Below are 56094 nucleotides of genomic sequence, written 5' to 3'. Positions count from 1 at the left end.
GCCTTGTCAACCTGGGTGTGCCTGCCGGAGAAGGCGTACGGCGCGTAGGGGACCGCCTCGCCAGTCTCGGCATCAACCAGCCTGCGTACTGCTCCCAACGGGTCCTCCGTGCACGGGGCTTGTCGGACGGTTCATGAAAGGCGGCTGCGAGGCCGACCAGATGAACTTAACGTACATGAGCAGGGAGTCAATCAGCCCAGCCTGTCGGCCGTGTCGCCTGCTCACGCGCTCAGGAGTCGCACCCTCCAGCCCAGCCACATTGCTGCCCTCTCATGTACGTCACGTCAATCTGCCACGGCTGCAGGACCGTGGTGCCCGGATCGTCAGATCTGGGTGACCGCTCGCAGGATCGCTGTCCGCGGCGGTGAGATCGTGGTGCACGATTCATGGGACTGTGTGACACGGCTGCAGGATCTGTTCACTCAGGTCTCCTGATCGCCCTCTGCTGCCGGAAGAACTGCCTGCCAGTTCTTCCGGTCTTGGTTGTTCGAGGTAACTGCGCAGGTCAGATGCCTATTAGCGGCTGCGCTCTCTTACCTCAGTAGGAACCCGCCGTTCACATCCCGGCACGTGCAACCACCGAGCACTGTCAGTTCGGCGGGAAGCCAAGCTCACCTCGTCGAACCTTGTGGAACTCATTGGACGAGTGGACCTGAACCCCACGATCGAGCATTCAGCCGGTTCGCAGTCGACTCAGATACCGACTGCGCAAGGTGGTGCAAGTCTTCGGTCCCACTGCCACCCGTACCCCGCCGCTTTCCGGCGCGTACGGGCCTGGGCCACCACGAAACGGATTCGCGCCGGGAAGTGGCGGGGGCAGCGGGGTCCAGGGGCCGGCAAAGGCCCCTGGTACCACGCTGCTCAGCCCCCTGGGTCTAGTCGTCGACCAGCAGTCTGATTGACGCGCAGTGGCACCTACGGCCTGAAGTTGTAACCCGCACGTAAGTACCTGCATGTACCAACAGAAGACTTCTGCGCGAGGGGCACTATGCAAACGCCTGCGAACTGGGCCCGTTTTCAAAATGATCTTGCCCAGCAGCCGGCGGACGCTCCGGTGGCGGTCTTGTCATATCGGGTGGCGATGCCGGGGAAGCCCTTGAGGCGGTTGAAGCAGCGCTCAACTACGTTCCGGCGGCGGTAGATCTGCCGGTCGAATGCCGGTGGCCGACCTCCGCGATGCCCGGGGCTGTGGCGGTGTCGCTGCTGGTCGGTCTCGCCACAGCACGTGCGGTCCGTGGAGGGCGTCTCGTACGACCCCAGGTGCCCACTGAGTACCTGCCGAAGCTGTCGGTCGTGGAGCAGGTTCTCGGGTCGGGCCGCCTGTCGGGCTGGGTGATGGCGAAGGCCGGCGGCCACGGTCCCGGCCGGGACGGCAGTGCTGACGCTGGAGCGGGCCTTGGACGTGGCTTAGCAGCAGGTGTCCGGCTGTGCTCGCTGTGCGGCGCCGCCGCCGAGCTTGACTTCGTGCTTCGCGGGTTCGATCAGGGCTTCGGCGGCTGACATCCGCCCGATGCCGTTATGCCTCCTGCTGCTGGATGACGGGGAGGTGGTCCAGTACGCCCTCCAGCAGGGCGTTGACGCTGGCACGGGTCGGAAGGTCACTGATGCTGAAGCGGCTGGTCCGGGTACCGATCTGCCGGTGCAGTGCGTCGTCGGCGGAGGTGCGGAACTCCGTGAGCTGCTTCATGTACACCTTCTCGGTCCTGCCCCACGGCCCGTGCGCGACGACGTGCTGGAAGTTCTTCTGACCGAAGACCGGCGGGATGTGGTCCAGGATCGCTCGGAGCAGCATCTGGCACGCGTACGGGCGCTCGTCGGCGTAGTTGGCGTTGAGCTCGTGGACCAGGGCGAGCAGCTTGTCCGTCCGGAAGGCGGTGTCCTTGGCCTCCAGGTCGGCAATGAGCTCTTCGGCAACGTACGAGCCGACGGCTGGAGCGGGCGCGGGGGGCGGCACCAGGGGGTGAGGAGCCGGGAGTGATTCTGCCTGTGCCGTGATGAGGCGGGTGGTGGTGCACACGTACTCCTGCAGGGTGGTGGCGTCCCGGTACTGGCGGATCTCCCGGCGCAGCTCGCGCCACCAGGCGCCGTCCTCCGTTCCGCTGGAGCCGCCCCAGGTGGCCGGCTCATGGTTCAGGACGTCGGACAGCCGGGCCAGGAAGCCCCGGGGCAGTCCGGGCAGCTCCCGCTCGATGTCCGCGAGGGTGAACCGCGGCCTGGCTGCCTTCTGCGTCGACAGCGGTGCGCTGCGCTGGATCGCGATCAGCACGTGGAGGACGCGGAGGAAGGGGGCGGCCACGTACGGCTGGAGCTCGGGGACGTGGAGGGCGGCAGCGATCGTGAGGGCGGGGCGGTCATCGTCGGTAATGTGGAAGCTGTTGTGCGTGGTGAGGCCGTAAGAGGGGCCCACGTGCCCGGAGGAACCGACACGGGGCAGGGAGCGGATGAGTTCCTCGGCCTCGAGGTCATGCCGATCCAGGGTGCCGACGGTGAACTGCCAGACGGGCCACTGGCCCTCCATGAGGTACTGCTGGGCCATCGTCGTCAGGAGCAGGGTCTGCTCCCGGGAGAGGGCGGCCGTCAAGTCGATCATGACATCTGTCTTCCATCGGGTGCGGTCAGGGCAGGGCCCGTCGGCGTGGGCAAGACGACCGCAGCGGCCCGGCCCGGCGCCGCTGCGGAATCCCGGCTTACGGTGTTCGCTGGACCAGGCCGGCGGCGAACCACTGCACGAGGGTGGCAGCCAGGTGCACGGCCATTTCGGCCTCGCGCTGGGTCTCGAACCGGGTCGGGTTCTGCGAGCCGTGCCGGGCGGTCTGACCCTTCCACAGCCGCTGCATCATGGCGGACACCAGCTCGATGTCGTTCTCCTGACCGGGTGCGGGAATCGCCGTGGAGAATCGCTGCGGCGAATTTCTGATCACTCCCAGCATCGATCCGAGGGTCGCCTTGGCGTTGTTCGGTTCGATGACGGACTGGGAGGCCGACTCCACCGCCTTGATCGCTTCGCTGTACGCCTTGGTCGGGTCCGGGTCCCGTCCGTAGGCACAATTCCAGGCAGTCGCGAGGTGGTCGGCGGCCGAGCCGCTGCTTGGCGTACGCGACGCGGCGAGCGCTCCGGCCACGGCCTTCTGCGCCGTGTTGTCGACCCGTAGCTCAAGTCCGGTACGGGCATCATTCACGCGGTACGCAGAGCCCCCGAACGTCAGCAGGTCCTGAAGGTAGGCGATAGCCCTGTTCCGGTCGGCGCTGCCGTCCACGTAGCCGCTCATGTCGAACCTGTAGGCCCGCGGGCTGCCAGGTTCAGGCTCGGGCGGTGCGCTGAAGCGCAGCATCGTGTCGATGACGTCGAGTAGCTGCTTGTCGGTGGTGCGGCTAGCTAGAAACTTGGCCGGCGAGTACTCATGCGGGCCGGTGTCGACGCGCAGCCTCAGATGTAGGGCAACTTTCTCGGCGTTCTCCTCGTCCGCTAGGAGGATCTCCATGACCCAGCGGCGCAGGGGAATTTCCAGATGATCGGGGATGCCCTCAACGAGGGCATCCCCGATCGATCGCTGGGCATCTGCCACCAGCGGATCACACTGCTTCTTACGTCTTCCGAACATAAAGCGAACCGTAGTGCCACCTGATTGCCATGTACCGAGGGTTTTGAAGGGCGGACGACGGCCTGCTCGCCGCACAGCGCTCAGCATGCGGCGCACCAGCTGTCACCGGTTCTGAGCGGGACGGCCGCACGGAAACGCCCACGCCCCGGACCGCAGGGCTTCATGTCAGATGGCGAGGCAGTGAATCGGGCTGTTGGCGGACTCAGCGGCGATCCAGCGCGGCTATCAGTTTGCCGAGGTTCCGCACCGCACGATCGGAGGCACCTCGGGCTGCTAGAGCTCCCAGGATCACGTCCCGCTCCAGCAGCCCCGCGCCGCGCAGGTTCTGCAGAATGCGCTGAGCTTGTTGCTTGCCGAACTGGTCACCGAAGCCGTTGTTCTTGTAGAAGTCCAACCGGTCGATGGCTTCAGCCAGCTCCGAATCGATCGGCTCGGGCCGCTTCTCGGGCCGGGTGAGGTCAATGGCGCCGAGCTGGCGCGCCCAGCCTTCGAGCGGGAAGCCGTGGACGCTCTCCACAATGGCCAGCGAGGACCCACGTGCCAGGTCCGCGGCAAAGTCGAGGGTCCTCTCGTCCGGAACGTATGCCAGAACGGGCCCCCGGCCACGGCCGACACGGTCGCGGGAGGCACGCGGTGTAGTGACAGTGTGCTCCGCTGCGAAACGCCGCAGGGACGGGATCTGCTGTTCCACCCCGAAGGCGTTGAGCACGAGCACGCCGACAGCGCCCTGCTCAGCACATTCCTGCCGAACCCAATCGACGGCCAGATCGGCTGCGATCGCCCAATCCCGCTCAGGGTCGTCATCGGGCACCCACGCTGCCCGCAGGATGCTGCTCTCGCTCGCCACGTTCGCGGTCCTCTCTACTTGGGACACCGCCGCAGCTGGGCACACTATCCGCAGCCTCCGACAACCGGTCCGTGTGCGGTAACGGGACGGAGCGTAAAGGGTGTTGCAGAAGGCCGTGAACTGGGCATCTCCTTTGCATGGCTGGGGTGTTGAGGGCCGAGCGGGTGTGGGTGGAGACGTTCACCGGTCTGCGGATGGATCAGTTCGGCCGGTTGCTGAAAGCGGTCCGGGAGCGCGGTGGCGAGGGTTGCGGCTGGGGTCGCCCGTGGCGGTTGCCTTTGGCCGAGCGGGTGCTGCTGGTGGCCGTGTACTACCGCACGAACCTCACCATGCGGCAGCTCGCCCCGCTGTTCGGCGTCTCACCCGCGACGGTGTGCCGGGTGATCCAAAGGCTCGGCCCGCTGCTCGCACTCGAGCCGGCTCGGACCCCTGCCGACGCCGCCGAGCGGCTGTGGATCGTGGACGGCACCCTCGTCCCGGTCCGCGACCGCACGGTCGGCGCGTCCTCACGAAACTACCGGTTCTCGGCGAACGTGCAGGTCATCGTCGATGCTGAGTCCCGCCTGGTGGTGGCAACCGCCCGTCCGGTGCCCGGCAACACCGCGGACGCGAAAGCCTGGCGGGACTCCGGCCTGGCCCAGCACTGCGAAGGAGTGACGGTCCTCGGAGACGGCGCCTACATCAACACCGGACTGATCGTCCCGCACCGCAAACGCCCCGGACGACCCCTGCTCAAGGGCGAGGAAGAAGACAACGCGCAGCATCGCAAGGTCCGCGCCCGCGTCGAGCACACCTTCTCCCGGATGAAGAACTACAAGATCCTCCGCGACTGCCGGCAACGCGGCAACGGCCTTCACCACGCCGTCCAGGCCGTGGCCCGCATGCACAACCTCACCCTCGCCGCATGACCGCACAGGCCCGAAAGCCGCTTCAGCCTGCGAGATCACGGCCTTCTGCAACACCCTTTAGATGGGCCCGTCCACCAATCTTCGGCCTCTTACAGGTCGAACTCCAGGTGCTCGATGTCCGTGAACCGGACCTCCTCCAGGGAACCGGCGCGGCTACCGCCGTCCTGGAAGTACACCTCCTTGAGCCCTTCGGCCGCGATCTGCTGGAGCTCGCGCTCGCTAGCGCCGGTCTCCTGGGCCTCGAATAGGCGGGCCGCGTACTGCGGGGGCAGGGCGACGGTCAGGTGCCGAATACGGTCTTCATCCGTCGACCCGATCGGCGCGGTGTAACCCATGCGGGCGCGGGTGTCGATAACGATGCCACCGGTGGTGGCCGCCTTCTGCCGGGCCTTGGCCCGGATCTGCGGCTGCCACCGCTTCTTCACCTCGCGCTCCAGGCGCGCGGCGAGGTCGCGGCGGGGCTTCTTGATCTGGTCCTTCACGTACCGTTCGACGGTGCGCTGGGAGATGCGCAGCATCTGGGCGACCGCCTTGGTGGTCTTGAGCTGCTTGACCAGGTACCGCATCTGCGCGCCCGCGCTCTTGGGCGCCGGGCGGGTGAATGCCTTCTGCACTGCGGCTTCCAGGCCGTCCCCGAACAGGGTCATCGTGGCCCTCTCCTACTCTCCGTTGTCGACGTCGGTGACGGTGCCGTCCTTGATGTAGCGGGCGAGGTTGAGCTCCGGGGCGTTGAACCGCTCGCGGACTTCCTCGCCCCACAGGACGGTCTGGGTGCCCTCGTGCTTGACCAGGCCCGGGTTGATGCCGAGCTTGAAGCCGCCGGGCAGCGGTTTGCCGTCCCGGTAGGGCAGGAAGTCCAGCGGGCTGGTGCCGTTGGACGCGTAGACGACGCAGTCGGACAGGATCGCGATGGGGTACTGCCCGGTGAACGCCGCGTGCTTGACGATCTTCCGGTGCAGGTTGATCCGGGTGCGGGAGATGACCGCCGCGCGGATGTCCGGCCGCCACGTCGGACGGGACAGTGCCCGCCACGGCTCACCCGGCCGCCAGCCCTCACCGCGGGGCCGCTCGCGGAGCTTGCCCAGGCCGCCCTTGACGGTCGCCTTGATCGCCGAGATGACGATGGCCAGCTCGGGGTCGCGCTCCTTGTAGCCGTCCATCGCCGCGAGGAAGTCGGCCGGCTCCATGTCCGCGTTGACGCCGAGGTCGGCCATCGTGGCCAGGTAGGCGTCGCGCAGCCGGTTGTACCAGCCGTCCAGGTAGCGGCCGTTGTCGTACCGGACCCACGCCTCGATCGGCCGCACCTCGTAGCCGAGCTCTACCGCGTACGCCACGGTGGGCGTCGCGTACCAGGCCGGCCCGGTCGGGCGCTCACCCTTCGGCGTGAACGGAGAGGGCAGCAGGGAGCCGTCCAGCTCCACCCACTCCTTGCCGACCTTCACCCGCGACAGGTCGACGTGGGAGAGGTCGACCAGCCACGAGCCGGGCAGCTTCGGGTCGAACACGGGGTTCGTGACGTGCGTCGCCTCCCCGAGGCCGACGTTCAGCCCGTTCGCGCCGGCGGCGAAGGCCATGTTGACGTCGATGCCGACCAGGTGGCGAAGGGTGCACTCGGCATCGGTCATCGGCCGCGCCCAGTCGTATGCCTCCTCGAACAGCTTCTCGCCGGGGCCGCGCACGTGGAATCGGGGCAGGTCCTTGAGGACCGGGTGGCCGTCAGGGACCTCGCACGGCGGCCAGTTCATCGGGTCGATGGCGTCCTTGCCCAGCGAGCCGGGGTTGTGCTCGGAGTGCCGGCGGCCGTCGGCGTCCGGCTCGGAGGCGCGCGTCGGAGGGTGCAGCGCGGTCATCAGCTCCAGCCCGGTCACGGCCGTGGAGCCGCGCGGCGTCATCACCCGCGAGGCGTACACGCCCAGGACGCGGGCGAGCTCCGCCGGCGGCAGCTGCCCGGCCTCGCCCCAGTGCCGGGAGTCGAGCGCGTTCCAGGAGGGGATGCAGAGCTGGACGCAGGCCCGCTCCGAGCCGGTGGCGGGGCGGTAGATCCTCGCCCACGGGCTGAAGCCCCTCTTCGTCAGCTTCCACTCCGCGCGGGCCAACTGCTTGACGACCTTGTGGCCCTCCGGGATCCGCCCAGCGTGCTTCTCCTCGTCAGTGAGGGTGACGGGCAGGCCGTAGCGCTCGAGGGCGGCCTCGGTGAGCACGAGCAGCGGGTCGGCGTCCTTGCCCGGCCCGGCGAGCTTCGGCTGACCGAGCTTCGCCTCCTTGAGCGTCCACTCCACCAGGGACGGCAGGGACTTGGCGGGCACGTCCAGGACCAGGCCGCCGGTGCAGTACGCCAGCACCTTCCCGTCCTCGACGTCGACGACCGCGAGCGGTCCGTTGGCGAAGCGGGGGTCGGTGCCGCCCGCCGGGGTGCCGGCCGGGGCCGCCTTCTCGGCACCCGGGCGGCGCGACGTCGACGACGTCCTGGTGGTGCGCGCCGGACGCGGCGCGGCCGCCGGAGCAGCGGCGACAGGGGAAGGGGTCTGGGTGTTCTCGGTTGCAGTCATGGCCGCAGCCTCGGACGCCTCCCCTGTGGACAGAGTCCGCGCTTCCGCCGGGTCGGCGAAGCCCGCCGGGCGGGGCGCGCCAGGAGTGGGGTAGAGGGGGTTGACGATCTCTTCGATCGCAGCGTCCGGAACCTCTGGCATTTCGCCTGCCGGGTCGGGCGCGCCAGTGAACGTGGCGGGCATCGGGGCAGCCGGCTCTTGCGGCGTTGCGGGTGCCGGGTAGAGCTCCGCGAGCTGCCGCAGCAGCCGGGCGTACGCCTCGCGCTCCGGGCCGCGCGGCTCGGTCGGCTTCTTCACCGACTCCCAGCCGGACACCGTGGCCCGGCGCACCTTCAGCGCAGCGGCGACTTCGTCCAGCGTCAGGCCGTGCGCGACCCGCAGCCGCTTGCGCTCCTCCGCCGGCGGCAGCGGCGAGCGGGACGCGACCAGCGCGTCGACCGCGTCGAACAACTCGGACATGGAACACCTCCTGACCGACATCCTACCCCACGAACCGTACGGATGGCGTGCATTATCCGTACGAATCGCGTACGAACGGCGCGCGAAGGGGGGTAAGGATGGTCCTGGCCAGGGAAGGGCTGGAAACCGTCGCGTCACCCCAGGTCCCGGTGGGGAGATATGGGCGGTCGCATGCTCGGAGTAATCAGGTGGCCACGTGGGGTGGAAAGACGCGTTCGGCGACGCCATGAAGGAACTGGAGGCGATACGACAGCAACTCGCACGTCTCGATGACCCGACAGTCGGGCTGACCGCACTGCACGGTGACGTCACGCAGAGCCGCCTGAAGATCCTGGAACAGCTCCAGGCGGGCGTCACCGGACTGCGTGAGGAGAACCGGGAGGTCCGCCGCCGACAGGACCGGATGATCAGCGACCTGAACGAGACGCGAGGCGAGCTCCGGCAGCTCCTGGACCTCGGCACGCAGACCCATCCCGAGGGGACCGCGCAGCCGCCCGAACCCGAGGCCGGCCACGGCTCGTCCGCCGACGCCGAAGGTCATCCGTCCGTCTCAAACCACACCGACTCCCAGGGGGGAACCATGGAGAACACCGGGCACCGGCCGCAGCCCGAGTCCGGCGAGGACCAGGACCTCGCGCTGAAGCGCGCCATCGAGGCCGCCTACCAGGGCACCGGCCTCTCGGCTGGCCAGCCCTCTGCCACCGCGCCGCAGGCCTCCGCCGACGCGGAGGACCCGCAGGTCGCCCACGGCGTCCTGCTGCTGAAGGCCGCCGGTGTGGCCTCCTCCGAACTGATCGCGCACCGCGACACCTGGGAGTGGCTCGCCGCCCTGGCCGTCGACCACAGCCACTTCCGCACCCCGCCCTCGGTTGAGGACATCAAGGAGGGCCGCGTCCAGACCGTCCTGTCCGGACGCTCCCTCATCGCCCTGCTCATCGAGCTGTGGACCGCTCCACCGCCACCCCGCTGCAGGGCGACTGGGCACTGGCCATGACGACCTACAACCGCATCGCGGCCGAACTCACCGGCGTCACCGGACAAGGCGAGACCATCCGCATCGTCCTGGACGACGGTCTCCCCCACGAGGCCGGCGACTGACCGGCATCTCACCGAGAAGCGGACGACGGCCGCCCGGATCGGTCCGGGCGGCCGTCGTCACGGGCTGGAAAGCGCGAGGGCCGCACGGTCAAACCGTGCGGCCCTCGACTGACGTCTGAACCCTGGGGGTATGGCCTGCCTTCTTTCGAGGGCTACCAGGGACGATTCCAGGGTCTTCGTCGCCCAGTGTACCTACGATTGCCCCACCATGCACAGCACGCCGCCCACCAGCATCGAGCCGCCCGACGACAAGGCCGTCATCGAGCTGATCAGCCCCGACCGGCTGAACCCCTACCTGGCCGCCTGCGCTGGTGACTCCACCGCCGCGCTCGCGCTGTACCGGTGGAACAGCGACCTCGCCGCGGCGTTCTTCGAACCGCTCGGGCACCTGGAGATCATGCTGCGCAACGCGCTGGACGCACGGCTCGTTGCCCGCCAGCAGCGCCGGGGCCGGACCACCGAGTGGTACATCGACAGGCAGGTCCCCCTCAGCGGCAAGGCCCGCGGCGACATCGCCCAGGCCCAAGAGCGCGCTGGGCGGGGCGGTGCTGCGACCACGCCGCGCGGGAAGGTCATCGCGGAGCTGAGCTTCGGCTTCTGGCGCTTCCTGCTGGCCCGCCAGTACAAGACCAACCTGTGGCCCGACCTCGCGGGTGCCTTCCCCTACGCCCCCAACCGTGCCCTGACCACGGTGGAGGACCCGGTCAAACGGCTGCACCAGTTCCGCAACCGCATCGCTCACCACGAGGGGATCTGGCACCTGGCCGTCGAAGCCCGCCGGGATGACATCCAGACCGTGCTCGGCTTCATAGCGCCGGCCGCCGCAACGTGGGTCGCCAGCGCCTCCCGCATCGACGACGTCCTCGCCCGCCGCCCCTGACGCCTCGAGCTCACGCGGTCCTGCCCAGCGTCGTCGGCTGCGGGACCGCGGCCGCCGTCCCGGCCTCCCTCGCCGCGCGCTCCGTACAGGCCCGGCGCAGGGCTGCGGCGTGGGAGACGTCGGCCTGGCGGCGGCGCTCGATGCGGGCCTGCTCGATCGGGGCCGGCTGGTCATCGGCCACCGGCTCCGGCTCCGGGAAGGCCTGGAGGCTGAGCGCCCGCATCGCCGCGGTCTGCCGCTCCACTGCCTCCGCGATCGAGGGGTCGATACGGCTGGGAGGCGCGACGGCCTGGTGCGCGGCGAGGGCCTGGTGGAAGCCCGGCGAGGCCATCTCGCGCGTCTTCACCGGGGCCGGAGGAGCGTCCGGTGCGGTGACCGGAGTCGGTGCGGCGGGCCGGGAGCCTGGGGCGGCGCCGACGGCCAGGACCCGGACGCTGCGCACGGCGTCGGTGCCGGCCGACTCGTTGGCCGCGGCGACGATGCGGGCGCTGATCAGGCGGAGCTGGGTGGCGTAGGCCGGGGAGTCGGGGCGCAGGTCCAGCTGGCCGGTCTCCGGGTGGAAGGCGACGGCCTGGACGTGGTCGGGAAGCTGCGGGGCGATGGCGGCCGCGATGTCGGGCCAGCGGTCCAGGACGGTTCCGCCGGCGGCCGGGGCGTCCCAGGCCTGGTCGGCCATCAGGCCCTGGAGCACGGCGGCGAACCCGGTCGGTCCCGGCCGTCACGGTCCGGCGCTTCGGCTTCGGGCGCGTTCACGGACAACCGGCGACACTGCTCGACTCACGCAGGACAGTGTTCACTTCCGTCGGCCTGATCCGCTCGCTCCGCCACGCGCCCTGCCCCGGTTCATCCCAGGCCCGCACCCGCCCCCTTTTCTACGTTGCCGTGGCGGCCTGACGGCGCTTGGCGCGTTCGACCTGCCGCAGCAGCAGGTCGGCGAACTGGATGATCTCGGCTGCCTCGATGGGGTCGTCGAAGTCGACGGTGCGGTGGCTGGCGGGGTTCTTGTACGCGCCCATGGCGCCGGCGAACAGCGAGGAGGCGGCGTCCTGCTCACCGCCTTCGGCTCCGGCGTCGGCGAGCGGGCCGCCAACCCTGCCGTTTTGGTGCGGCTGGAACGCCTTGCGCATCAGCGGTACGCCGACCAGGGAGTTGTCGAGGCCGGACGCGTTCCGGACGGCGACTTCCACCGCCTTCATCGCGGCGAAGCACGCGGTCTCGTAGTCGCCCAGGTCGAAGTTGGTGCGCACCGTGTCTTCCAGAGCCGGATGGAGCGGGCCGGACAGCCGCTGGTGCGCTTCGAACCGCATGGTGCCCTCGGGATCCTCCGCCAGGTTCCTGCCGTCGCGGGACAGCTGACGGAAACCCTCCGACTGACTGGGCACCCGAGACAGTAGCGCGTGTGCCTCCAGCCAGGCCCAGGCATCGGAGAGGCGGTCGACGAGGTTCTCGGCGTCCGGTTCGTCCTGGAACGCCTGGCGGGCCGAACCCATCGTTCCTGCGTACTGCAGGAAGCCGGTTCCGCCGGCGAGGTGCTGCAGGAGAAGGATCGCAACGTCTCGGGTGGGTAGCTGCCGGATCTGTGCCGCCGGAACCGGCGGCGTGAACGTGTACCTCATGGGCGCACGCTACGGCGTGGCACCGACAGCCGAGGCCCTTACCTCGACAGGGGAGACTGTCGGGCCGAACACCATGCTTAGCGGCTCCAGCGTTGTCAGTGGCGGGGGGTACTGTCAATCAGTTGGGTGCCCGGCAGTGTGGCCGGGTGCCGACCGGAGGCGGATCTCGTCTCCAGTACGGCTGGAGGTTGCATGGCCCTGGACAAACGCCGCGTGCAGACCGCAGTGATCGGCAACCCCGATTCCGAGCTCCCCGTGGTCCTTCCGATGGAAGCGATAGAGCTCGACGACTTTCGGATCCGCCACGCCAACCAGACCTACTGGTGCGGGACGTGGCTGGGCGGGTGCGGCCACCAGCTCTTCACCAAGCTGTACACCGACCGCGCCTGCCACTTCGCGCACGGGCCCAATCCCGAGCACACCTCCACCTGCGCCCGCAAGGCATCCGGGGTTTCCAGCGCGGACCACCTGTACATCAAGCACGGTCTGCTGGCCTGGATGGCGCAACAGGACATCACCGCCACAGCCACCATCCCGCGCGAGGCAGACGGTTCGATCGGCCCGGAAGTCCTCTTCACCCCCGCTGGGCAGGCCAGTCTGCGGGTCCTGCTCTCCGAGCCTGCCGACTCACCCGCACCTGCGGAAGAGGACTCCGCTCAGCTGGTACTCGGTCCCGAGATCGCATCCGACCCGGGCGTGCTGCTGCGGCAGGGATACGTCAACCGCATCCAGCTCATCCCCGACGGCACCCGCCGCCGCATCCAGGTCGGAACCGAACGCCACGGCGGCACCACCGAGTGGTTCGACCTGCACGAGGTGGAGTTCACCGACGCGGGACTGACCACTCCCGCGGTCGAAGAAGTCCGGCGACTGCGTACCACGCGGCGGCCCATCGGCGTGCAGACCCCCCAGGCCACGCCTCAGCAGACCCGATCGACCGTACGTGCAACCAGCGATGAGATGCGGGGCACCCCTTCGCCCGACCGTGCGGACGTCATGGCGGCCCTCGAGCGGGCGGTCAATGACGGGCGCAGCCGCACGGAGATTCGCCGCTGGTTGGACCGGGCGGAAGAGGCGACACACGGTGGGGCAACCGCCGAAGAGAACGGCCTGATCAGGGAAGCAGTAGACGCGCTGCTGAGGCTGGAACGGGCGGTCGGCCTGCCCACCCCCCGCGAACCGACTTTTCAGGAGCGCAAGGCCCTGCAGAAAGTCCAGCGACTGCTGGGCGACCTCGCGGAGCGGAAGCGCCTCGGGTTTCCGATCATCACACCTGCCCAGCGTCGCCAGCTTGCCCAGGCCGCAGAACAGGCTTCTGCCTGGCTCACCGATACCCAGCGCTCCCAGGTCCAGGCATGGCAGACCGCTCCGACGGAGTCCGCACCCGTGCCGCGTGCCCCTCAGTCGCCGGCGCGTCCCCGGGCGCCGCACATTCCTCCTACGGCTCCGCACTCAGTGCGCTTCGACGCAGCTGGCCTTGCCGACGCCGTCCGGGACGTCCTGGAGCATGCAGCCCGGCTGGGGAAGACCGTGCCCCTCACTGATCTGTGCGCCCAGGTCAAAGGCCTGGGGGACCTGCCGGAACCTGATCAGGAGCAAGTGCTTCGGCGGGTCAAGCCCACCGCTCGGCCCCGCAGCCCGAAGCCTCAGCGTCCAGCTCTGCTCACCGCCCTGATCACCACCGAGGCAGGAACCATGCACCCGATCTACCGGCGGCTGGCCGACCATGCCGGCCACCATCTGCATCAGCAGGCCGACAGCGCGTGGACCGACACGGTCAAGATCCTCCACGACCGCTACCGCACCCCGTAGCAGCCGATCTGACCGGCGTTCCGCTCACTCCGCAGCGCGGCGTTCGTCGTCCAGGTGGGACATGGCGAAGCCGTGCTCCTCGGGGTGGCGGGCCAGGCGCCCCATTACCCACGCGGTCTGGGCATCCATGCTTTCACCGACGTTCGGGATGGGTCAGATCAGTCGCTCCATCCAGACGAAGGCGAGGCCGATCACCCCCGTTCCGACGCCGTAGCAGGCGCCGCGCAGCAGATGCGCCAGGGCGACGCGCCGTCGGTGGGTGATCCAGTGCAGGGCTACGGTGAACCGTTCCCGGCCCGTGCGGACCTTGTGGGGGCTAGGGTTCATGGCAGACGTCCCTTTCGTGATGGCGTCGGTGTGGGGAGCCTCCTGGCCGGTGGCCTGGGAACGGCCAGGGGGCTCCCCTGCTGTTCTCTCCCGGTTCTCGGGTGTCAGCGGTGTGCAGCGAACTCCTGCAGCCGGTCGACCAGTTGGCGGTCGGGCCGGGCCACAATGACCGAAGAGCCAGGAGCGCGGGCGACGAACCGGTCGACCTCACTTTCCAGACGGTTGGTAGGAGCGAGTGCGCGGGAGCCGTGGGCGCGCACGTACCGGGCGAAGATCTCCAGCCCCTCGAGGAAGGCGGCGTCGGGCGGCGCGGTGTCGGCCATGGAGTGGGTGAGCTGGTGAAACCAGTGCCGGGCCCGCTTCGATTCGCCCAGGCACAGGTGGTGCAGGTGCAGGCAGTAGGCGGCGGCACGACTGCCGGCACCGGCAGCGAGCTGCCACCAGAACTGCGCGGATTCCTGGTGCCCGGTCAGGTACAGCAGGCAGGCGAAGACGAGCGCGCCGTCGACGTCCATCTGCTCTTCCGTCAGCGGTCCACGGCCCGGCCCGTCGGCGATCTTGTCCAGGTGGGCGGCGGCGTCCGGCTCGTTGAGCACCCACCGGCACACCACGCCCAGACGCTGTCCGGCCTGGGCGGCGCGTTCGATCTGCGCGGTCGGTGTCCGGCGGGAGGCGTCGGCGGCGAGTCGGCGCAGGGCTGCGCTGACGTCGAAGCCCTGCCGCGTGGAGACGGGGATCTGTGCGTGGGCCAGGAGGGTGTCGATGGCGGTGGTCACGGTCCTTCCCCCTTCTGCTTCGGCTTCTTGCGGTCGTCGGGCAGGCCCAGCTTGATGCGCAGACGTTCCTTGCCGCGGCGCAGGTGGTGGCCGACGGTACGGTCGTCGATGCCCATGAACCAGGCGACCTTGGTGGTGGGGTAGCCCAGGAGGTATCGCAGCACGATCACCTCAAACTGCCGGTTGGGCAGCTCCGCGATCGCTTCGTACAGGCCGGTCGTGGACTGCATCGTCTGGAGCTTGTCCTTGGTGGCGGCCAAGGCCTGCGCGATTGGCCCGTTGATGATGAATGCCGGCGCTCGCCCCTCCATCTCCAGCCGATCGTGCACGGCCCGTCGCACGATCGCCCACGCGCCCTGCTCGAGGTTCCCCGCGCTCAGCAGCTCCATCCAGCCGGCGTGGATCTCCAGGAACACCTCATGTATGACCTCTTCGGCGACCGCGCGGGTGCCGAAGTGGAGCTCCGCGTAGGCGTGGAAGGCCTCCTGGTGGCACAGGTAGAAGGCCTCGAAGTCCAGCGGGAGGTCCAGCGGGGCGTACATGGACTGGGACAGTCCCAGTCCGTACTGCTGCGGAGGGGGGTCCTCCTGGGCGTCGTCGTGGCTCACACGCGCCTCCCGTCAACAGGGGACATGGGCGTAGATCCTCTCCATTGAGATTCCTCAGGGACCCGGCGCCAAGTCGCGTGCGCCGACCGGCCGTTGGGCCTGCTCCTACCTAAGTGATTCGCGCCGCCGATCACTCATGCCCGCCCGCATGAAATCACCGACCGTTCCGGAGTTACCGCGCTGTGCAACATTCAACAAGCGCCGCTAGTCACCCTCTGTAGCCTTCTGACCTGGCCTAACCCGCCTGAGGGAGAGCGTGAACGGCTGCGCGTATCGTGATTGTGTTCTACGTCACACCTTCTGTTCCACCTGGCGTGCGCCAGCCGCATACCGGCGCACGGCCCTCCGGTGCGCCCCCTGGCCGTTTCTCACACTCGGCCGGCCAGCACCAGCTGGTGGTCGATCGCCGCCTCCACGGCGTCGCACTGGCGGGATAGGGGGTCTTGCGGGTCAGGGGCTGGTGCCTCACTCTCTGTAACGGGGAAGCGGTTGAGGGGCGGACGACCTGGGGGCGGCTATGTCGAGCGGGACGGGCGGCAGCTATTGGCAGGGCAAGGCGCTGCCGAGCGTGTTCAAGCACGAGCTGCTGCGGCGCTATATCCCGCCGTTCGGCGGCATGACCAGCACACAATCCCAGGACCGTCGTGTCGTGTACCTCGATGGCTACGCCGGCGAGGGCCGCTACGAAAGCGGCGAGCCGGGATCCGCGGAGATAGCATTGCGGGTCGCCTCCTACTACCGATCCCGCGGCCTGCACCTGTCCTGCTTCTTCGTCGAACAGCAGGCCAAGTCGTTCGACCGGTTACAGCAGGTTCTGCGCGGCTACACAGCCCGCGGCGTGGACGCTCGAGCGCACCGCGGGGAGGTCGACGACGTCCTCAATGACGTAGTCCGCCGCGCGGCTGGCGTGCCGCTGTTCCTGTTCCTCGACCCGTGCGGACTGTGCCTGCCCCGCGACCGGCTGGTCGACGTGCTGGCCCGGCAGCGGCCCCAGCGCCGCCCGGCGACCGAACTGCTGATGAACTTCAGCATGATGGCCGTGCGCCGCCTGGGCGGCCACGTGCGCTCCCCGAGGGGCAACGAGAAATCCCTGGAACGCTTCGACGCCGTCTGCGGCGGCCCCTGGTGGCGGGAGAGTACTTCACCGACGCGAGCGGCCATGAGGACGCAGCCGAAGCCGTGGCTGCCGAGTACGCCCGGCGCCTGCAACGCGTGACCGGCATGTACGTACAGTGTGACGAACCGGCCTCTGAGAGTTTCCCCCCGGACTTCACAATCGGGTTGGTTAAGAGGAGTGTCCGGTGCTGGACAACGGTTAAGGGTGCAGGGCACTAACAAAGGCAGGCGCAAGACCACGGATGCGGTCTGCGGGTACGTCACCAGCGAGCGCTTGGACGGCGAGGTCCGTTCCAGGGGTGGCGGCCGCGCCAAAGAGGGCGCGTAGGAGTTCCAGGCCGTGCCGTGCCGTGTCGCCGACCCGGGGGTCGGCGCTCAGTTCTGCGAAGGTCTGGGCGAGTTCGTCAGCCGGGGTGGTGGTCATGATGCGGTAGACGTCGCCGGCGTCTTTGTTGCTCAGCCGATCCGGGCGTCTCGTGGCGTCCTTGATGCGTTCATGGATCTTGATGGCTTTGGCGACGAGCAGGGCTGCGGGGCCGGCGACGTAGGCTTCAATCTGCCGGGAATCACCGGGGGTGAGACTGGTGACGGCCATGATCGAGCGGTCCACGGCTGCGACTTCTAGACCGGCGACTTTCTTGGTCGCCCATTCGTTGTGGGGCGGCAGCTGCGTACGCCGTCTGGTGTTAGGGCGCGGTGCCAACTGGTGCGGCACAAGCAGATCGACCTCAACCGGGACGGTGAGGCTGCCGACCTGCTGAGGCCTCTCCCACAGACCGGACTGGTGGTCTCTGAGGTTGAATCCGGCGTTGCGCATGGCCTGCTCGATGAGTGGGTCTTCGCCCAGGCGCTGCGGATCGATGCTGATGTCGCCGTCGGCGGTGTAGGGGGCGCTGCGGATGGTGGCGTTCTGGGTGCGGAGGTAGACAGCCTGGGCCCCCACGACGGTCGTGGCTTCACGGTGCTTCTCCAGAGCGACCAAGGCGTCCAACAGGGCACCGCGAGCAGCCTGGTTGAGTGCGTCCTCGTCGACGCCCGTCGGTGTCTGAGACATCCCGCCCCCTTGCTAGTGGGGCGATCCTAGAACAGTGACGGATCTCCTGCGCCGTTATGCGGTGCTCTGTGACGGCCTGCTTCCTCGAGGCCGCTCAGGCGCCAAGTTCCTTCCTTCTCGGCCATGTACTCGAGCACCTTCTCGCCCTCTGCCGGCATGCGTCCCGGTCCGGACAAGCAGTCAAGGACGAGCTGGCTGAGTCCGACCTGCCAGTACCGGTCGAATCTGACTGGGCGGTGCCACACGCTCAGGTCCCAAGGAGCAAGAAGCAGGACGTCGGCGCCTTCGGACACAGGCAGCAGGCCGAGGTGCTTCGCGATACGCGTATTTGCTGCATCGTCAGGGGCTGTGTAGAGCATGAGCTGTCCGCCTACGGCGACCGGGGCGACAGTGCGGGCCGCGTACGACCCGGTGACGAGAACCTCGTGGTCCGCAACGTAACCGTCGAGCTTGTCCAGCCGGTCGATGACCGCCTGGACGCCCATCGGTGCGATCATGCCGAGCGGGTGCGTGTGGTGCATCAGGTCCAGGCTGCTAGCGCGGGTGCGGAGCAGCTGCTGCCAGTCGACGTGGACGATGACCTTGCCGTTGCGTTCGATGAGCAGCTGGTCCTCGAGGGAGTCCAGCAGTTTGGACACGTAGGGAACGCTGAGGCCGGCGCTCTTGGCGAGGTCGGTGGCCCGGTAGGGGGGCTTCACGTCCGCGAGGAGGCGTACCAGCCGGCCGGCTCGCGGGCCCGTCAGCATGGGCTTGCTGTTGGAAGGCCGATGGCTGGAGGGGGCCCGCTCGGCGCCCTGGGTGTGGACAATGATGGCCGGCCTGGTGACGCGCAAGGACACGTTCCCCGTCAGGTCAAGGTAGGCGATCTCCCGGCGGCGCAGCTCTTCCTGAGTCCTTGGGCTGATCCACGGCGCGAACACCATTAGGCGCGTGTAGTGGTTAACCCGGCGCACGAGCATGGCTGTCGAGGCGATGTGCCCGGCGGCGTCCTTGGGGGTCACGCGCGTACGGACGTCGACCAGGAGCTCGGTGAACATGCTGTCGTGTCGCGAGGTGAGACGGACGACCGCGTCCCAGCCGGGGTCCCCTGTGTGCGGTGCCGTGGCTTGCTCGGGCTGGACAGTGACCTCCCAGTCCTCACCGAGCATGTCCCTCAGAGCTGCAGTCCCCAGCTCGAGGACGGTGGCAGCTTCAGCAACGGTCGTAAGGTCGTCCACACATCGATCGTGCCACGGCAAGTCATCACCTCCAAGAAAACTTGCCGATCTCGCTACGTTTCCACCCCATGGAAAGTTGCTGAAATTGGCAAGTTTTCTGTAGTGGGCGGCTTTCCGACGCTTGGAAACTGGCCCATACCGGCAACAGAACTGGCTATCGTGCTCAACGCAGCTGCTTAGACCGTGTCCTACGTGGTGAGGCGTCGTTGAGCTCGGTATGGGGCGGGGTACGTGGAGTTGGATTGTTCCGGACGGGTTGTGGGAGATCGCGAAGCCGTTGATCCCGCCGTCGAAGGTGCGGCCGCAGGGCGGTGGAACGCAGGACACGCCTGATGAGACGCTGTTCGCCGCGATCATCTACGTGCTGGTGTCCGGCTGCGCCTGGCGAGCTCTGCCGCCATGCTTCGGCGTCTCGAAGTCGACCGCCCACCGCCGCTTCCTCATCTGGTCCAGAGCCGGTGTCTGGGGTCGGCTTCACGAGGCCGTGCTGCACCGACTCGACGACGCCGGCCTTCTCGACGTCACCCGCGTCGTCCTCGACACCGCCCACGTGAGGGCTAAAAAAGGGGCGAACACACAGGTCCGAGCCCCGTGGACCGGGGCAAGCCGGGTTCCAAGATGCACGTCCTGTCGGACGCGAACGGACTGCCCCTTCTCGTCGGCGTCTCCGCGGGTAACACCCACGACAGCGAAGGGCTGAAGCCGATGGTGGAGGGTCACCAAACGAGACACGACCCCCACAACGGCCGGTACTTCAAGCCGCAACGCCTGCATGCGGACAAAGCCTACGATCGGGCTGACCTGCGCAGATGGCTGCGCGGGAAGCGGATCGGCGTGCGCATCGCCCGTAAAGGCATCGAGTCCAGCGAGCGATTAGGGCGGCGCCGCTGGGTCATCGAGCGGACGATGTCGTGGCTGTCCGGCTACCGCCGCTTGAGCCCTCGCTACGAACGCGATCCCCGCAACTACCTGGCCGTTCTCGGACTCGCCGCCGCCCTGTGCTGCTACAAGCGACTCATCCGCCTCACCACGTAGGACACGATCTTAGACCGTGTCCTACATGGTCAGTTGGCAGTTGTCCTGGGCATGGGGAGTGGACGGTGGGGATGGATTGTTCCGGACGGATTGTGGGAGATCGCGAGGCCGTTGCTGCCGCCGGCCCGGGTACGTCCGCAAGGGGGTGGGGTCGCGAGCATCGATGACGAGGCGGTCTTCGCCGCGATCATCTATGTGCTGGTCAGCGGTTGCGCTTGGCGGGCGTTGCCGCCGTGCTTCGGGGCGTCGAAGTCGACGGTTCATCGCCGGTTCGTCATCTGGTCGCGAGCCGGGGTCTGGGGGCGGCTGCATCAGAAGGTTCTCCAGCTTCTGGACGAGCGGGACCTGGTCGACCTCTCCCGCGCGGTCCTTGACTCTGCCCATGTGCGGGCTAAAAAGGGGGCGAACTTGCAGGTCCGAGCCCCGTGGATCGGGGTAAGTCCGGTTCCAAGATGCATGTCCTGTCCGACGCGAACGGACTGCCCCTACGCGTCGGAGTCTCCGCTGCCAACACTCACGACAGCCAGGCCCTGAAGCCGATGCTGTCCCATTTCCACATGGGACACGAATCTCACGCGACCGATTCCAAGCCTGGGCGTCTTCATGCGGACAAGGCGTACGACGTGCCTCACCTGCGGCGATGGCTATGGGGCAAGCGCATCGGCGTCCGCATCGCCCGCAAGGGAGTCGAGTCCAGCGAGCGACTCGGCCGCCGAAGGTGGGTCATCGAACGCACCATGTCCTGGCTGTCCGGCTACCGCCGACTCAACCACCGCTACGAGCGGAAACCAGGCAACTACCTGGCCTTCCTCGGCCTCGCCGCCGCCTTGTGCTGCTACAAGCGACTCATCCGCCTGACCATGTAGGACACGGTCTTAGACCGTGTCCTACATGGTCAGTTGGCAGTTGTCCTGGGCATGGGGAGTGGACGGTGGGGATGGATTGTTCCGGACGGATTGTGGGAGATCGCGAGGCCGTTGCTGCCGCCGGCCCGGGTACGTCCGCAAGGGGGTGGGGTCGCGAGCATCGATGACGAGGCGGTCTTCGCCGCGATCATCTATGTGCTGGTCAGCGGTTGCGCTTGGCGGGCGTTGCCGCCGTGCTTCGGGGCGTCGAAGTCGACGGTTCATCGCCGGTTCGTCATCTGGTCGCGAGCCGGGGTCTGGGGGCGGCTGCATCAGAAGGTTCTCCAGCTTCTGGACGAGCGGGACCTGGTCGACCTCTCCCGCGCGGTCCTTGACTCTGCCCATGTGCGGGCTAAAAAGGGGGCGAACTTGCAGGTCCGAGCCCCGTGGATCGGGGTAAGTCCGGTTCCAAGATGCATGTCCTGTCCGACGCGAACGGACTGCCCCTACGCGTCGGAGTCTCCGCTGCCAACACTCACGACAGCCAGGCCCTGAAGCCGATGCTGTCCCATTTCCACATGGGACACGAATCTCACGCGACCGATTCCAAGCCTGGGCGTCTTCATGCGGACAAGGCGTACGACGTGCCTCACCTGCGGCGATGGCTATGGGGCAAGCGCATCGGCGTCCGCATCGCCCGCAAGGGAGTCGAGTCCAGCGAGCGACTCGGCCGCCGAAGGTGGGTCATCGAACGCACCATGTCCTGGCTGTCCGGCTACCGCCGACTCAACCACCGCTACGAGCGGAAACCAGGCAACTACCTGGCCTTCCTCGGCCTCGCCGCCGCCTTGTGCTGCTACAAGCGACTCATCCGCCTGACCATGTAGGACACGGTCTTAGGCCACCGGAGCATGGGGCGCTCAGAGCTCGGCATCAGAGAAGGCCAGCGGTGGGGCAGGGTGCCGTACCACCTGCCGTAGTCGTTTCTCGACCTCATACCGGTTGAGGCGCTTGGTACGGGCGTAACGTGCCACGGCCGTCTGCACCACTTCTGCGGCAGCGAGCCATACCTGGCGCTGCAGGTGACGCTCGTGGTGGTCGCTGAGGAGCTGCAGCTTGTGGTGAGCGGCATCAGCGGCTTGCTGAAGCGCAACCAGCTCCTGGGGTACTCCTGCCGCGGACTGGTTGGGAACATCGTGCCGCGCCTCGGTCCCGGCCTGGGCTGTCTCGACGGCTGGTGCCTGCGGCTGGCCCGGCACCAGCCCGCCCGAGGCCCGGGGAGAATCCTGCGCCGTCGGCGGGGTCATCGGCGAGGACTCGGTGAGTGCGGGACGGCAGGTAGGGCGGTCCCGGCTGGCCCGCCCAGCCGCGGTGGCGCCGCGCTCCGGCGGCACCCTGAGTGTCGTCGGAGCGGAGGTCTTCCAACCGGTCGCGGTCGGCACTGGTGACCCAGAAGCGGTGCACCGTAGTGCCGGTACGGAGCTGGATGGGAACGATGGAGCCGGCAGCCGTCTGCCGGACCATGTCTGTCGAAGAGAACGTCGCGGGCTTGGGTATGGCATGGGCCTTGCCGCAGCGGCGCACCCCGTCGGGGCATGGATACACGGCACGGACGTCGCAGTGCCAGAAGTCCAGGGCGCGGAACCCGGGCCTTGACCCCGGAGGTCCTCGCCCTTGTGCGCCGCAGCCGGCGCCAGTGCCGTGACCGGCACGCCGACGAACAGAACAATGCCGTCGCCTTCGCCGACGGCATCAGCGGCCACCGCACCCCCGGCACAACCGCGGCCCGGCTTCGCGGTTGTCATCAACCACGACCAGCCTCAGCCGGATGTCGTCACCGTACGGACGTCAGACCTGCCCGAACAGGCGTGTGACGGTACGTGTTTGGAAGCCTTCGCATTATCCAAGCAGACGGAGAACGGGAACGGACGCAGCGATCATTCCCCCCATCCAACTCCAGTAAAGAATCCTCCATGCGATCGGAAGCCTCTGGAGGATCTGCTGCTTCTGGGGAGGCTCTGCATCTCTCAGGAGAAGATAGACAGCAAGCGGGCTGGCGCCGCAGACAATCGACCGCATTGTCTTTTTCGGGATCGCAAGGCAGATGCTTTCAGTGTCCGGCCTTGCGAAGGCGAGTGTCCGGGCTCGGCTCGCCGAGAGACTGCCCAAGACCGACATTAACTGCTCCGCGGACATATGATCCGCTACAGAACGCGCCCGGTCTTCAGGCATGGATTCAATCTCGGCGCAGATGCGGTCGAAAGGCATGCCGACGAACCTGCCCACTTGGGCGGCAGCCGATCTTTCGTCAAGCACCTTCTGCCGGGTCGGGGCGTCCAGTCGCTCAAGGATTTCCGACAGAGTTTCCTCCGGAAAAGCGACCATGACGCGCCCCAGATCGCTAGCGGCCCAGGAGTGCACTTGGAGAATCTTCCAAACCGCGAAGGCTGCCTGATCTGCCGGGAGGGACGACAGGAGCGCCCGGGCCCCTTCCGGCCTCATGCTTCTGAAAAGCAAGATTGCGTCGTAGGGCGAGAGAGCTTGAAACACCTCTCTCCGCTGAGGCAGCTCGCTGACGAAGGAAGCTGCGCGTTCAACGCCAAGGTCCGTCACTACCTGTGAAGCCACGTGAGGTGGGCTGTCGCGAAGGGAGCTGACCAACCATGCATCGGGCATCTCGCGAAGGATGGCCGTCTGATTATATTTCGACAGTGCCCCAAGTAACGGTAGTCCAGATTCCCTGGGAAGTGAGCTGATAATTTTCGCCAAGGCGGCCGAGGTGTTATTCCCAATCATCTGCGCCGCAGTCTCTGGCGGAAGCAGCGACAAGACGTCCAGAGCACGGCCCGCGGCAAGCATTTTCGCGACAATCTCACGCGGCATCACGGCCATGAGATACTTCGCGTTTTCGCTGGGCATGGCGCAGAGAGAGTCAACCGCCGAGGAATCAGACATAGAAGCGAGCAGCATTACAGCTCGCACCTCGTCCATGCTGGCGAGCAGCTCGCCGGTTCGCTGCGGCGACAGTAAGCCAAGCCTCATAGCCGCCACGTCCACTTCCATGGAGACGCATACAGCTACTGCCTGATCAAGCGGCATTTCGGCAAGGCGTGCCGCCGCAGCAGTCACGGACGTGCTGGACAACTCACTCGCCACGGTGCGAGTGAAGTCCGTGCCAATGTGGATATTTCCTTGTCCCACCTGATAGACACGCGCATTGCCCTCTGCATGGGCATGCATTGCTGTGCCGTCGCTCGGCTCCCCAGCCCCGGTCTCCGTCATGACTCGGAGATGTTCATCGTGCCCTGGCCGAGCTGATACATGCGCGACTGGTCCGTTGCGAGACCGTTCATGGTGACGCCGCCGTTCCAGACCTGCTGAGCCGAATCATTGCCAGCGATGTCTTCCACAGCGGCACGGAGCTCGGCCGCGAACGCCTCTCGCTGCGACTCATCGAGGCTTTCCAACAGCAGCTCTACCCGGGTTCGCCACACGCCGGCCTGGTACGTCCTCACTGAATCAGCCTCTGCCGGATCGGCAGAGGCAATCTCAGCGGCTGTTCGGTCAAGCCTTGCGAGCTCACCGCTCTCTGCCTGCTCCCCGCCGCGACCCAGCATCCGGCCGAGCCGCTCACGGAAGGTGTTCCAGGCGTCAGTACCAGCAGCCTGCACGACTGCGGTTCCTGCCATCGCGGCTACCGCCGTCAGAGCCTCTGGCAGCACGTGCTCCCCCTCGCTTCGCAGCAACGCGCCGGATTTTACTCCGCCTTGGCCTCTAGCGCCTCCCACCACACCGGCATCAACGAGCCATCACAGACGCAGCAACGCGCCGTCCCCAATCGGCAGAGCCAGTGGCTACCCGCGGGGAGACGGGACCGGTGCGTCCGTCCAACTCGATCGCCACATCTACCCAGGTGGGGGACCCGCTTGTCATGCAGGGCTCAGACACAGCTTCTGAGGGCGTCCCGCCACGAGCGTGACGCGGCCGGCGGGCAGCGGCCCGGCCAGTGCGTCGAAGTCGGACAGGCCGGTGTGTAAAGGGCTGCTGGTGGTCATGGCTTGGTGCTCCTCGTGGTCGTGTGAGAGCTGGATGCCTGTAGGGTCTCGCGATCCATGGCATAGGGCATCGCTCCGACCTGCGGCTCTTCAGGCTGTCTCACGCCATGTCATGCCGAGTTCGTCTCGTCTGGTGCGGGTGCGAAGTCTGCGGTTGGTCGAGCTCCTTGGGTCCGTAGTGGGCGACTGTCGCCCCTGTTTCCAAGGCCCAGTAGCGGTCTCCGTATGACCAGTGCCACCACTCTGTGGGGTAGTTGACCAGGCCAACAGCAGTGAGTGCGGTGCTCAGGATTTCCCGGTGGGAGCGAGCCTTGTCGCTGATGTTGTCGGCCTGCGTGTAACAGGCACCCTCGCTCTCCTCCGGAGTCGCGTTCATACGCGTACCCATGTCGAGTTCGCACCCGTCATCATCAGCAAGCGTCAGGTCAACGGCTGCTCCGGCGCTGTGCGGTGCGATCTCGGGAGGAGACACGTAGCGGCTGGCTGCCGAGCGGACCTGCTCAGCGGCCCATTCCGGATGTTCAGCACGCAGTTGAGCTGCGTATTTGTCGAAGTAGTGGCGCTGAAGGGACGGTGGGCGATACCCCTCGACGAACAGCAGCCGCATCCCTTGGGGTAGCTGTGCCTGTGCCTTGAGGAGGCGGTCAAGCACGCCTTCGCGCAGGTAGGCGAAGGCACCGGCAGAGTCCTGCCATTTGCGCTCGTCGACCATCAAGCGACCATCTCGTCGCAGATCTACGAGCCGTTCACCGCACTCCTGAACAGGAACGGCTGCGACCTTCGGGTCGGACATCAGAACGATCTCAGTCATGACGCGATCATCTCGTGCCCTTGCACCCCTTCAGCCGGGATCTTCCGAGCCGCCGCGACGACGCGCTTGCCGAATCGAGTCAGTTTCATGGCCGTGCCGCGTTCGGCCCCGAACAAGGAGGGGCTGTCCGAAGTCGGCTTCGAGCCGGTTGATCTGGATCACCAGGGTCGACTGGTGAATGCCGAGGTCTCTGGCCGCTTCGGTGAGGGTGGGATAGGTCCGGGCTGCCAAGAAGCGTGAGAGCCGCTGCCGTGCGTATGGACCGGTCAGCGCCTTGCGGAGGATGGCAGGATGCCCTTCGGCTTCGTCGGCGGTGTGGTGGCTGGCTCCGCCGCGTGGACGGAGGGGGATGTTGTGGGTGCGGGCCCAGCGGGCCATGTTCGCGGTACTCATACCGGTTTCGCGGGCGAGGTCCGGCAGAGTTCGACGGCGGTGGACGTACTGCTCGATGAGCCAGTCCCGTTTGGTGGTGCCTCGACGCTTGTAGTCCCCAGACCCCACGGACGACCGCTGTGGAGCCAAGGTGCCAGGCACCCGCCCGGAGGTGACCCGGACTACCGCCCGAGTCACCCAAACGGGTGAAGCCTCTGAACTGCGAGTCTCACGGCAGTGGCATTTCTGCCATCCATCTGCCAACTGCTGTGAGATTCTGCCAAGGCTTTTGAGACCCTACAATGCCAGGGATCAGGTCTGGCTCATGTCGACGAAGCGGGAGTAGTGGAGTTGCGCGGCAACGGTCACGCAGGCGGTGGGCCCGAACCTGTTCTTCTCGATGATGAGGTCGACCTCGCCGGCCCGCGGTGATTCCTTGTCGTCCGCGTCGGGCCGTTCGACCTTGATCACTACGGATGCGTCGTTCTTGATGGCGCGAGACTCGCGCATGAGGCCGTCGTCGTTGAGCTGGGACAGGGCGATGACGTGGCAGCCGAGCTGGACGGACAGGTTCTTCAGGCCGCGGGATACGGCCGCGACGGCCTGCTCTCGGGTCGTGTTGCGGGACTGCTCGGTCTCGACCAGCTGCAGGTAGTCCACCACCAGAAGACCCAGGCCTTCGGCGCGGGCGCAGGCCCGGGCGGCGGAGGCGATGTCGCCCAGGGACGCACCGTCGGGCCGGTAGACCCGCAGAGGCAGCTTCTGGAACAGCTCCGGCCCCAGGGCGTGGATCTTCTCCCACTCCTCGACGGTGAGGCCGCCCTGGTGGGTCAGATGATGCAGGGCGATCTGCCCCTCAGCGGCGGCGATCTTCTGCATCAGCTCGGTACTGCTCATCTCCAGCGAGGAAAACATCACCGTTGCGCCCGCCTTGGCGGCGGCCACGGCCATGTTCAGCGCGAGCGTGGACTTGCCCACGCCGGACTGTGCGGCCACCACGGTCACGTTGGCAGGCTGCATGCCCGAGGTGAGGGTGTCGAGGTCGGCGAACCCGTAGGTCAGGCCGACCCGCCGGCCGTTCTGGATGTCTTCGGTCTCCGCGACGAATGGCAGGTACAGGTCATCGACGTTGGGCGGCACCTCGTGCAGGCCGGGGGTGCCCGCGACGATGTCGGTGAGCTGCTGCTCGACCAGGGCGCGCACTTCGTCCTCGTCGCCGGCATCGCTGAAGGCGTACTCAAGGATGCGGTTGGCCGACTCGATGACCGCGCGCCGGTAGGCCTTGGCACGGACGATCTCGGCATAGCGCGGGCCGTGCGCGGGGGTGGGCGGTGCCTGCACGCACACGTGCAGGTATGAGTGGCCGCCGGCACGGGCCAGTTCCCCGCGTTCGGTCAGTGCGTTGCCGACGGTGACTGGGTCTACGGGCTCGCCTGCCTGGTGAACCTCCAGGATCGCGCGGTGGATGATCTGGTGGGCGGGCCGATAATACTCATCGGCGGCCAAACCTGTGTCCAGGATCTCGCCGAAGAACCGGTAGGAAGCGCTCGTCGGGCTGCCGGACAGCAGCAGCGATCCGAGGACCGCTTGTTCGGCCTGAAGGTCCTGCGGCGGTACGCGGGTGAACGCGGCCAGCTGCTTGCCCTCGCGTGCGTCGAGGTTGTCTTCGGGGGTGTCGTGGCTCTGAGCGGGAATGCTGGTAGACACTGGTGAGGTCTCCTGATCAGTGTGGTGCTCAGGGGATTTCACGGGCCGCTCCCCTGCACGGGAGCGGCCCGTCCTGCTGTCTGGTCAGGCAGGCACGGTCATTGCGCACTCCACGCAGCCCCTGCGGTAGCGCGCGGGGTGATCCGGGCACCGTTCAGGGCTGGCTCCTTGGCTCCGGCCCGCACTAGCGACGACGGCGTAGCGCGGAAGATCCCTGATCCGCGTCGGCACCAGTGACGACGGCCGCTTGAAGCCTTGCGGGTCCCGCGTGACCTCCTGCGCGAGCAGCAGGGGGTCGACCTCAAAGATCGATGGCCAGCCCTGCGCAGCCATCGACTGCAGCAGCAACGGCGCGTACTTGCGTGCCGAGGCCGCGCCCATGTGGTGCGGCGGGCGCAGTTTCTGCAAGAAGGACTCCGCCGCGTGAAGGTCCTTCGAGGCGAAGCCACCCTCCCCCTCCTCCCGCTGTGACGGAAGCGACCCCGGGGAGTCGGTGAGGGGGTAGGGGGAGGAGGTAGTTACCTCCTCCGGGGGGTGTGGGGGGTGGACGCCATTGGTACCACGTGGTGCGACCTGCGGCTTTGCACCATTGACCACACGTGGTGATTGACCATGTGTGGTCAATGGTGCCACATGGTCTGAGCTGGTCTTTTTATCAATGGCCACATGTGGTGATTGCCCACGTGTGGCCATTGATGGCACGTGGTCTGAGCTGCGGAAACCTTCTGGAGCGGGAATCCATGATCCGGTCTCGGGCTGGTCAGTCCGGCGCTGTGAGACGACGTACTGAATGCCGACGGCCTTACCTCCCTCGCCCCTCAGCCGGTGACTCTGGACGTAGCCGGCCTCGCGTAGCAGGCCCAGTTCCCGGCGCACGACGTTCGCGCCGATCGGTTTCCCATTCGCACCCTTCCAGCCAAGCTGCTCCAGCCATGCCACCAGGAACGGAACATCAAAAGACTGGTCGGGTGGCAGGAACCACAGAGCCTGAGCGAAGGCGATCGTGAGCGGCTGCCAGCCGTGCCCGAAGAACGTCTCTTCGGTGATCGTGACGTGCGGAGCAAACTCCGGCTTTCTGGTGTACGTAGCACGGACCTCAAGGTCCGCCGAACCGTCCGTCTTTGGACGCAGAGTGTCTTGCTGGTTACGCAACGGTGGTACATCTCCCCAGGTAGGGGAGCCGTGACCAGCAGGTGTGACCAAGCAGGATCCCGGAGTAGTGGCGTTGCGCAATCTCTTGCGCATACTCTGGGTATAGGTGACTGCGCGGGCCCACGGGCCCACGGGCATCACCCCGGCGAGGTCACCTCACCGGATCACGACTCAAGGGTGTGGAAGCTCGATTGAGTCGGACTTGAGAGAGGCTCCTGTTGTGGCGACAGGGGCCTCTCTGCATTACGGGGCGCGGATTCGCATTGTCCTCTCACCCCTCGGCGGCGGCCGGCGGAGGCGCCTCGGCGGCCTGTGGGTGCTTCTGGGCCCAACCGTTCAGCAACCGAACGTACGCGTCCAGATGTCGTCTGCGGGGCTTTGCCGCACCGACTTCCCACCGGTTGAACGCGGCTCGTGTGACACCGAACACCTCGGCGACTTCGGCTTGAGTGAGGCCGTCAGCCTTTCGCAGACGCGCGCGGATCTCCGGGGGCGGCATGAGGCTCGGCCGCGTGAGCAGGGCGTCTACCGCTTCGGTCAGGTCAGGCACTGTGTACTCCCCCTCCCGTAGATGATCCGGAACTATACATAAATCAGCACTCGATCAATGGCATTTGGCGGCGCGTCGCTGCGGTTTACTACAGGTCATCGCTGTCGACGAGCCCTCGCGCTTGTGTCAGGTAGGCGTATGCCGCGCCCAAGTGCCCGTACATGGCTGCACCCTCGCTTACGAGAGCCATGTCCGCGGCCTCCGCAGCGCGCTGGAGAATCGGGGCCAGGGGAGCGGGAACCTCCGGGGCGGAAGCGAACTCCAGGAGTCGCCCCACGACCGCGCTGAGTCCGGCGTCAGCGGGGAGGCCGGCCGGGCCGCTGGGTGCACAAAGCGCGGGCACCCACCCGGTGTTGGCGTCCAGCGCGGCTCGCAGTTCCTGGAGCAGCTCCTCGCTGGTCATCCGCCTATCGGCGTTCATGGGCGTCGACTCCTGGTGTTCAAAGAGGGACGGGTAGGTGCAGGCTCCCCGGCTCGTTGTGGTCGGGGAGCCTGCAAGTCAGGCCAGCGGCACGGCGAAGCGCAGCTTCCAGCCCTTGCTCAGCACATGCTGCGTGACCTCGACCACGCGGCCCTCCTGCGTGCGACCGATGTGGGTGATGGTCATGACCGGTTCGCCCTCGCTCAGTCCGAGGCGGGAGGCCTCTTCCTGGGTGGCAGGTCGAAGCTCGACATCTTCGACAGCCGTGTCGCCCTGGTCGTACCCGGCCTCCTTCATCCGGCTGATGATGCCGCCGACGCCGGTGTCCACCTGCTCGACACCCGCGGCCTCGGCCACGTCGACCGGGATGTAGGTGTTGGCCAGCTGGACCAGGCGGTCACCGTCGAACATCTCCCGGCTGCGGACCACAACCGCGTCGGCCGAGCCCAAGAGCTCGGCGACCTCGGAGGGCGCGGCGGCGCGGCTCACGGAAACCTCGGTGCGCGGGGTGCGGCCGGTGCGGCGAAGTTCAGCGTCGAAGGCGCCGCGTGCGCCGTCCTCCTCGCGCTGGCTCGTGGTGTAGCGAGTGCGCGCGTCGCGCAGGATCGTGCCGCTGCTGTCGATGCTGTTGCTGGGCATGTAGTGCGTGCTCCTTCTCGGAATTGCTTACTGGGTGCGCGTGCAGTTGTCAGTGTCGGGCGTGTCGATCACCCACTCATAGGCCAGTCGCCATTTCGACCGCGGCAGGACGTGGAGGCCGATCTCGACCACTCGGCCGGCTGCGGTCAGTCCCTTGTGGGTGATCTCCATGACGGCCTGTTCGGCCGGCACACCCAGAGCCTTGGCCTCTGCCTCGGTTGGAGAGCGAACCTCGATCTCCTCTCGCAGGCGTACCTGCTTGAACCCGGCCTCGGCGAGGCGGGATTTGCTGCCCCCAGTACCCGTATTGCTCTGTGCCAGCACGGGACAGGCGTCGGCTACATCCTGGGGGAACCATGACGTAGCGACCTGGATGACCTCTTCGGCCTCGGAGTTGCCGGGGAGCCCAACGGGCATGATCCGCTCGCGCTTAAGGGTCTTGGCTCGGTGGTGCATCCCGAAGGCCTCGGCGACCTTCCGAGGAGGCACGTCTCTTGCAATGGTGAGGATCACCGGCCGCGGTTCGAACCCCATGGCGCGCATTTCCGCCTCGAAGGCACCCACGGCTCCGCCGGCCTCCCGCAGCGACGGCAGGTAGCGACGGTTTCGCTCACTCACGATCTTGCCGAGCACCAGTGAGACGTACGTGCCCTTGCCTCGCCTGGAGAACAGGAGCCCTTCGCTTTCCAGCAGGCCGTAGATGTCGCGGGCTGTCTGGTAGGCGATGCCGTGCTCCTTCTGGAGCTGAGGCACGCCAGGCAGTCGTGACCCGGGCGCAAGTACGCCTCGCGCAATCTTGTCTCGGATCTCGGCTGCGATCCGTTCAACCTTTCCCGGACTCTGCTTGGCGGCCACCGCTCCCCCTTCCGTGCGCATCGTGCAGGCAGCGGATCTCGCTACCCGATGCGCACAGCATCGCATGTCTAGTTGTTTCCCGAAAGCCGGGACTCGCTGTTGCTTAATGAGTACCAGAAAATTGCAGGTCAGAGGGCATGAGAAGGAGAAGTTAGCTAGACAGGTTGACCTGAGGGGGATACCGGGGTTCTAATCGAGGTGCCCCGCAGGCGGTGAGTAGCCGGATGCAGGGCGTAGCCGATGGTGTGTTGGCTCGCTTCGAAGCCGCTCATTGGCCGCAAGACATGCGGAAGCCCCTTCCCCTCACGGGGAGGGCCGGGGTTGATAGCTCCACCAAATCCCCCGGTGCAGTCACCTGGCTGGTGTGGCTCCCGAGTTGCACGTCGCAGCGCAGATGCGCTGTCCGTCCATCAGGACGCCGGGATCACTCCGTGCGGCCTGACGGGCGGAGAGGGCACCGCGACGCACCCCGCCTCGCTTTCAGTCACGAGGAGGACCCCCATGAGCACAACGCCTGTGCTACCGACGGCTCGCAAGCGCCGCCGCAAGACCCGCACCCCGAACGTCAACACCCGTCCCCCGATCGTCGCCTCGGACCTCAAGTTCAACGAGATCGACCTGACCCCCGGCAAGGAGCATCTGGTCTGCCCTGACTGCTCCACCTGGGTCCCGATCACCGGCACGCTGGGCACGCCGAAGTTGGTGCCCCACCACACCGGCCGAGCCACGGCCGCTGAACCGCACCGCTGCACGGCCGGAAGCAACCGCCGGCTCATCATCGACATCGAGGTCGACGCCTGGCGTACGACGCTGATCGAGGCGGTCCCGACCACCGCCTGCCGGCGCGCCACCAAGGTGCTGCCGAAGCCGAAGACGAAGCCCGCCCCGGCTGCCAGCCAGATCAAGCCCGCACCTCTCAGCGCGGAGCAGATCCGGCAGGCGTTCCGGAAGCACCAGCAACAGTGCCCGGCTTGCAAGGGCGAGGCCACCGGTCGCGACGGACAGCCCCTGCCCTGCCATGATGGCGAGCGCCTGGCCGTCACCTTCCTTCGGCTGCTCCGGCAGGAGCCCAAGCGCCAGGCCGTCCGCGACTTCTTCGCCCGCGAACGCCGTCGGTTCGACCGTCAGTACGCTGCGGCGGCCAAGCGCACCGGCAGGTGGGCCGCCGTGCTTCCCGCAGTCCAGGCGGCCGACACTCGACGGGCGCAGCTGCCCGTCGGCGACGCGCCGCTGGAAGCACCACCGGTGCCGGTCGAGACGCTTCGACCCAGGCGCCCCACGCGCTGACACCGCCACGCAGCCTGCACTGCCCATCGTCGACCAAGCCCAAGACGGGCCCGGTGGCCGGTGGAGTGCGCAGGACGCACTCATGCGACGACCCCCAGGGATTGCGCCCCTGGGGGTCTTGTCGCAGGTCACCCTTTCGGAGAGGACGACCCACATGCCCAGCATCGCATCCATGCACACCGCTGCGTCTCCCGAGCACGAGGGACGGAAGGAAACCCCGGCGACCGGACGACCGCACCCGTACTACAGCGACGTCGCCGAGCAGATCGGCCCCCGCCTCCCCGGCGCGATCTACCAGAACGTGGACGGCCGCTTCGAGGTCCTGTCCCTGGTCACCGACCCCGCCGACGCCGCAGCGCTGCTGCGCCGCGACAGTGCCCGGTGGGCGGTCATCGTCCGCGACACCCTGCGCCCGGACGGCCAGCCGTTCGCTGTCGGCTCGGTGTGGACGACGTCGGACTACCTGATCCGCCCGGCCAGGACCGCCTACACGTCCGCAGCCTGACGGCCCGCCACGGTCCCTCTTCCGCCTCATCGAAGCGTCAGGGGTGGGAGCAGGGCCGTGGCTGGCCGTCCGGCCAGTCACAAGGTGACAGCCCCGGAGCTCTGACCTTCCGGGGCTGTCCGGTCAACGGACCTGATAGGAGATCCCCTTGACCACGGCGATCATGACACGACCTGCGGCCCGCACGACAGAGACCGCGGCCAACCCGGAATACGCCTGCGACCAGTGCGGCACCTTCCACACCGGCCCCTGCGCCACGGCGGCCGGCCGCCAGCTCGGTGACCTCCTGGCCCGCATGGTCCGCGAGACCGATGCCCGCGTCCCGGCCGAGCGCCGGGCGCGGCGCACGCTTCAGGAGATGATGCCCGGCTACGAGCGGCAGCCGGTGCTCACTCTGCACCGGCCGGCGATGGCCGATGACGCCTGTCCGCTGTGCGGACGGTGGAGCTGCACGGGCAGCGACTGCCCGCCCAGTGCGGTGCCCGCACCGAGCCTCACGGTCCGGGACGGGCGTAAGGCGGTGACCGCATGATCACCCGCCTCACCGAAGAGGAGCGCAGGAAGCTTTCCGAGAAGGTCCGCGAGGTCAACAAGCAGTCGCAGCAGCGGCCCCGCTGACGAAACGGACCGGATGCCTCACCTCATACACGCGGCCCGGGCGGCGCAGCACCGTGCTGTCCGGGCCGCCCTCGCTCTCGGCCCCGGCCATCCCCTCGCCCGTCTGCTGCTGGCTGCCGCTGCCGTGACTGCCGCAGCGGCATGGGAGGCGGGATACGGCGTGGCCGACCTCCACTCCACCCGCCGGCACCACGAGAGACGGACACCGCGTGCCTGACGATCTGTACCAGCGCTACCAGGCAGCCGCCCGCGCCCACCAGGCGCACACCACCAGCTGCCCCCGCTGCACCGACACCGCCCGCTGCTCCGACGGAGAGCGGCTGTGGTCGGCGTTCGAGCGACTGCAAGACGCCTACCTCGACTGCCAGCGCACCAAGCACACCCGCTGAGCCACCTGGCCCAGCCGACATCGCCACCTCTGTCGGTTGCCTCCCGCGCCCGTCCCGGCGCCTGCCCCCTGGGCGGCCGGTACGGACGTGGCGAGGGGAGCCGAACAGCCGGCCTCTGCTACTGAGCCTGAACGGAGACAGACATGGCCCGTATCACTCGTGCTCGCATGAACCGCGACGCCGATTACTGGGAGAGCAAGGCAGCCCCGCGTGCGGATGCGGCGGCTGCCGACGGGGAGCGTGCCGCTGCCGACCCCACCAATTCCGGGCACACCCGCGCATGTGCGGCCCGCGCTGCGGAGATCGCCCGACGCGATGCGGCGGAGTACCGCAACATCGCCGACACCCTGCGCGCCGGGGAAATCCCGGACGGCTACCGCTTCGACTGATCGTCCGTCTGGCGGCTGCCTGATCCGCTCGCACCAGCCGCTGCACTGGCAGGCCGGGACGGGCGGTGACGGGGAGCCGGACAGTCCGGCACAGATAGAGAGGACCCCCCAAGATGCTCCAGAAGATGCGCGTCAGGCAGCGGCACAACCGTCTGATGAGGGTTGCCGACCACCTGGTCCGGGACGCGGCCGTGATCTCCTCCGAAGTCGCGAGCCTGGTCACCGCCGCCCAGGTCGCCTGCCTGGCGTTCGCGCGCTACCAGCTGCCTATCACCGAGGAGGAAGCCGCCGACTACCTGGCGGCTGCCCTCGTGGCCCGCGGCCACAGCACCGACCACCAGCTCGCTGCCGTGACTGACGGCTACCTGGCGGCCGCCCCGGTCGCCCGCGGCCGCAGCGCCGACCAGCGTTCCGCTACCGCTGGCTGACGGTTGCCTCCCGCGCCCGTCCCGGCCCCGCCATCTGGCGGCGGTCGGTACGGGCGCGGTGAGGGGAGCCGTACAGCCGCGCTCCGTCTGCCTGCTGGAGGCCCTTGTGTCCCACACGATCCCGTTACGCGCGCCCCTGGACGAGTCTGGGCTGCCGCGCAAGGAACGGACCGTCCCGACGGACGGTCCCGCCGCACCGCGTTCGAGCACTCCCGCCCCTGCGCCTCGTCAAGGAGACGACATGCCCGACACGTTCTCGGTCCCGTTTCAGCAGGTCCTCGACCGCATCACCCCGCACCTGCCGCCGTACCTGCGGAAGATCGAACCGGTCCACGGCCGGGTGCGCTTCGAATTCGCGCCGTTCACCGGCCACGAGAAGCAGCCCGTCAAGCCGCTGTCGTACTACGACGACCCGCGGCTGAACTACGTGCCCGAGTCTGAGGATCAGGCTGAGCACCGCATCCGGACGGTCGCGCGGGACGTCCTGGACGACCTGTACCAGCAGGCGAGCAAGCGCTGGCAGGACGCCGCCTACGTCGCCGAACTCCGCCGGGTCGTGCGTGACGCCCCGGAGCGCTGGCGGGCGTACGAGCGGGAAACGAAGGCGCTGGAGGCGGCCTACGCCTACCTGCGCACCGCTGAGGCGGGCCGGGAATGGCCGGCCGCGATCTCCCGCCTGGTCGACGCGCAGGACCGTACCCGCGCCGCCGCCGATCGGTTCGACGAGCGCGCTGCCGACATCGCCGACGCCCAGTACCGGCACCTGTACGCCGACCTGGGCCACACCCAGGCGCTCGCCGAGGCGGGCTACCCCGAGGCGAAGGACTGGCACATCGGTGACGGCTTCGGCGGCTACTTCCGCGACGGGCTCACCGCCAAGGTCGACCGCCTCATCGAGGAGCAGGAGCAGCACCTGGCCACGGTCCGCCGCCTGTCCGGCACTGCCCACTGATCACGAGAAAGGAAGCGAGACATGAGCAAGACCATGAGCGCCAGGATTGCGAGCGTGAGGCCGTCCCCGCGCGGGACGGTGCTCACCATCCTGGGCGTCATCACGCTGGGCGTGGCCATCCTGTCGGTGGCCGTCTCCTACGACATCCTCGAGCCCCGGTTCGGCGCCTGGGCGGTGCCCACCGTGGGTGCCCTGGACGCCCTGTGGGTGGTCTTCCAGGCCACGGAGGTGCTGGCTGGTAACAACCGGTCCCGTGCCCGCCGGGTCCAGTACGCCGGCCTCGCGCTGACGCTGGTCAACGCGGCCATCCCCACGGCCGAGCTGGTCATGTCCCGGACCGACGGCTTCGACCTGGCCGTCGTCCTGACTCCCATCGCCATCGTCGCCACCAAGCTCGCCTGGTGGCTGGCTCTCCCCTCGCTGGGGCGGAAGACGTCGCCCGAGACCCTTCAGGGGATCGCCAGCAAGCGCCAGCAGGTCGCGGACCAGCTGGAGGTGATGGAGGCCGAAGCCGCCCACCGCATCGAGCTGCTCGACGTGGCCAAGGACCTCCAGAAGCGCGTCGCCGAGGCCGAGACCGCCTACCGCAAGGCTGTCCTGGAGGCGCAGAAGCGGATGACGGAGGAGCTGCACGAGACGGCGGAGGCGACCGCGGCGACCATCGCGGAGAAGCCGCTGCCCGCCTCGGTCGCCGCCATCGCCCTGCCGGAGCTGGGGCAGTGGACGCCGGCCGCCCCCGCCTTGCCCGTGCTGCCGGACCGTGACGCCACCGGCACGCCTGCCATCGGCCGGGACACCAGCGGCACGCAGGTCAACGCAGGCGCGGGCCGCGAGGCGGCACGCCGGGCGGGTCACACCGTCACGCTCGACGAGCTGGCGGCCGTGGCGGGTGTGCCGGTTCCCGAGCCGGGCGTGCCGCTGACCGACGACCAGATCGGCGTCGTGCTGCGGCACCTGCGCTACTCCGACGACCCGCCCCTGTCCTACCGCAAGGCCCGTGCCGACTACCGCACCGCCGGCTTCGTCGGCAGCGAGGAGCGCGTGCGCCACGTATGGAGCTCCCTCCTCGCCGCCGAGGACGGCGAGGAGACGTCCGAGGACGCTGAGGAGTCGGAGGACGAGGACGCCGACGCGGCCGCCTGAGAGAGGGCGTCTGCCCCGTTTCGTCCGGCACCACCAGTGAGGGCCAGCCCGCCTGTGCGGGCTGGCCCTTGCTGCGACTGCCGGAAGCAGAAAACCGCAGTCGACCAGCGCAGACCCGGCGAGCGACCCAGCGAGCAGCCTCTCGGTTGCAGACCTGAGGGAGCAGACCCGGCGAGCGCTGTAACCAAGTCCCTGGAAATCGAATGCGCGTGTGGCTATGGTCACCCGCTGTCATGATCAGACGAAGGAGAGGGGTGTGGGGAGAAAGAAGAACGCGCAGGTCAGCGACGACCTGGCCGGGCAGACGGCGGGCGCTATCGGTGTCCTCGCCATCGCGTTCGGCGTCCTTGCCGCCATCAAGGACAAGCTCGATCTGTCCTGGCCGGCCACCGTCCTGCTCACCGCAGGCGCTCTGGTCGCGCTCGGCTACGGCGCCTGGCGGCTCCGGACATTCGTCCAGCAGCGCTGGGCACGCGAACCGCAGCCCGCGCAGGCCGCAAAGCAGGAGACGGCCGTCAGTCTGCTGGAGGGGCCGGAGACGGAAGCCGAGCAGGTTCCCGCACACCCGGAGCTGACGGCGGCGCTCACCACGGCCGGCGTCATCGGCCGGGAGCAGGTCATCCGGGCCGACGAGGTCACCGTCACCGACATGCCGACCGGCACGCTCTACGACTTCCTGGTCCCCAAAGGGCGCACCTACGAGGACGTGGAGAAGAGGCTCGGCACCGTGGCCGGCATGTTCGGCGTCACCCGCCTCCATCTGACCATGGAGCGCAGCCGGGACAACGAACGCCGCGTGAAGCTTCTCAAGCTCCACGAGCCGCCGTTCACCACGCCGTTCCCGGCCCCGACCCGCCAGGAGATCGAGGCATATCCGGGTGTCCCGTTCGGCCACGACGTCACCGGCCGGCTCGCTGGCGTGCCCACGTTCGACAAGGCATCACTGCTTGTCGCCGGAATGACGCAGATGGGCAAAACCACGCTGGTCAACGGCATCATCACCTGCCTGCTGATCGCGTACGGCGAGTTCGAGATGTACCTGCTGGATGGAAAATTCTGCGGACTCACCAAGTTCGAGAAGAAGGCTGTCCGCTACGAATCGTCCGACGACCCGGCCGTGTTCGAGGACATGGTCGATGAGCTGAATGCCAGGTCGGACAACCGATACGCGAAAATCAAGGAGGCAATTCAGAACAGGCAGCCAGCCCCGAAATTCACTCCCGTCATCTTCATCGTGGACGAGGCTGCCGACTTCTTCGCTCATGACGAGTCGAAGGAAGGGAAAGAACAGGCCCGGCGCATCGCGGAAAAGACACGGTCGCTGGTCTCGAAATCCCTGGAATCTGGGATCTCCAGCGTGCTGATGACGCAGCGCCCGTCCACGAACGCCATTCCGGTAATGGTGAGGGACCAATTCCTTTACCGGATGTGCCTCTACGTGGCATCCGCAGGAACCGCCAAGGTGGCGCTCGGCGACACGTACTTCGAGACCGTGGCGCCCATCAATCCGGCACTCCTGGACCCCGACATCAAGGGGCAGGCGGTTCTCTTCGCCAACGGCCGATCCACGCTGATCCGAGGATTCAACTTTGAGGACCAGTTCATCTGGAGCGTCGTGGACGAAGCCACGGTCAAGCAGCAGGAAAAAGCCCTCGCTGCTCCGTCGAAGAGTCCGATCGAGCGAGCAATCGAAATCATGCGCAACGAAGGCGTCGACTTCATGCGCAGCGTAGAGCTGGCCCCCCACCTCGGAATCACGGAAACCGACCCGACGGAGTGCGGAAAGCAACTCAGCGCCCTGCTGGGCGTCAGCGCGGGACGGAACGCCCGGGGCCGCGGCTACAAGCTCGACGACCTGACAACGGCCGCCAGGACCTCGTCCTGACCGTCACGCCGACCGTCATCCCACCGGCACCCCACCGTCATGCAGGCCCTGCCCGTGACGGTCCCGTCCGGTGCCATGACGGTCCCATGTCGGTGCCGTGACGGTGCCGGATGACGGTTCTGAACTGCGGAAACAGCATCACTCGCTCAACAGGAAGGGGGAAGCCCTTGAAGGGCTCCACAGCGGCCCTCGTCGGGGCCGGAGCGACCGCGGCCGTCGTCGTGGCTGCGCTCGTCCAGGCCGTCGGCGACGACCCGGTGGTGGGCACCGCACTCAGCATGGCCGTGCCCGCCGAATACCAGGCACTGATCGAGGAAGCAGGCAACACCTGCCCCGAGGTCACACCCAATCTGCTCGCCGCGCTCCTTACACAGGAGTCAGGTTTCAACCCGAAAGCTGAATCACCCGTCGGCGCGCAAGGGATCGCACAGTTCATGCCATCCACCTGGGAATCCCACGGAATCGACGGCAACGGGGACGGAAAGCGGGACGTCTGGGACCCCGAAGACGCGATCCCGTCATCCGCCAAATACCTCTGCACCATCGCCCAGGACGTCAAGAACGTACCCGGGAACAAGCAGAGCAACATACTGGCCGCCTACAACGCAGGAAGCGGCGCTGTACAGAAATACGGCGGAGTTCCCCCCTACAAGGAAACACAGAATTACGTTCGATCCATCACCGCGCTCGCCAACCAGCACCAAGGCGGCGGGAAAGTTGCAGACACCGGGCAGGCGGCAACCGCGATCAACGCTGCAAAGCAGATGCTGGGAACCCCGTACTCGTGGGGCGGAGGAAACACGAACGGCCCCAGTACGGGCGTGTGCTGCTCCCCCGGCGGCCAGAACGGAAAAGCCGTCACCGGTTTCGACTGCTCCGGTCTCACGCTGTACGCCTACGCCCAGGCGGGTATCTCCCTGCCTCGCACGGCAGCCCAGCAATACACAGCATCCCAGCCGGTAAAGCCGGGCCAGGTACGCCCCGGAGACCTTATGTTCTACGGCACCAGCGCGACGAACATTCACCACGTCGGCATTTACGTCGGAAACGGATGGATGATCGACTCCCCCCGGCCCGGAACCAAAGTCCGCTACTCCCCCATGGACACGATGCGCGACCTGTTCGCCGTCGGCCGACCCACCTCGAACAACAACAACAAGGAGATCTGATCCATGCGCAAGTTCGTCCTCGCCAAGCCCGTCGACATGTCCGAGGGTTTCAAGGACTTCTTCGACACCATCGGCCTCACCGGCGGCGGCCTGGTCACCAAGGGCATCGCCGCCGTCATCGCCGTCATCGCCGTGCGGATGCTGCTCCAGCTCTCCAACGACCCCAAGGGCGCCCTCCGCAAGGGATCGATGGCCGTCGGCACGCTCTTCGTCGCCGTCATCCTCGCCCTGTACGGCGACACCCTCTTCTCGACCGTGACCGAAGCCAAGGGCTGATCACATGCCGTTCCGAGCAGACGAAGACCCGTGCGACGCCCTCAAAGGCACGCCGGGCTACGAGTACTGCGTCAGGGACGACTCCGGCGGCGGCCCGCCCGATGGGGGCGGGCCGCCCGCCCCCGGCGGGAGCCAGGGCATCACCGACGGAGCCGTCACCAACACCCGGGACCTCGCCGAAAGCCTCATCCGAAAGCTGGAAGGGCTGCTGGCACCCAAGAACACCTGGGCCCCGGAGAAGGCAGACGACTGGATCTACCAACAGTTCCTGTGGCTGGGCCAGCACCTGGCCATCGCCATCTTCATCTGCGTCGTCGTCGTGTGCGCCCTGACCGCATGGCAGGGCGCACCCCGCCTCAAGCAGATGGGTGCCTCGACCGGATGGACGCTCGCCGCCGTCGCCGGCATGGCAGCGATCCCTGGTGCCGTCATGGCGCTCAACGAGGCCATCAGCGCCGCCTTCCGCACCATGTTCAACAGCACTGGGACCACCCTGCTCGGCGTCATCCGCGAGGACATGAAGGACGCGGCGGATGCGAACAACCCGCTGTCCATACTGCTGATTCTCGCCGCGCTGGTCGTCGCACTGGCCTTCGCGACGCTGGTGTTCATGGCCCGCAACCTCGGCATCCTGCTGTTCGTGTGCATGGCGCCCGTGGTGCTGGCATCGCTGGCCCGCGGGGGCGACACCTCCGCGGTCATGGCATGGGCACAGCGCCTGCTGGGGCTCATGCTCGCCCCAATGGCACTGCTGCTGCTCAGCCCTTTCGTGAAGATGACGGAGGGCGCGCTCGTGATGGACGCCGTGCTGCTGGTCGCTGCGGACGCTCTGATGCTGCGGATGATCTTCCACGGTGTGCCGTACTTCGGACCCCGGCTGGCCCGTGGTGCCCGGGAGCTGGTGGAACGCCGGACCTCGAGCCCGCTGGCCCACGCGGTCGTGCGGGCCGGTGCACCGGACGTCTACGAGCAGGAGACGACACCGCGCGGACCGCGCACCGTGGACACCCCGCGCCGCGCCATGACGCAGGACAGGAACGTGCTGTTCGCCGCCTACGGGATCAAGGCGCAAGAGAGGCCGGGACGGCTGACGACCGAGTCCGCCGCCCAGAAGGTCACGCACGACGCCGCCCGTACGGCTCAGCTCAGGCAGGCGCGCAGGGATGCGACCGCAGCTGCTCAGCCGGCGGCGGGCGGGCCTGCGGCACGTCCGCCGCGGACGCCCGCCCCCCACCCGCAGCCGGCACCCAACCCGCCGAGCAATCCGTAAACCTGTGCGGCCCCGGTGCCCACCCGCTCCGCCCCGCTGGGGTGGCGGGCGGGCACCGGGGCCGCCCCATCTACCGAGGAGGAAATGCCGTGTACTCCCTGACGCCTGGCTACCGTGTGCCCGCCGTGCAGCGCGGTCTGAGCCCTGTCGAGACTCTGCTGACGAAGGCGAATGCCGGGGTCGGGGGCGCCGTCCTGATGTCGGCGATGCTTACCCCGCCCCCCATCTGGACGTTCGGCGCGGTCGGTGCCACCGCCGCGCTGCTCAATCTGGCGCCGGGACCGCGCTCGCTCGCCCGGTGGGCGGCGGTCGGTTACCGGCGTCTGCGGGAGCGCACCGCTCCGGCCGCCATGACCACCCAGGCCGGAGCGACCACCACTTGGATGCTGTACCCGGAGCACGGCACCATGCAGGACCCCCAGCTGCGGGCGGCCTGGCACGAGGCGTTCTCCAGGGCCCTCACCTTTGCCGGGGGGCAGGCCCGCACTGCGGGTATCCAGGTGCACGTCGCACACCACACGCGTGTCGGCGAGTACACCGAGCACACGCAGACCCTCTCGGTCCATGTCCCGAAGGGACTCGTGGGCCAGCCTGCACGCGTCGTGGACACTCTGGCCCACGAGTTCGCAGGCCTTGGCGTCCTCAGTCCCGTGGAGCCCGAACCTGCCCCGGCCGTGGTCGAGCGGGGCCCGGGTTGGGTTGCCTTGGACGACGACCGTTACGCCACGACCGCCCGGATCACGGCCTGGCCCGACGAGACGGACGGCGACCTCATGCCGAAGCTGTTGCTCGGCCACGGCACGGACCGGTCCCTCGCCGTCCTGTACCGGCCCCTGCCGGCCGCGCAGTCCCGCCGGTCCGCCAAGTGGCAGCGCGCCGCAGACGAAGCCTTCACCATCGACAAGATCAAGGCCGACGCCCACGACCGCGCCAACAGCGCGACGCACGGCGCGCTCGTCCAGGGCGCCACGCTCGTGGACATCGACGCCTACCTGACCGTGTGGGGAGACAGCCCTGAGGCTGTCACCGACGCCCGCTGGCAGGCATCCCTGATGGCTGACCGGCACCGTATCCGTCTCGACTGGCTCACCGGCCAGCAGCACCGCGCCCACGTGATGACCACCCCGCACGGAGCCTCGACCCGGAAAGGGGCGATCCTCTGATGATTCGCCTGCCCTCCAGCCACGCGGCGATTACGGCGCCGCTCGTCGCCTCCAGCACTCGCTTCCCCGGCATCCCGATCGGGCGGTCGCTGCTGGACGGCCGGCCTTTCCACCTCTCCCCCGTCCTGACCGACCACAGAGTGCTGCCGTCGACCAACAGCCTCGCCCTGGGCGGTCTGGGCTCGGGCAAGTCGACGACGGCGAAGACGCGTGCCCGACGCGAGATCCTGGAGCACGGTCACCAGTACGTCGTCATCGACTCCTTCGGGGAGGACGACGCGGGCGAGTGGGCGCCCCTCGTCCGCTCGCTCGGCGGTCAGGTCATCGAGGCCGGCATGTTCACCCTGAACCCGGTCTCCGGCCTGTTCCCGCGGGAGGTCCGCGAGCAGCTGGTGCGCTCGCTCATCGCCGCCGTGGAGCCCGCCGCCCTCACCCACCAGGCCACCCACGCTCTCCAGCACGCCCTCAACCACCCCAAGGCCACCTCACTCAACGGCCTGGTGGACGCCCTGGTACTCCCCGAAGAAGGGCGCTGGCCGGTCGAGAAGCTGACCGAGTGGGGCGAGGGCGCGGCCATCGCCCTGTCCCGCTACACCGAGGGATCGCTGCGCGGCCTGTTCGACGGCGACACCGCAAGCCTCCCCGAGACCGATCTGCCCATCATTTCCTTCGACTTCTCCCGCCTCGACCGCAACAGCCCGGCGATCCCGTCGCTGATGGCGGCCGTGGCGTGCTGGGCAGAGCACGTGTGGCTGCGGCAGTCGACGGCCGCACACCGCCACCTGGTCCTCGAGGAGGCGTGGCAGATCCTGCTGTCGTCGGCCACCAGCGAGCTGATCCAGCGACTGCTGAAAAACTCGCGCAAGGCCGGGCTGTCGCTGGACGTGGTGATGCACACGTTGTCCGACCTCGGGACCGGGCCTGCGCAGGATCTGGCGCGGTTGTGCGAGGTCGCGCACATCGGACGCCTCGGTCCCGAGGAGGCGGCCCTCGTCGGCGCCCTGCTCAGCCTGCCCCAGTGGGCCATCGACAAGATCCCGGCTCTTGACCCGGGACAGGCCGTATGGAAGGTCGGACCCGACTACGTCGACATCGTCCAGACGGTCATCAGTGAGGAGGAAGCCAGGCTGACGGACACCTCGTCCCGACGCCGCAAGGCGCAGCAGGCGCTGGCCGTTGCCGTCGAGCAGGACACCGCTGCGGAGGCGGCGGCTCCCGCCGTCGGCAGCGACGAGGACCAGGACCTGGCCGACGACCTGTTCGCCAAGCCCGAGCCCTCCCCGTGCGACGAGGGTGAGTGGGACTGGGAGATGCCGCCCAACGTCATAGACTCCCGCCACCTCGCCGCCATCGCGGCTGCGCGGGAAGGGCGCTGCGGTGAAGCCGCCGACCTGGCGGCCCTCGGTGAGCGCGAGGACATCACCGCTCACGGTATCAACAGTGTTGAGGCCCTGTCCTGGCTGTCGACCCGCGCCACGGTGGCTGAACTGTGCGGGAACCTGGACCAGGCGGTGCAGCTGCGCGCTACCGTCGCCCGCATGGGGAAGGACGTTGAGTGGTTCGAGCAGACCGACGACAGCACGTCACCGCAGTGGCACCGCGGACCCCTACCGGTCGTGCCCGAACCGCCTGTCGATGACACACCGTCGGAGAAGCCGCGCCGTCGCACCTGGCCCTACGTCGCAGCGATTGCCGCCCTGGCTCTCGCCGCCGGCGTCGTGTGGCAGAACGCAGAAGACGACAAGCGGGCCCAGGAGCGCCAGGAGCAAGCCGCCGCCTACGAGGGTCTGTCAGTGACGGAAGTCGACATTGACGGAGTGACGACTAAAGCCAGGGCGGAGTGGAGCAAGGACGGACAGTCGGTCATCCTGTCGGTCCGGGTCGACATGGAAGAGAACCCGAGGCTCGTCCGAATCGACTCCGCCGACCAGACGGCCCAGGAGAAGCCGGCTCCCCTGGAGCCGGGCGAGATCCCCATGCCGATCAGGCTGGAGGTCAAGGTGCCGGTCAAGGACCGCTACGAAGCGGTCCGGATGTCCGTCGCGGTGGGCGGTCCCATGTGGGAAGAGGGATCGCGAGCTCCGCGCCGCACGATCGAGTTCCGTCCGGACCGGACAGCCATCGACGCCGAAACCGGCAAGGAACTCAAGCAGTACTACTCCAAGCTCCTTTAGCCCCCCTCGCTGCCTGTACTGATGCCCCGTTCCTGATGGTGCGGGGCATCAGTGTTCTCCGGATGCTCCGCCAGGTCCTCGCACACACCCGCCCCGGCGCGCGGTGTGTGCGAGGACCTGGCAGGCCGTCCGGCCTCACGCACGACCATTCCCCTTTCCCCCCAGTGATTGGAGATCACGTGGCCGTCATAGGCGTGCTGCGGGAGCCGACCCCGCCCGGCGAACCGGACAAGGACTACGGCACCGTCGGACTGCTGATCGGCTACATGATCGGCAGCCACTCCCCCGGTGCCACCGACCAGCAGCCGCCCCATCCCCGCCCGGGACACAGCACTCCCGCGCCGTCCACGCCCGGCCACCAGCCCACCGAACCGGCCCGAAGCTAACCATCGCGCCCGCACCGCGCCCCGCCGACACCAGCACGACATCGGCGGGGCGCAGTGTTGTCCACCGATGCCTGGAGGTACCGCCATGCTCGTCCCCCGCCCGCGTCGCCGGATCGGTCGGCCCCGACCGCAGCGTCCCGGCCCCCGCTACCCGCAGCGTCCCGGCCGACTGCCCGGCGCCTGGAACAGGTGATGACCCGCCCAAGGAAGAAGCGCCGGGCCGAGGTGAGGCGGGTGCCGCGCAGCGACGGGCGTCTACCAATTGGAGTTCGCGCGGGTTCCAGGAGGTCTTCGGAGCAGTGGAGAGTGCAAGTGAGCAGGTGAGAGCCCTGGTTCTGCCTATCCCTCGTGCGTGTCAACTTCTCCGAGTTCCTGGCAGTTTCTGCGAGTTTGGCCAGCAACTTGCGGGGCTCTGCGGCATTCCGGAAGTCGCCGACGTCTGACGTGAGTTCAAGACGTGCTGGAAGGAATCCAGTCGTCGTTGCTTCGATGGCGGTCCAGTCCTACGGCCTCGAATTCGTCCTCGCCGAGGCTCTTCCTCGCGCCGAGCTGTCGAAGAGCCTGCGAGACCGGGCTGACTGCTCGCGAAAACCACTTCTTCGCCGGCGCATCCAGTGGCCCCAGAGCCAGTACCCCGTCAGCCCAGACGGCGGCCCGTTGCTCGCCGACGCCTCCGAAGTACTCAGCCTCGACATAGGCGACGGGCCCTGCGGCGGACCACTGAGCGAGCACCCTCTCGAAGCCTCCTGGCAGCCGCCAAAACCCCAGGGCCCCCGCAGTGCTGCCATCCGAGACGGCGTCGAAGACCTCATCCGTCATCGGCATCAGTGACAGACCCTGCCGGAGAGGCGCCAGTCGGGCGCCAGGGACGTCCCGTGCCGCGGCACGCAGCAACGCGTCCCCCGCGATCACTGCCTGCAATTCGTAGCCCACCGAGGCCCTCCCCCCCCCCCCACCGATTGGAGACCTCATCATGCCTCAGTCACCCCAGGCGAACTCGGGTGCCTCCGCGCCCGTCGGCTCCTGGCCCGCCACGGCGACGGCACGGCCGTGGTCATGGTCGACCAGGACCACTTCAAGTTCTACGCCCCGGGACGGCCGTCATCGGCCGGGTAACCACGTCGACCGTCCCGGGTCGCCCATCCCGTACAAGACGAGAGGGAGACCAGTATGGACTCCACCCCGCGCGGACAGGCCCCCGAGGGGCAACGCGCACTTCGACTGACCACCGACACCGCGCCGCTGACCGACACGGGCACGACCCTCGGCGGTCTACCTGAGGGTGACTGGATCCGCGGCATCAGCGTCAAGCAGCCCTACGCGGCCTGCATCCTCGCCGGTGCCAAGACGGTGGAGAACCGGCCTGCGCGGTGGCGGCCGGGCTGGGTGCTGCTGCACACGAGCAAGACCATCGACCACCCCGCCCTGCGTATCCCGTTGATCGGTCGCACAATCCGCGACCGCCAGCTGGTCACCGGCGCCGTGGTCGGCATCGCCCGGATCACCGACTGCCACCAGGACCCCGAAGGAGCGCCGCCCTGCTCGGAGTGGGCGCACCCGGGCGCCTGGCACCTGGTGCTCGCCGACGTCCAGGAGCTCGCCCTGCCCGTCCCCGCGCGCGGGCAGGTCGTGCCCTGGAAGCCGACGCCGGGCCTGCTGGAGCGCGTGTTCCAGCAGCTGCCTGCCTTCCGGCCGTGACCGCAGGGGACGCACGAAGAAAGAGAAGCCGCCGTTCGAGCCGGGCCTGATCCCGGCTCCCGGCGAGCTTCTCGTCTGGCGCGACGGCCAGCACTTCGACCGCTGGCAGGACCTCCCCAGCACGCTGTGCGGTCAGCCCACGCCCATGCGCTCCCACTCTGGGGAGCCTGTGCATAAGGCATGCGCTGAGGGCTGGATCACCGCCAATCCCGTTGAGGCCCGCCTCGGGCGGTTCGCCTCCGACTTCGCGCCGAAGCCCAAGTCCGCGGGCCTAGGCGACCACGCCTGACCTCCACCTGGAGGACCCCATGAGCAGCACCGACCGCGACGTCGACCACGCCCTCGCCTACCCTGAGCCGCCCGCCTCGCCGCTGTGGCATCGCCACGGTGCGAAGGCCCGCCCGCTCACTCCCGAACAGCAGCGGTGCAACCGCGAGCTGCTGGACATCGCACAGCGCACCACCCAAGCCCTCACCCGTCGTGCCACCGAGACCCTGGCGGAGGCCAGCTGATGGACACCAAGCACTGCGTCGTTGACGGCTGGGTCCACGCGATACCCGTCCCGGGCCCGCGTCCCGGGACCGCCACCTTCGACCTGATCGTCCGGCCCGCCGACATCGGCACGCTCGAGGACGACGCCCCCGACACGGTCGTCACGTGCACCAGCGGAGACTCCTGGATCACCCACGAGCTACTGAACGGCATCCAGGCTGGCGACCTGCTACGCGTCACCGGCACCCTGGTCCAGCCGCCGGCACCCGGCGAACCCGCCCGGCTCACCGTCGACGCCCTGGAGGTCCTGGACACCGGACTCATCCCGGTCTTGGGGGACATGGTGATGGACCGCTACGGCGACTACTGCGTTATCTTCGACGCCGACAGCGAGAAGGTGTCCGTCTTCACCGCGCACGGGCAGTGGGTCGGCGAGGCGGACAACCCCGACGCCATCGCCACCCTCATCGAGATCCACGAGCGCGTGAACGGCGACGACGCCTGAAGGCCACCACCAGCACGCAGGCTTGCACGGTCCTGGAGCGGTTCCCGGCGGGAGGCCACGAGGGTTCCTGGACAGCGCAGGAGGGCGGTCTGACACCTGCCACTCCGAAGCCCTGCCCCCGGCCTCTCGCCGGGGGCAGGGCTTTTTGCGTTTCAGGGGAGTTCACGAAGGAGTGAGCTGTGCTGGAGGGGAGGGAGGCCACCGGAGTTGTGCTGGGCGGCGCGGGTGATTACGTCGTAATCACCCGCGCTGAGCCTTCGCCGCATCAAACTGACCTAACTAACGTGGCTATGCTGTACATGATCTTGGACGTTAGTATGGTGTCCCGCATGAGTTCGCCAGCGACCGCCAACGACCGCGAGAAGGTCGTCTCCAAACTCCCTGCATGGCTTCGACAGAGCCTCAAGGTGAGAGCAGCGCAACACGGCGTCGAAATCCAAACCGCGGTCGAGCAAGGCATCAGAGACTGGTGCGGCTTGGCCTCCATGCCCGCGGCCATCGACACAGCCGGCGCCGACTCGTTCTCGACTTTCCTACCCCCGGGACAGTGGGACGAATTCCGGCAGCTCGCCGCCGAACGACGGGTCTCCCTCATCCAGGGGCTAGCCCAGTCCGTTCAGTTGTGGCTCGACACGAACCCGGCCCCCGACGTCACCCGGCCAGAGATCACCCGCCGCATCATCGTCTGCAACCAGAAGGGCGGCGTCGGCAAGACCGCCATCACCGCCGGTCTCGGTGAGGCGCTCGCCGAAGACCCCAACACCCTCCACCCAGTCCGCGTCGCTAAAGCACTCACCAAAGCACTCCGCGCGAGCGAATCGCACAACACCGACGAAGCCACCCTCGCGGACAATCCGCTGGACATCGAGAACCTCCCCGGTCCAGGCATGCAGGTCCTCCTGGTCGACTTCGACCCCCAATGCCACCTCACCAATCAACTAGGCTCCGCCCCTCTACCCATGGGCGGTGACAGCCTCACTAACCACATGGCCGGAGACGCCAAGGGCGACATCCGCGACCTCATCGTCTCCATCGACGACGACAAGTTCGCCGGCAGGCTTCATCTCCTACCCGCCTGCAACGACGCATTCCTGCTGGATGTGCGGCTCTCCGCCGTACGCGCCAGGGAAGCCGCCCTCGAGCGGGCCCTTGCCCCACTGGAAGCTGATTACGACGTAATCATCGTCGACTGCCCGCCCAGCCTCGGCCTCAGCATGGACGCCGCTGCCTACTACAGCCGGCGCCGCGAAGGGGAGAACCCCGGGCAATCCGGGGCCTTGATCGTTGTCCAGGCCGAAGACAGCTCCGCGGATGCCTACGAGCTCCTCACCACCCAGATCGACGACCTGCGCAACGACCTGCAAGTCGACATCGAGTACCTCGGCATCGTCGTCAACCTCTACGACTCCCGCCGCGGCTACATCGCCACCTCCTCCCTCCAGGGATGGGTCGACATAAAGGACCCCCGAGTCGTCGGCCTCATCGGAGACCTCAAGGAACAGAAGGAAGCAGTCCGCATGAAGCAGCCACTGCTGTCATACGCCCCGAAGTCGCAGCAGGCAGTGGCCATGCGCGCACTGGCCAGGGAGGTGCTGTGAGCAAGGCCGATCTGCTCGGAGCCGGACGATTCGGCGGGGGAGCCCGGCCAGTAAGCGCCCGCCGCCAAGCGGTCGCCGCCGCCACAGGAGTCCCCACCGAAGGCATTGCACCACCTACCGAACTCCCCGTCGACCGCATCAGCCTCAACCCGGACAACCCCCGCTCCACCCTCGGGGACCTGACCGACCTCGCCGGCAGCCTCAAGACACACGGCCAGAAGCAAGCGATCACAGTCATGAACCGTGACGCCTACATCAAGGCCAACCCCGACCGGCAAGGCGACCTGGAACCCGACACCACTCACGTCGTCATCGATGGCAGCAGCAGACTCGCCGCAGCCCGCGAAGCCAACCTCACCACCATCAAGGTGATGGTCAGCGACGACCAAGGATCAACCTCAGAAGAGCTGCTCGAGTCAGCCCTCGTAGCCAACATCCACCGCCAAGACCTGCCCGAGCTCGACGAGGCCCGCGCACTGCAACGGCTCCTTGCCATCCACGGCAGCCAGCGCGCCCTCGCCAAGAGACTGCACCGTTCCCAAGCCTGGATCTCCCAGCGCCTGGCACTGCTCAACCTGACCCCCGAACTCCAGGCCCGCATCGGAAAGGAATCCATCGATCTCCTTCGCGCCGTCGGCAACAAGCCGCCCGAGGAGCAAGAGGCTGCCCTCGACAAGCTCAAGGCCGAACGTGCACGCAAGGAAGCTGCAAAGCAGGCCGAACGGACGAAGGAGGAGCCGGGTCGCTTTGTTCCGACGCCCCCGGCAGCACACCAAGCTCCTGAAAGTGATTACGCCGTAATCACGGAGCGGGGCTCGGAACAGGGCCCCAAGGAGGACGCGTCAACCCCGGTACTTGCGGAAGGCCTTCCGGAGCCGCGAGCAGCTTCGTCTCAGGCGCGACAAGCACTGAAGAAGTTCCCCTACGGGGACGGGGAGACTGCTGCCTACTACCTCATCAACAAGATGCCGCCGGAAGAGTTCAACAAGATGCTCGACCTCCTCGTCCAGCACAGGGACAAACAAGGCACTACCACCCTCTAAGTACCTGCTTCCAAGGAGGGAAGCTACGCCACCTTCAACCAACAGCTAAGAGGCGAGCCACCAGCGGTCGTTGTCAGCCAGCTACGACGTCGCGTAGTTCACGGACGGCGCGTTCCTGATGGTGCTGGGCGGGGATCGCCTCGTACAGGTCCAGGGCGCGGCGGCGGACCAGGCCGGTCCGATAGCCCGTCGGCAGCGCCGTCAGGGCGTCGACCGCTCGGTGGCACGCCTGTTCGGTGTCGCCGTCGTGATGGGCACAGGCGGCGCCGTCGATGGTCAGCAGGGTGCGGGTCATGGTGCTGGTCGGCGCGGACAGCTCCAGGGCGCGCTGCTGGCTCTCCTGGGCGCGGCCGGTGTCCCCGAGGGTGGTGAAGGCGTGGCTGAGGTGCACGTGGTGCTTCTGCTCGCCGTACGTCAGCCAGGTGTCCGACCGCTCGCTCTCGGGGAGCCCGTCCATGAGGGTGTCGGCGGCGGTCAGCGCTTGGCGGGCCTGCTCGGACTGGTGGTTGAGGGCATACGCGCGGGCGGCAACCGCGGCCGCCAACACCGCGGCGGCGGTCGGGCGGTTCCCGGCAGCGTGGCGGGCCTGGTCGGCAAGGCCGGCCGCAGCCTTCGGTGCGCCGTAGTTGAGCGGCACCATCGCCTCCCGAGCGAGGACCCAGGCGTGCAGTTGGAGATCACCGGATTCGGTGGCGGCCCGGGCGGCGGTGGCGAACCAGGCACGGGACTCCCGGCGGCTACCCAGGTCGTGTAAGACGATCGCGGTCATCCCGGCCATGTGCCCGGCCGTCCGGCACAGCCGGGCCCGGACCGGTGCGGGCTGTGGGACGGTGAGCAGGGGGGACCATCCCCGCGGGTGCGGGGAGCAGGCGTTCGCCGTGTCGTCCACAGCGACCGTGACGGGACCATCCCCGCGGGGTGCGGGGAGCAGCCCAAGACCAACGACCAGCTCGCCGTCGAACTGGGACCATCCCCGCGGGTGCGGGGAGCAGTCGACGTCGACGGGGCTCTTGAGGTCTTCGAGGGGACCATCCCCGCGGGTGCGGGGAGCAGTGCTGAAATGCGGGGTCGTTGACCAGCTCGTCGGGACCATCCCCGCGGGTGCGGGGAGCAGTTGGTGCCCACGCGCGCCATCTCGGCTTCGGCGGGACCATCCCCGCGGGTGCGGGGAGCAGACGGCGCTGCGGTCGGATCTGCTGGAGCAGCGGGGGCCATCCCCGCGGGTGCGGGGAGCAGCTGTTCTGGTTCGGCGTCGTGGCGGCCGCCACGGGACCATCCCCGCGGGTGCGGGGAGCAGTGCCGGAGGCCACGCCCAAACTCGCTTCGCTCGGGACCATCCCCGCGGGTGCGGGGAGCAGGACCCCGGCCCCCGGGGTCCCGGTGGAGACGGTTTCCCCTGGGCTGAGGGACCATCCCCGCGGGTGCGGGGAGCAGGGCAGGACCGGCACCCGCACCCCGTCCGCCCGGGGACCATCCCCGCGGGTGCGGGGAGCAGGTCAGCCCGTCGATGGGCGCGACGTCCATCACGGGACCATCCCCGCGGGTGCGGGGAGCAGTTGGTGTACGCCTCGCAGTTGTCCCAGGCGTGGGGACCATCCCCGCGGGTGCGGGGAGCAGGACGGTGAGGGGTGCGGAAACCGGCCCTGGGGAGGACCATCCCCGCGGGTGCGGGGAGCAGAGTCAGCGCATGTTCTTCGACCACCTCGCCGAAGGACCATCCCCGCGGGTGCGGGGAGCAGACCGTCGGCGTCATCAACGCCGTGAAGAACCTGGGACCATCCCCGCGGGTGCGGGGAGCAGCCTCCCGGGCCACCCCCGCGGTGAGCATCTCCTGGACCATCCCCGCGGGTGCGGGGAGCAGCTCGACCTCGTCGCCGAAGCGCACCGGCCGCTGGGACCATCCCCGCGGGTGCGGGGAGCAGGGGCGGCCGGACGGGTCAGATCAGGCAGAGGCGGGACCATCCCCGCGGGTGCGGGGAGCAGCCATTGCCTGCGCTGAGGCGCTGGCTCCGGTCGGGACCATCCCCGCGGGTGCGGGGAGCAGGACTTCACCAAGGCCGGCCGCATGGCGGAGGCGGGACCATCCCCGCGGGTGCGGGGAGCAGCGGACGCCGGGCGTGGCGCACACCAACACTAGGGGACCATCCCCGCGGGTGCGGGGAGCAGGGTGACATCAACGTCGCCAAGCTCCCGGTCGAGGGACCATCCCCGCGGGTGCGGGGAGCAGTCCGGGCCCCACGCGACGACCAGGCCGTAGGCGGGACCATCCCCGCGGGTGCGGGGAGCAGCCGACCAGTTCGATCTGGAAGGCGTTCGCGGTGGGACCATCCCCGCGGGTGCGGGGAGCAGTCCACACTGGGGTCTCCGGTGGCGCCGGAGGTGGGACCATCCCCGCGGGTGCGGGGAGCAGACTGGATGACCTGCTGTTTTAGCCGGGGTGGCAGCGGTTTTCGAGTACTTTCACAGAGTCCGGCATATGGGGTGTAAGAGACTTCACCTGTATCAGCCTCTCCCGAAGCGTCTGCGCTTTGCAGCCCTGCTCCAGCCGGGAGGGGGAGCCTGTCCCGTCGTCGTAGTTCCCCGGGAGGGCGCGTTCGGGTCGGGGCGACGGATCAAGGTGACGCCCTCGTGGTCGACGGGGTGCCAGGCGTGCTCGTGCGTGCGGAACGTGAAGCCCTGTTCGTTGTTCGTGGTGTGGGCCAACAGCGCGCGGCCCTGGCCTGCGTACTGCTGGACCTCTTCCCAGAGCACGTCGCGGATGCGGGCCGAGGGGTTGCCCACGAACACGCCTGCGGAGATTTCCAGCAGCCAGCGTGTGAGGAAGCCTCGTAGTCCGGCGGGGCAGTTGGTGAGGACGATGACGGTCACCAGAGTTCGTCTCCGTAGTCCTCGTCAGGGCCGTCGTAGTTGACGCCTGAGGCGACCTGGTGGCCGTGGTCGCTCTGCAGCGTGACCACGTCCCGATCGCGGTCGGGGGCAGAAGGGCCGGTCGTCTCTGGCATCAGAAGGCGTTTGATGTCGTCGACGCACCGGTTGAGCAGGGACGTTTCGTTGATGCGGTCCCGTAGTGCGCGGCGTGTGCGGGAGCCGACGTCCTCCTCGTCCTGTGCGGCGACATCGAAGGCGACCGGGATGCCGATCTCGGTCTTGTAGAGGTCGGCGATGTCCAGGACGAATGACAGCTCGTGGCCGGAGTGGACGAAGCCGAGTGCCGGGCTGCATCCCAGGGAGGTGACGACGGCATGGGCGATGCCGTACATGCACTGGGCGGCGGCGGTGATGGCCTGGTTGACCGGGTCGCCGCTGGTGAAGTCGCCGGGGACGTAGCGGCGGCCCCGCCAGGAGACGCCGGTGCGGGCGGCCTGGGCCCGGTAGCAGTCCTTGACCCGTCTTCCTTCCCGGCCGAGGAGTTCGTGCCGGGTGAGGCCGGCGGGGTCCTCGCCGGGGAAGCGGAGCCGGTACATCGCGCGTGCCACGGCGAGGCGGCTGCGGGGGTTGGCCCATTGGCGGGCCTGGGCTTCCATGAGGGCGGAGGAGCGGTTGAGGGCTCGGCCGGAGGCGTAGTAGCGCACGCCGTGTTCCCCGACCCAGCAGACCGCGGCGCCGGTCTCGCCGAGCACGCTCATGGCCTGGTGGGTGACGCGTGTGCCTGGGCCGAGGAGGAGGGTGCCGATGGTCGCCGACGGAATGTGGGTGGTGCCTTCCGCGTCCTGGACGGTGATCGCGTTGGCGTCACGGTGGACCGTGCAGCGTTCCAGGTAGACGAAGGAGAGACGTTCGTCGGTGCGTGTCAGTTGCCGGGGGGTGAGCGCCGGGCGTCGTGAGACCGTGCTCATGCGGTGTGCCGGTCGGGCTCCCTGACCGGCGCCAGGGTGAGGAGGCCGCAGCCGTACGCTCTGGCCCGGCCGATGCCCTGAGTGAGGGTGCGGCGCAGCAGGTCGGCGTCGGTGACCTCCAGGCGTCCTTCGAAGGTGACGGTGACGACGGTGACCGGCCTGTCCCGACGGCCGCCGGCTGAGCGCGACTTGTCGAAGGAGAGGGACCGCGTGTCCCGTATGGCCAGCTCGTACCGGTCACCGGGGTGAGGCCGCTTCTGGTGGGTGGTGCCCTCGGGCAGGAGCCGCCGGTCCACGGGTTTCTCACAGACGCGGAAGCCGGAGCGCTCCTGGCGCTTCTCGTCGAGCAGCCAGCCCATCTGGTGGACGGGGGTGAGGTGGGCGGTGAGTTTGCGGGGTTCGCCTTCTTTGCGGCGAATGGTGTGTACGGGGTTGGCGGTCAGGCGGAACGCCCAGCGCTCGCCCGCGGCCAGCCGGTCGAGGAGCGGAGCGTAGGGCCGGGTCTGCCAGCCCGGGTTTTCCGGGCCGGCCACGGCGGGCCATCCTGCCTGCTCGACCAGATGTGTCAGGTCGGGGCGGTCGGGGCTGACCACGTACAGCAGCACTTCCGCGCGGGCGAGTTGGTCCAGCCGCCACAGCACGCGCGGGGCGTCGGGCGCCGGGCTGTCGGACGGCAGGATGTGCGGGAAGGACGACATGACGGCTGCGTGCATGGCCTGTGGGGAGGACAGCAGGCGGCGTGCGCCGGGCCGCGCGGTGTTGACGCGGAAGCGGGAGAGGAACATCAGGCGCTCTCATTCTCCAGGGCCTCGAGGACGGCGAACGGATCGTGTGCCTCCTGTGGGCCGCCGCTGCCCGACGTGATCGGAGTGGACACGGAGTCGGTGACGACGGTGCGCAGCGCGTGCCGCCGGCCGGCGGCGTCGAAGGTGACCGGCTGGTCACGCTGGACGTCGGCCGCTGCGGCTGACTCGTCGGAGGCTGTCTCGCGCAACACGGTCAGGGCCTGCGGGGTTTGGTGCCGTCGGCGGTACCAGGCGGACGCCTGCCAGGGCACGCTCGCCAGTACGTCCTCAAGGCGGGTGTCCTCGTACAGAGCGAGGTCGACCGGTTCGGCGGGCGGGCACGAGCGCCGGCCGAGGTAGGGCGGGTACACGGGGGTGCGCAGAGCAGCGCGCAGACCGGTGAGCAGGGCGTGATCGCCCTCGACGGCGGCGACGAAGACGGCGTCGGCGAGGTAGAAGCGTTCGGACAGCGGCATGGACGCGCCTGTGACGCCGTGGTGGGCGGTGTGGAAGTCCCGGATGCGGGTGCCGGGCTGGTCCATGCGGACGGCGAACCGGAGCGCCGCCAGCGGGGCGAGGCGTTGGTCGTCGCCGCGTTCGATGCCGGCCGCGGCTGCGAGCAGGCCGATGACGCCGCTCTTGGTCGGGGCGGACTCGGTGGTGCGTCGGGTGAAACGGGAGGAGGCCCCCCAGGACTGCTTGGGTTCAAGGGGTCGTCGCAACACCGCCTGGTTTCAGGTGGTGAGTAGATCACGTAGACGCTCGGCTGGGGTATCCCAGTCGAGCGTCTTG

The 56094-nt window shown here is 68.2% G+C and carries 60 protein-coding genes, 1 pseudogene and 1 CRISPR repeat array (1 of these 62 only partly in view); of the genes and pseudogenes, 29 read left to right on the top strand and 32 right to left on the bottom strand.

The genetic code is table 11. The features are described 5' to 3' along the window. Both ACF1AG_RS31890 and ACF1AG_RS31885 read right to left on the bottom strand, forming a co-directional pair. A protein-coding gene (locus ACF1AG_RS31890; RefSeq protein ID WP_086681367.1) for a MarR family transcriptional regulator crosses the window boundary here: on the bottom strand, window positions 1–98 show its 5' end (the start). Its footprint begins 355 nt before the window's first position; the window shows 98 of its 453 coding nt (coding positions 1–98); the start codon lies at window positions 96–98; its stop codon lies beyond the left edge, outside the window. Between the two features lie 919 nt (window positions 99–1017). After that, window positions 1018–1158: pseudogene (locus ACF1AG_RS31885) on the bottom strand (IS5/IS1182 family transposase); the annotation flags it as partial. A gap of 102 nt (window positions 1159–1260) precedes the next feature. On the opposite strand from ACF1AG_RS31885, the gene ACF1AG_RS31880 reads away from it, so the two are divergent. Continuing rightward, window positions 1261–1500, top strand: a complete 240-nt coding sequence (locus ACF1AG_RS31880; RefSeq protein ID WP_391810852.1) for a hypothetical protein — start codon at window positions 1261–1263, stop codon at window positions 1498–1500. Window positions 1501–1516: 16 nt separating this feature from the next. On the opposite strand, the gene ACF1AG_RS31875 is transcribed toward ACF1AG_RS31880, so the two are convergent. The 3 genes from ACF1AG_RS31875 to ACF1AG_RS31865 form a co-directional block, all read right to left on the bottom strand. After that, complete coding sequence (locus tag ACF1AG_RS31875) at window positions 1517–2590, bottom strand: hypothetical protein (protein ID WP_199208717.1); 1074 nt, start codon at window positions 2588–2590, stop codon at window positions 1517–1519. Between the two features lie 97 nt (window positions 2591–2687). Further along, window positions 2688–3566, bottom strand: a complete 879-nt coding sequence (locus ACF1AG_RS31870) for a hypothetical protein (RefSeq protein ID WP_199208718.1) — start codon at window positions 3564–3566, stop codon at window positions 2688–2690. A 238-nt stretch (window positions 3567–3804) separates the two neighbouring features. Further along, window positions 3805–4449, bottom strand: coding sequence for a hypothetical protein (locus ACF1AG_RS31865; RefSeq protein WP_199208719.1), 645 nt, complete (start codon window positions 4447–4449; stop codon window positions 3805–3807). Window positions 4450–4586: 137 nt separating this feature from the next. On the opposite strand from ACF1AG_RS31865, the gene ACF1AG_RS31860 reads away from it, so the two are divergent. Continuing rightward, window positions 4587–5357, top strand: a complete 771-nt coding sequence (locus ACF1AG_RS31860) for a transposase family protein (protein ID WP_391810828.1) — start codon at window positions 4587–4589, stop codon at window positions 5355–5357. A gap of 89 nt (window positions 5358–5446) precedes the next feature. Here the strand turns inward: ACF1AG_RS31860 and tpg are convergent, their stop codons facing one another. Both tpg and tap read right to left on the bottom strand, forming a co-directional pair. Then, on the bottom strand, window positions 5447–6004 hold the full coding sequence (gene tpg, locus ACF1AG_RS31855; protein WP_199208720.1) for a telomere-protecting terminal protein Tpg: 558 nt from the start codon (window positions 6002–6004) through the stop codon (window positions 5447–5449). Window positions 6005–6016: 12 nt separating this feature from the next. After that, the gene (gene tap, locus ACF1AG_RS31850) at window positions 6017–8365 is read right to left on the bottom strand and encodes a telomere-associated protein Tap (RefSeq protein WP_391810827.1); all 2349 of its coding nucleotides are present in this window, start codon (window positions 8363–8365) and stop codon (window positions 6017–6019) included. A 196-nt stretch (window positions 8366–8561) separates the two neighbouring features. Between tap and ACF1AG_RS31845 the strand changes: the two genes are divergently transcribed. After that, a complete protein-coding gene (locus ACF1AG_RS31845; protein ID WP_391810826.1) occupies window positions 8562–9359 on the top strand; it encodes a hypothetical protein in 798 nt (265 codons plus the stop codon). A 312-nt stretch (window positions 9360–9671) separates the two neighbouring features. Further along, window positions 9672–10343: a hypothetical protein gene (locus tag ACF1AG_RS31840; RefSeq protein WP_391810825.1), complete on the top strand. Its 672-nt coding sequence runs from the start codon at window positions 9672–9674 to the stop codon at window positions 10341–10343. A 10-nt stretch (window positions 10344–10353) separates the two neighbouring features. Here the strand turns inward: ACF1AG_RS31840 and ACF1AG_RS31835 are convergent, their stop codons facing one another. After that, the gene (locus tag ACF1AG_RS31835) at window positions 10354–11034 is read right to left on the bottom strand and encodes a DciA family protein (RefSeq protein WP_391810824.1); all 681 of its coding nucleotides are present in this window, start codon (window positions 11032–11034) and stop codon (window positions 10354–10356) included. A 181-nt stretch (window positions 11035–11215) separates the two neighbouring features. Further along, a complete protein-coding gene (locus ACF1AG_RS31830; protein WP_391810823.1) occupies window positions 11216–11959 on the bottom strand; it encodes a TIGR02391 family protein in 744 nt (247 codons plus the stop codon). A 192-nt stretch (window positions 11960–12151) separates the two neighbouring features. On the opposite strand from ACF1AG_RS31830, the gene ACF1AG_RS31825 reads away from it, so the two are divergent. Further along, a complete protein-coding gene (locus ACF1AG_RS31825; RefSeq protein ID WP_391810822.1) occupies window positions 12152–13771 on the top strand; it encodes a hypothetical protein in 1620 nt (539 codons plus the stop codon). 153 nt (window positions 13772–13924) lie between these two features. Here ACF1AG_RS31825 and ACF1AG_RS31820 read toward each other — a convergent pair whose 3' ends face one another. The 3 genes from ACF1AG_RS31820 to ACF1AG_RS31810 form a co-directional block, all read right to left on the bottom strand. Next, on the bottom strand, window positions 13925–14098 hold the full coding sequence (locus tag ACF1AG_RS31820) for a hypothetical protein (RefSeq protein WP_391810821.1): 174 nt from the start codon (window positions 14096–14098) through the stop codon (window positions 13925–13927). Window positions 14099–14202: 104 nt separating this feature from the next. Next, window positions 14203–14874 carry a hypothetical protein gene (locus ACF1AG_RS31815; protein ID WP_391810820.1) on the bottom strand — a complete coding sequence of 224 codons (672 nt, stop codon included), beginning with the start codon at window positions 14872–14874 and terminating at the stop codon, window positions 14203–14205. After that, the gene (locus ACF1AG_RS31810) at window positions 14871–15482 is read right to left on the bottom strand and encodes an RNA polymerase sigma factor (RefSeq protein WP_391810819.1); all 612 of its coding nucleotides are present in this window, start codon (window positions 15480–15482) and stop codon (window positions 14871–14873) included. Before ACF1AG_RS31810 ends, ACF1AG_RS31815 begins: the two co-directional genes overlap by 4 nt. Window positions 15483–15999: 517 nt before the next feature. Between ACF1AG_RS31810 and tcmP the strand changes: the two genes are divergently transcribed. Beyond that, window positions 16000–16698, top strand: coding sequence for a three-Cys-motif partner protein TcmP (tcmP, locus tag ACF1AG_RS31805; protein WP_391810818.1), 699 nt, complete (start codon window positions 16000–16002; stop codon window positions 16696–16698). 99 nt (window positions 16699–16797) lie between these two features. On the opposite strand, the gene ACF1AG_RS31800 is transcribed toward tcmP, so the two are convergent. Both ACF1AG_RS31800 and ACF1AG_RS31795 read right to left on the bottom strand, forming a co-directional pair. Next, window positions 16798–17652 carry a hypothetical protein gene (locus ACF1AG_RS31800; protein ID WP_391810817.1) on the bottom strand — a complete coding sequence of 285 codons (855 nt, stop codon included), beginning with the start codon at window positions 17650–17652 and terminating at the stop codon, window positions 16798–16800. A gap of 26 nt (window positions 17653–17678) precedes the next feature. Continuing rightward, window positions 17679–18869 carry a hypothetical protein gene (locus tag ACF1AG_RS31795; RefSeq protein ID WP_391810816.1) on the bottom strand — a complete coding sequence of 397 codons (1191 nt, stop codon included), beginning with the start codon at window positions 18867–18869 and terminating at the stop codon, window positions 17679–17681. Between the two features lie 217 nt (window positions 18870–19086). On the opposite strand from ACF1AG_RS31795, the gene ACF1AG_RS31790 reads away from it, so the two are divergent. The 3 genes from ACF1AG_RS31790 (at window position 19087) to ACF1AG_RS31780 (ending at window position 21636) form a co-directional block, all read left to right on the top strand. Next, a protein-coding gene (locus ACF1AG_RS31790) for an IS5 family transposase (protein WP_391810815.1) occupies window positions 19087–19904 on the top strand; the annotation gives its coding sequence in 2 pieces (ribosomal slippage) (window positions 19087–19435 and window positions 19435–19904; 819 coding nt in all). Window positions 19905–19955: 51 nt separating this feature from the next. Further along, window positions 19956–20770 (top strand): IS5 family transposase gene (locus ACF1AG_RS31785; RefSeq protein ID WP_391810850.1). Its coding sequence is split into 2 segments (ribosomal slippage): window positions 19956–20298 and window positions 20298–20770, totalling 816 coding nucleotides; the frame shifts between segments, so codons are not numbered across the junction. Between the two features lie 51 nt (window positions 20771–20821). Next, window positions 20822–21636 (top strand): IS5 family transposase gene (locus ACF1AG_RS31780; RefSeq protein ID WP_391810850.1). Its coding sequence is split into 2 segments (ribosomal slippage): window positions 20822–21164 and window positions 21164–21636, totalling 816 coding nucleotides; the frame shifts between segments, so codons are not numbered across the junction. A gap of 33 nt (window positions 21637–21669) precedes the next feature. On the opposite strand, the gene ACF1AG_RS31775 is transcribed toward ACF1AG_RS31780, so the two are convergent. From ACF1AG_RS31775 to ACF1AG_RS31720, 12 genes are all read right to left on the bottom strand, one after another. Next, window positions 21670–22056 carry a hypothetical protein gene (locus tag ACF1AG_RS31775; RefSeq protein WP_391810814.1) on the bottom strand — a complete coding sequence of 129 codons (387 nt, stop codon included), beginning with the start codon at window positions 22054–22056 and terminating at the stop codon, window positions 21670–21672. Window positions 22057–22648: 592 nt separating this feature from the next. After that, a complete protein-coding gene (locus tag ACF1AG_RS31770; protein ID WP_391810813.1) occupies window positions 22649–24031 on the bottom strand; it encodes a magnesium transporter MgtE N-terminal domain-containing protein in 1383 nt (460 codons plus the stop codon). Beyond that, on the bottom strand, window positions 24028–24495 hold the full coding sequence (locus tag ACF1AG_RS31765) for a hypothetical protein (RefSeq protein WP_391810812.1): 468 nt from the start codon (window positions 24493–24495) through the stop codon (window positions 24028–24030). The genes ACF1AG_RS31770 and ACF1AG_RS31765 overlap by 4 nt, the downstream gene beginning before the upstream one ends. A gap of 183 nt (window positions 24496–24678) precedes the next feature. Further along, on the bottom strand, window positions 24679–24804 hold the full coding sequence (locus ACF1AG_RS31760) for a hypothetical protein (protein ID WP_391810811.1): 126 nt from the start codon (window positions 24802–24804) through the stop codon (window positions 24679–24681). Between the two features lie 100 nt (window positions 24805–24904). After that, complete coding sequence (locus tag ACF1AG_RS31755; protein WP_391810810.1) at window positions 24905–25615, bottom strand: M15 family metallopeptidase; 711 nt, start codon at window positions 25613–25615, stop codon at window positions 24905–24907. Window positions 25616–25645: 30 nt separating this feature from the next. Next, a complete protein-coding gene (locus tag ACF1AG_RS31750; protein ID WP_391810809.1) occupies window positions 25646–25993 on the bottom strand; it encodes a LysR family transcriptional regulator in 348 nt (115 codons plus the stop codon). A 306-nt stretch (window positions 25994–26299) separates the two neighbouring features. Further along, window positions 26300–27736, bottom strand: coding sequence for a DnaB-like helicase C-terminal domain-containing protein (locus tag ACF1AG_RS31745; RefSeq protein WP_391810808.1), 1437 nt, complete (start codon window positions 27734–27736; stop codon window positions 26300–26302). Window positions 27737–27778: 42 nt separating this feature from the next. Next, on the bottom strand, window positions 27779–28846 hold the full coding sequence (locus ACF1AG_RS31740; RefSeq protein WP_391810807.1) for a hypothetical protein: 1068 nt from the start codon (window positions 28844–28846) through the stop codon (window positions 27779–27781). A gap of 271 nt (window positions 28847–29117) precedes the next feature. Continuing rightward, window positions 29118–29396: a helix-turn-helix domain-containing protein gene (locus ACF1AG_RS31735; protein WP_261384152.1), complete on the bottom strand. Its 279-nt coding sequence runs from the start codon at window positions 29394–29396 to the stop codon at window positions 29118–29120. A gap of 88 nt (window positions 29397–29484) precedes the next feature. Further along, entirely contained in the window at window positions 29485–29817 is a 333-nt protein-coding gene (locus ACF1AG_RS31730) for a hypothetical protein (protein WP_189482995.1), read from the bottom strand. 78 nt (window positions 29818–29895) lie between these two features. After that, window positions 29896–30456 carry a UTRA domain-containing protein gene (locus tag ACF1AG_RS31725; RefSeq protein ID WP_189482993.1) on the bottom strand — a complete coding sequence of 187 codons (561 nt, stop codon included), beginning with the start codon at window positions 30454–30456 and terminating at the stop codon, window positions 29896–29898. Between the two features lie 27 nt (window positions 30457–30483). Further along, on the bottom strand, window positions 30484–31311 hold the full coding sequence (locus tag ACF1AG_RS31720; protein WP_391810806.1) for a GntR family transcriptional regulator: 828 nt from the start codon (window positions 31309–31311) through the stop codon (window positions 30484–30486). A gap of 501 nt (window positions 31312–31812) precedes the next feature. On the opposite strand from ACF1AG_RS31720, the gene ACF1AG_RS31715 reads away from it, so the two are divergent. From ACF1AG_RS31715 to ACF1AG_RS31645, 15 genes are all read left to right on the top strand, one after another. Next, window positions 31813–32598, top strand: coding sequence for a hypothetical protein (locus ACF1AG_RS31715; RefSeq protein ID WP_391810805.1), 786 nt, complete (start codon window positions 31813–31815; stop codon window positions 32596–32598). Between the two features lie 154 nt (window positions 32599–32752). After that, a complete protein-coding gene (locus tag ACF1AG_RS31710) occupies window positions 32753–33103 on the top strand; it encodes a hypothetical protein (protein WP_391810804.1) in 351 nt (116 codons plus the stop codon). A 148-nt stretch (window positions 33104–33251) separates the two neighbouring features. Next, a complete protein-coding gene (locus tag ACF1AG_RS31705) occupies window positions 33252–33635 on the top strand; it encodes a hypothetical protein (protein WP_391810803.1) in 384 nt (127 codons plus the stop codon). A gap of 295 nt (window positions 33636–33930) precedes the next feature. After that, the gene (locus ACF1AG_RS31700) at window positions 33931–34110 is read left to right on the top strand and encodes a hypothetical protein (protein WP_391810802.1); all 180 of its coding nucleotides are present in this window, start codon (window positions 33931–33933) and stop codon (window positions 34108–34110) included. 143 nt (window positions 34111–34253) lie between these two features. Beyond that, entirely contained in the window at window positions 34254–34499 is a 246-nt protein-coding gene (locus ACF1AG_RS31695; protein WP_391810801.1) for a hypothetical protein, read from the top strand. Between the two features lie 113 nt (window positions 34500–34612). After that, entirely contained in the window at window positions 34613–34927 is a 315-nt protein-coding gene (locus ACF1AG_RS31690; RefSeq protein ID WP_391810800.1) for a hypothetical protein, read from the top strand. A gap of 241 nt (window positions 34928–35168) precedes the next feature. Then, window positions 35169–35879, top strand: a complete 711-nt coding sequence (locus ACF1AG_RS31685; RefSeq protein WP_391810799.1) for a hypothetical protein — start codon at window positions 35169–35171, stop codon at window positions 35877–35879. Between the two features lie 21 nt (window positions 35880–35900). Further along, the gene (locus ACF1AG_RS31680; RefSeq protein ID WP_391810798.1) at window positions 35901–37022 is read left to right on the top strand and encodes a hypothetical protein; all 1122 of its coding nucleotides are present in this window, start codon (window positions 35901–35903) and stop codon (window positions 37020–37022) included. Window positions 37023–37278: 256 nt separating this feature from the next. Continuing rightward, a complete protein-coding gene (locus ACF1AG_RS31675; protein WP_391810797.1) occupies window positions 37279–38907 on the top strand; it encodes an FtsK/SpoIIIE domain-containing protein in 1629 nt (542 codons plus the stop codon). Between the two features lie 167 nt (window positions 38908–39074). Beyond that, window positions 39075–40076, top strand: a complete 1002-nt coding sequence (locus tag ACF1AG_RS31670; protein ID WP_391810796.1) for an NlpC/P60 family protein — start codon at window positions 39075–39077, stop codon at window positions 40074–40076. A 3-nt stretch (window positions 40077–40079) separates the two neighbouring features. Then, window positions 40080–40352, top strand: coding sequence for a hypothetical protein (locus tag ACF1AG_RS31665; RefSeq protein WP_391810795.1), 273 nt, complete (start codon window positions 40080–40082; stop codon window positions 40350–40352). Window positions 40353–40356: 4 nt separating this feature from the next. After that, entirely contained in the window at window positions 40357–41622 is a 1266-nt protein-coding gene (locus ACF1AG_RS31660; protein ID WP_391810794.1) for a hypothetical protein, read from the top strand. Window positions 41623–41711: 89 nt separating this feature from the next. Beyond that, a complete protein-coding gene (locus ACF1AG_RS31655) occupies window positions 41712–42785 on the top strand; it encodes a hypothetical protein (protein WP_391810793.1) in 1074 nt (357 codons plus the stop codon). Further along, window positions 42785–44959 carry a hypothetical protein gene (locus ACF1AG_RS31650; RefSeq protein ID WP_391810792.1) on the top strand — a complete coding sequence of 725 codons (2175 nt, stop codon included), beginning with the start codon at window positions 42785–42787 and terminating at the stop codon, window positions 44957–44959. The genes ACF1AG_RS31655 and ACF1AG_RS31650 overlap by 1 nt, the downstream gene beginning before the upstream one ends. A gap of 179 nt (window positions 44960–45138) precedes the next feature. Further along, entirely contained in the window at window positions 45139–45345 is a 207-nt protein-coding gene (locus ACF1AG_RS31645) for a hypothetical protein (protein WP_391810791.1), read from the top strand. Between the two features lie 450 nt (window positions 45346–45795). Here ACF1AG_RS31645 and ACF1AG_RS31640 read toward each other — a convergent pair whose 3' ends face one another. Then, window positions 45796–46164: a hypothetical protein gene (locus ACF1AG_RS31640; protein ID WP_391810790.1), complete on the bottom strand. Its 369-nt coding sequence runs from the start codon at window positions 46162–46164 to the stop codon at window positions 45796–45798. A gap of 351 nt (window positions 46165–46515) precedes the next feature. On the opposite strand from ACF1AG_RS31640, the gene ACF1AG_RS31635 reads away from it, so the two are divergent. The 5 genes from ACF1AG_RS31635 to ACF1AG_RS31615 all read left to right on the top strand — a co-directional run bounded on the left by ACF1AG_RS31635 (window position 46516) and on the right by ACF1AG_RS31615 (window position 50681). Beyond that, window positions 46516–47043: a hypothetical protein gene (locus ACF1AG_RS31635; protein ID WP_391810789.1), complete on the top strand. Its 528-nt coding sequence runs from the start codon at window positions 46516–46518 to the stop codon at window positions 47041–47043. 308 nt (window positions 47044–47351) lie between these two features. Further along, entirely contained in the window at window positions 47352–47555 is a 204-nt protein-coding gene (locus ACF1AG_RS31630; RefSeq protein ID WP_391810788.1) for a hypothetical protein, read from the top strand. Continuing rightward, window positions 47555–48040: a hypothetical protein gene (locus ACF1AG_RS31625; protein ID WP_391810787.1), complete on the top strand. Its 486-nt coding sequence runs from the start codon at window positions 47555–47557 to the stop codon at window positions 48038–48040. Before ACF1AG_RS31630 ends, ACF1AG_RS31625 begins: the two co-directional genes overlap by 1 nt. A 329-nt stretch (window positions 48041–48369) precedes the next feature. Then, window positions 48370–49638, top strand: coding sequence for a ParA family protein (locus ACF1AG_RS31620; RefSeq protein WP_391810786.1), 1269 nt, complete (start codon window positions 48370–48372; stop codon window positions 49636–49638). Further along, window positions 49635–50681, top strand: a complete 1047-nt coding sequence (locus ACF1AG_RS31615; protein ID WP_391810785.1) for a ParB/RepB/Spo0J family partition protein — start codon at window positions 49635–49637, stop codon at window positions 50679–50681. The genes ACF1AG_RS31620 and ACF1AG_RS31615 overlap by 4 nt, the downstream gene beginning before the upstream one ends. Before the next feature lie 73 nt (window positions 50682–50754). Here the strand turns inward: ACF1AG_RS31615 and ACF1AG_RS31610 are convergent, their stop codons facing one another. The 5 genes from ACF1AG_RS31610 to cas5e form a co-directional block, all read right to left on the bottom strand. Continuing rightward, the gene (locus ACF1AG_RS31610) at window positions 50755–51459 is read right to left on the bottom strand and encodes a hypothetical protein (protein ID WP_391810784.1); all 705 of its coding nucleotides are present in this window, start codon (window positions 51457–51459) and stop codon (window positions 50755–50757) included. Window positions 51460–51521: 62 nt separating this feature from the next. Beyond that, window positions 51522–53091: direct repeats of the CRISPR family, unit length 29 nt; unit sequence GGGACCATCCCCGCGGGTGCGGGGAGCAG. Between the two features lie 92 nt (window positions 53092–53183). Beyond that, window positions 53184–53549: a type I-E CRISPR-associated endoribonuclease Cas2e gene (gene cas2e, locus ACF1AG_RS31605; protein ID WP_391810783.1), complete on the bottom strand. Its 366-nt coding sequence runs from the start codon at window positions 53547–53549 to the stop codon at window positions 53184–53186. Further along, the gene (gene cas1e, locus ACF1AG_RS31600) at window positions 53546–54517 is read right to left on the bottom strand and encodes a type I-E CRISPR-associated endonuclease Cas1e (protein WP_391810782.1); all 972 of its coding nucleotides are present in this window, start codon (window positions 54515–54517) and stop codon (window positions 53546–53548) included. The genes cas2e and cas1e overlap by 4 nt, the downstream gene beginning before the upstream one ends. Beyond that, window positions 54514–55302, bottom strand: coding sequence for a type I-E CRISPR-associated protein Cas6/Cse3/CasE (gene cas6e / locus ACF1AG_RS31595; protein ID WP_391810781.1), 789 nt, complete (start codon window positions 55300–55302; stop codon window positions 54514–54516). Before cas6e ends, cas1e begins: the two co-directional genes overlap by 4 nt. Continuing rightward, complete coding sequence (gene cas5e / locus ACF1AG_RS31590) at window positions 55302–56024, bottom strand: type I-E CRISPR-associated protein Cas5/CasD (RefSeq protein WP_391810780.1); 723 nt, start codon at window positions 56022–56024, stop codon at window positions 55302–55304. The genes cas6e and cas5e overlap by 1 nt, the downstream gene beginning before the upstream one ends. Window positions 56025–56094 lie beyond the last annotated feature (70 nt).

This window comes from Streptomyces sp. NPDC014764, from assembly GCF_043082785.1.
GTDB classification, from domain to species: domain Bacteria; phylum Actinomycetota; class Actinomycetes; order Streptomycetales; family Streptomycetaceae; genus Streptomyces; species Streptomyces althioticus.
The sequence above is the reverse complement of the archived record's forward strand: the minus strand, read 5'-3'. Positions and strand labels throughout refer to the sequence as shown.

Excerpts from the sequence above, each read along its gene's own strand:
- ACF1AG_RS31875 (WP_199208717.1), bottom strand. The coding sequence starts at position 2,590 with ATGATCGACTTGACGGCCGCCCTCTCCCGGGAGCAGACCCTGCTCCTG.
- ACF1AG_RS31860 (WP_391810828.1), top strand. The coding sequence starts at position 4,587 with ATGGCTGGGGTGTTGAGGGCCGAGCGGGTGTGGGTGGAGACGTTCACC.
- tpg (WP_199208720.1), bottom strand. The coding sequence starts at position 6,004 with ATGACCCTGTTCGGGGACGGCCTGGAAGCCGCAGTGCAGAAGGCATTC.
- tap (WP_391810827.1), bottom strand. The coding sequence starts at position 8,365 with ATGTCCGAGTTGTTCGACGCGGTCGACGCGCTGGTCGCGTCCCGCTCG.
- ACF1AG_RS31840 (WP_391810825.1), top strand. The coding sequence starts at position 9,672 with ATGCACAGCACGCCGCCCACCAGCATCGAGCCGCCCGACGACAAGGCC.
- ACF1AG_RS31830 (WP_391810823.1), bottom strand. The coding sequence starts at position 11,959 with ATGAGGTACACGTTCACGCCGCCGGTTCCGGCGGCACAGATCCGGCAG.
- ACF1AG_RS31825 (WP_391810822.1), top strand. The coding sequence starts at position 12,152 with ATGGCCCTGGACAAACGCCGCGTGCAGACCGCAGTGATCGGCAACCCC.
- ACF1AG_RS31820 (WP_391810821.1), bottom strand. The coding sequence starts at position 14,098 with ATGAACCCTAGCCCCCACAAGGTCCGCACGGGCCGGGAACGGTTCACC.
- tcmP (WP_391810818.1), top strand. The coding sequence starts at position 16,000 with ATGTCGAGCGGGACGGGCGGCAGCTATTGGCAGGGCAAGGCGCTGCCG.
- ACF1AG_RS31800 (WP_391810817.1), bottom strand. The coding sequence starts at position 17,652 with ATGTCTCAGACACCGACGGGCGTCGACGAGGACGCACTCAACCAGGCT.
- ACF1AG_RS31775 (WP_391810814.1), bottom strand. The coding sequence starts at position 22,056 with ATGACCCCGCCGACGGCGCAGGATTCTCCCCGGGCCTCGGGCGGGCTG.
- ACF1AG_RS31770 (WP_391810813.1), bottom strand. The coding sequence starts at position 24,031 with ATGACGGAGACCGGGGCTGGGGAGCCGAGCGACGGCACAGCAATGCAT.
- ACF1AG_RS31760 (WP_391810811.1), bottom strand. The coding sequence starts at position 24,804 with ATGACCACCAGCAGCCCTTTACACACCGGCCTGTCCGACTTCGACGCA.
- ACF1AG_RS31755 (WP_391810810.1), bottom strand. The coding sequence starts at position 25,615 with ATGACTGAGATCGTTCTGATGTCCGACCCGAAGGTCGCAGCCGTTCCT.
- ACF1AG_RS31750 (WP_391810809.1), bottom strand. The coding sequence starts at position 25,993 with ATGGCCCGCTGGGCCCGCACCCACAACATCCCCCTCCGTCCACGCGGC.
- ACF1AG_RS31730 (WP_189482995.1), bottom strand. The coding sequence starts at position 29,817 with ATGAACGCCGATAGGCGGATGACCAGCGAGGAGCTGCTCCAGGAACTG.
- ACF1AG_RS31725 (WP_189482993.1), bottom strand. The coding sequence starts at position 30,456 with ATGCCCAGCAACAGCATCGACAGCAGCGGCACGATCCTGCGCGACGCG.
- ACF1AG_RS31715 (WP_391810805.1), top strand. The coding sequence starts at position 31,813 with ATGAGCACAACGCCTGTGCTACCGACGGCTCGCAAGCGCCGCCGCAAG.
- ACF1AG_RS31710 (WP_391810804.1), top strand. The coding sequence starts at position 32,753 with ATGCCCAGCATCGCATCCATGCACACCGCTGCGTCTCCCGAGCACGAG.
- ACF1AG_RS31695 (WP_391810801.1), top strand. The coding sequence starts at position 34,254 with ATGGCCCGTATCACTCGTGCTCGCATGAACCGCGACGCCGATTACTGG.
- ACF1AG_RS31690 (WP_391810800.1), top strand. The coding sequence starts at position 34,613 with ATGCTCCAGAAGATGCGCGTCAGGCAGCGGCACAACCGTCTGATGAGG.
- ACF1AG_RS31685 (WP_391810799.1), top strand. The coding sequence starts at position 35,169 with ATGCCCGACACGTTCTCGGTCCCGTTTCAGCAGGTCCTCGACCGCATC.
- ACF1AG_RS31680 (WP_391810798.1), top strand. The coding sequence starts at position 35,901 with ATGAGCAAGACCATGAGCGCCAGGATTGCGAGCGTGAGGCCGTCCCCG.
- ACF1AG_RS31665 (WP_391810795.1), top strand. The coding sequence starts at position 40,080 with ATGCGCAAGTTCGTCCTCGCCAAGCCCGTCGACATGTCCGAGGGTTTC.
- ACF1AG_RS31660 (WP_391810794.1), top strand. The coding sequence starts at position 40,357 with ATGCCGTTCCGAGCAGACGAAGACCCGTGCGACGCCCTCAAAGGCACG.
- ACF1AG_RS31650 (WP_391810792.1), top strand. The coding sequence starts at position 42,785 with ATGATTCGCCTGCCCTCCAGCCACGCGGCGATTACGGCGCCGCTCGTC.
- ACF1AG_RS31640 (WP_391810790.1), bottom strand. The coding sequence starts at position 46,164 with ATGACGGATGAGGTCTTCGACGCCGTCTCGGATGGCAGCACTGCGGGG.
- ACF1AG_RS31635 (WP_391810789.1), top strand. The coding sequence starts at position 46,516 with ATGGACTCCACCCCGCGCGGACAGGCCCCCGAGGGGCAACGCGCACTT.
- ACF1AG_RS31630 (WP_391810788.1), top strand. The coding sequence starts at position 47,352 with ATGAGCAGCACCGACCGCGACGTCGACCACGCCCTCGCCTACCCTGAG.
- ACF1AG_RS31625 (WP_391810787.1), top strand. The coding sequence starts at position 47,555 with ATGGACACCAAGCACTGCGTCGTTGACGGCTGGGTCCACGCGATACCC.
- ACF1AG_RS31620 (WP_391810786.1), top strand. The coding sequence starts at position 48,370 with ATGAGTTCGCCAGCGACCGCCAACGACCGCGAGAAGGTCGTCTCCAAA.
- ACF1AG_RS31610 (WP_391810784.1), bottom strand. The coding sequence starts at position 51,459 with ATGGCCGGGATGACCGCGATCGTCTTACACGACCTGGGTAGCCGCCGG.
- cas1e (WP_391810782.1), bottom strand. The coding sequence starts at position 54,517 with ATGAGCACGGTCTCACGACGCCCGGCGCTCACCCCCCGGCAACTGACA.
- cas6e (WP_391810781.1), bottom strand. The coding sequence starts at position 55,302 with ATGTTCCTCTCCCGCTTCCGCGTCAACACCGCGCGGCCCGGCGCACGC.